58 protein-coding genes (1 of these 58 running past the window's edge) are annotated in these 57,671 nt (G+C 28.3%); 4 read left to right on the forward strand and 54 right to left on the reverse strand.

Annotation, left to right across the window (positions count from 1 at the left end; all coding sequences use genetic code 11):
* Window positions 1-58 precede the first annotated feature (58 nt).
* From CLTHE_RS00045 to CLTHE_RS00175, 27 genes are all read right to left on the reverse strand, one after another.
* A complete protein-coding gene (locus CLTHE_RS00045) occupies window positions 59-1,318 on the reverse strand; it encodes a M16 family metallopeptidase (protein ID WP_080021468.1) in 1,260 nt (419 codons plus the stop codon).
* Between the two features lie 52 nt (window positions 1,319-1,370).
* Entirely contained in the window at window positions 1,371-3,473 is a 2,103-nt protein-coding gene (locus tag CLTHE_RS00050; protein ID WP_080021469.1) for a polyribonucleotide nucleotidyltransferase, read from the reverse strand.
* 80 nt (window positions 3,474-3,553) lie between these two features.
* Window positions 3,554-3,817 carry a 30S ribosomal protein S15 gene (gene rpsO / locus CLTHE_RS00055; protein WP_040413985.1) on the reverse strand — a complete coding sequence of 88 codons (264 nt, stop codon included), beginning with the start codon at window positions 3,815-3,817 and terminating at the stop codon, window positions 3,554-3,556.
* 118 nt (window positions 3,818-3,935) lie between these two features.
* On the reverse strand, window positions 3,936-4,838 hold the full coding sequence (locus tag CLTHE_RS00060; protein WP_080021470.1) for a bifunctional riboflavin kinase/FAD synthetase: 903 nt from the start codon (window positions 4,836-4,838) through the stop codon (window positions 3,936-3,938).
* A 13-nt stretch (window positions 4,839-4,851) separates the two neighbouring features.
* Window positions 4,852-5,727, reverse strand: a complete 876-nt coding sequence (gene truB, locus CLTHE_RS00065; protein WP_080021471.1) for a tRNA pseudouridine(55) synthase TruB — start codon at window positions 5,725-5,727, stop codon at window positions 4,852-4,854.
* Window positions 5,715-6,701 carry a DHH family phosphoesterase gene (locus CLTHE_RS00070; protein ID WP_080021472.1) on the reverse strand — a complete coding sequence of 329 codons (987 nt, stop codon included), beginning with the start codon at window positions 6,699-6,701 and terminating at the stop codon, window positions 5,715-5,717. The genes truB and CLTHE_RS00070 overlap by 13 nt, the downstream gene beginning before the upstream one ends.
* Complete coding sequence (gene rbfA, locus CLTHE_RS00075; RefSeq protein ID WP_002597531.1) at window positions 6,701-7,048, reverse strand: 30S ribosome-binding factor RbfA; 348 nt, start codon at window positions 7,046-7,048, stop codon at window positions 6,701-6,703. Before rbfA ends, CLTHE_RS00070 begins: the two co-directional genes overlap by 1 nt.
* A gap of 21 nt (window positions 7,049-7,069) precedes the next feature.
* The gene (infB, locus tag CLTHE_RS00080) at window positions 7,070-9,121 is read right to left on the reverse strand and encodes a translation initiation factor IF-2 (RefSeq protein WP_080021473.1); all 2,052 of its coding nucleotides are present in this window, start codon (window positions 9,119-9,121) and stop codon (window positions 7,070-7,072) included.
* A 14-nt stretch (window positions 9,122-9,135) separates the two neighbouring features.
* On the reverse strand, window positions 9,136-9,453 hold the full coding sequence (locus tag CLTHE_RS00085; RefSeq protein WP_040413984.1) for a ribosomal L7Ae/L30e/S12e/Gadd45 family protein: 318 nt from the start codon (window positions 9,451-9,453) through the stop codon (window positions 9,136-9,138).
* The gene (gene rnpM / locus CLTHE_RS00090) at window positions 9,446-9,712 is read right to left on the reverse strand and encodes an RNase P modulator RnpM (protein WP_002597528.1); all 267 of its coding nucleotides are present in this window, start codon (window positions 9,710-9,712) and stop codon (window positions 9,446-9,448) included. Before rnpM ends, CLTHE_RS00085 begins: the two co-directional genes overlap by 8 nt.
* 22 nt (window positions 9,713-9,734) lie before the next feature.
* Complete coding sequence (gene nusA, locus CLTHE_RS00095; RefSeq protein ID WP_080021474.1) at window positions 9,735-10,838, reverse strand: transcription termination factor NusA; 1,104 nt, start codon at window positions 10,836-10,838, stop codon at window positions 9,735-9,737.
* 14 nt (window positions 10,839-10,852) lie between these two features.
* Complete coding sequence (gene rimP, locus CLTHE_RS00100; protein WP_002597526.1) at window positions 10,853-11,311, reverse strand: ribosome maturation factor RimP; 459 nt, start codon at window positions 11,309-11,311, stop codon at window positions 10,853-10,855.
* Window positions 11,312-11,547: 236 nt separating this feature from the next.
* Window positions 11,548-15,903: a PolC-type DNA polymerase III gene (locus CLTHE_RS00105; RefSeq protein ID WP_080021475.1), complete on the reverse strand. Its 4,356-nt coding sequence runs from the start codon at window positions 15,901-15,903 to the stop codon at window positions 11,548-11,550.
* 55 nt (window positions 15,904-15,958) lie between these two features.
* Complete coding sequence (ispG, locus tag CLTHE_RS00110; protein WP_080021476.1) at window positions 15,959-17,008, reverse strand: flavodoxin-dependent (E)-4-hydroxy-3-methylbut-2-enyl-diphosphate synthase; 1,050 nt, start codon at window positions 17,006-17,008, stop codon at window positions 15,959-15,961.
* A 10-nt stretch (window positions 17,009-17,018) separates the two neighbouring features.
* Entirely contained in the window at window positions 17,019-18,029 is a 1,011-nt protein-coding gene (gene rseP / locus CLTHE_RS00115; protein WP_080021477.1) for an RIP metalloprotease RseP, read from the reverse strand.
* A gap of 12 nt (window positions 18,030-18,041) precedes the next feature.
* Window positions 18,042-19,196: a 1-deoxy-D-xylulose-5-phosphate reductoisomerase gene (gene dxr / locus CLTHE_RS00120; RefSeq protein WP_080021478.1), complete on the reverse strand. Its 1,155-nt coding sequence runs from the start codon at window positions 19,194-19,196 to the stop codon at window positions 18,042-18,044.
* Window positions 19,197-19,215: 19 nt separating this feature from the next.
* A complete protein-coding gene (locus CLTHE_RS00125; protein WP_158082628.1) occupies window positions 19,216-20,175 on the reverse strand; it encodes an AI-2E family transporter in 960 nt (319 codons plus the stop codon).
* Between the two features lie 82 nt (window positions 20,176-20,257).
* A complete protein-coding gene (locus tag CLTHE_RS00130) occupies window positions 20,258-21,055 on the reverse strand; it encodes a phosphatidate cytidylyltransferase (RefSeq protein WP_002597520.1) in 798 nt (265 codons plus the stop codon).
* Window positions 21,056-21,070: 15 nt separating this feature from the next.
* On the reverse strand, window positions 21,071-21,838 hold the full coding sequence (locus CLTHE_RS00135; protein WP_080021480.1) for an isoprenyl transferase: 768 nt from the start codon (window positions 21,836-21,838) through the stop codon (window positions 21,071-21,073).
* 56 nt (window positions 21,839-21,894) lie between these two features.
* Entirely contained in the window at window positions 21,895-22,452 is a 558-nt protein-coding gene (frr, locus tag CLTHE_RS00140) for a ribosome recycling factor (protein WP_002597518.1), read from the reverse strand.
* Window positions 22,453-22,463: 11 nt separating this feature from the next.
* Entirely contained in the window at window positions 22,464-23,174 is a 711-nt protein-coding gene (gene pyrH / locus CLTHE_RS00145) for a UMP kinase (protein WP_002597517.1), read from the reverse strand.
* Window positions 23,175-23,267: 93 nt separating this feature from the next.
* Entirely contained in the window at window positions 23,268-24,176 is a 909-nt protein-coding gene (gene tsf / locus CLTHE_RS00150; protein ID WP_080021481.1) for a translation elongation factor Ts, read from the reverse strand.
* 89 nt (window positions 24,177-24,265) lie between these two features.
* Window positions 24,266-24,967: a 30S ribosomal protein S2 gene (gene rpsB / locus CLTHE_RS00155; protein ID WP_002597515.1), complete on the reverse strand. Its 702-nt coding sequence runs from the start codon at window positions 24,965-24,967 to the stop codon at window positions 24,266-24,268.
* 196 nt (window positions 24,968-25,163) lie between these two features.
* Window positions 25,164-25,943, reverse strand: a complete 780-nt coding sequence (gene codY, locus CLTHE_RS00160) for a GTP-sensing pleiotropic transcriptional regulator CodY (protein WP_002597514.1) — start codon at window positions 25,941-25,943, stop codon at window positions 25,164-25,166.
* 164 nt (window positions 25,944-26,107) lie between these two features.
* Window positions 26,108-28,204: a type I DNA topoisomerase gene (gene topA, locus CLTHE_RS00165; protein ID WP_080021482.1), complete on the reverse strand. Its 2,097-nt coding sequence runs from the start codon at window positions 28,202-28,204 to the stop codon at window positions 26,108-26,110.
* A 42-nt stretch (window positions 28,205-28,246) separates the two neighbouring features.
* Window positions 28,247-29,293, reverse strand: coding sequence for a DNA-processing protein DprA (gene dprA, locus CLTHE_RS00170; RefSeq protein ID WP_080021483.1), 1,047 nt, complete (start codon window positions 29,291-29,293; stop codon window positions 28,247-28,249).
* A 12-nt stretch (window positions 29,294-29,305) separates the two neighbouring features.
* Entirely contained in the window at window positions 29,306-30,829 is a 1,524-nt protein-coding gene (locus CLTHE_RS00175) for a YifB family Mg chelatase-like AAA ATPase (RefSeq protein ID WP_080021484.1), read from the reverse strand.
* Window positions 30,830-30,941: 112 nt separating this feature from the next.
* Here CLTHE_RS00175 and CLTHE_RS00180 point away from each other — a divergent pair, with 112 nt between their 5' ends.
* Complete coding sequence (locus CLTHE_RS00180) at window positions 30,942-31,313, forward strand: YraN family protein (RefSeq protein ID WP_080021528.1); 372 nt, start codon at window positions 30,942-30,944, stop codon at window positions 31,311-31,313.
* Between the two features lie 83 nt (window positions 31,314-31,396).
* Here CLTHE_RS00180 and CLTHE_RS00185 read toward each other — a convergent pair whose 3' ends face one another.
* From CLTHE_RS00185 to pta, 19 genes are all read right to left on the reverse strand, one after another.
* Window positions 31,397-32,200 (reverse strand): ribonuclease HII, encoded by an 804-nt coding sequence (locus tag CLTHE_RS00185; protein ID WP_080021529.1) that lies wholly within the window; start codon window positions 32,198-32,200, stop codon window positions 31,397-31,399.
* 22 nt (window positions 32,201-32,222) lie between these two features.
* Window positions 32,223-33,065, reverse strand: a complete 843-nt coding sequence (gene ylqF / locus CLTHE_RS00190) for a ribosome biogenesis GTPase YlqF (protein WP_080021485.1) — start codon at window positions 33,063-33,065, stop codon at window positions 32,223-32,225.
* Window positions 33,066-33,136: 71 nt separating this feature from the next.
* Window positions 33,137-33,487 carry a 50S ribosomal protein L19 gene (rplS, locus tag CLTHE_RS00195; protein WP_002597507.1) on the reverse strand — a complete coding sequence of 117 codons (351 nt, stop codon included), beginning with the start codon at window positions 33,485-33,487 and terminating at the stop codon, window positions 33,137-33,139.
* A 115-nt stretch (window positions 33,488-33,602) separates the two neighbouring features.
* Window positions 33,603-34,310 carry a tRNA (guanosine(37)-N1)-methyltransferase TrmD gene (trmD, locus tag CLTHE_RS00200; protein ID WP_080021486.1) on the reverse strand — a complete coding sequence of 236 codons (708 nt, stop codon included), beginning with the start codon at window positions 34,308-34,310 and terminating at the stop codon, window positions 33,603-33,605.
* Window positions 34,300-34,797 carry a ribosome maturation factor RimM gene (gene rimM, locus CLTHE_RS00205; RefSeq protein ID WP_080021487.1) on the reverse strand — a complete coding sequence of 166 codons (498 nt, stop codon included), beginning with the start codon at window positions 34,795-34,797 and terminating at the stop codon, window positions 34,300-34,302. Before rimM ends, trmD begins: the two co-directional genes overlap by 11 nt.
* Before the next feature lie 66 nt (window positions 34,798-34,863).
* Window positions 34,864-35,091 carry a KH domain-containing protein gene (locus CLTHE_RS00210; protein ID WP_002597504.1) on the reverse strand — a complete coding sequence of 76 codons (228 nt, stop codon included), beginning with the start codon at window positions 35,089-35,091 and terminating at the stop codon, window positions 34,864-34,866.
* Window positions 35,092-35,137: 46 nt separating this feature from the next.
* Window positions 35,138-35,383, reverse strand: coding sequence for a 30S ribosomal protein S16 (gene rpsP, locus CLTHE_RS00215; protein WP_002597503.1), 246 nt, complete (start codon window positions 35,381-35,383; stop codon window positions 35,138-35,140).
* Window positions 35,384-35,420: 37 nt separating this feature from the next.
* A complete protein-coding gene (ffh, locus tag CLTHE_RS00220; protein WP_002597502.1) occupies window positions 35,421-36,776 on the reverse strand; it encodes a signal recognition particle protein in 1,356 nt (451 codons plus the stop codon).
* A 17-nt stretch (window positions 36,777-36,793) separates the two neighbouring features.
* A complete protein-coding gene (locus CLTHE_RS00225) occupies window positions 36,794-37,123 on the reverse strand; it encodes a putative DNA-binding protein (protein WP_002597501.1) in 330 nt (109 codons plus the stop codon).
* 94 nt (window positions 37,124-37,217) lie between these two features.
* A complete protein-coding gene (gene ftsY, locus CLTHE_RS00230) occupies window positions 37,218-38,132 on the reverse strand; it encodes a signal recognition particle-docking protein FtsY (protein ID WP_080021488.1) in 915 nt (304 codons plus the stop codon).
* Between the two features lie 3 nt (window positions 38,133-38,135).
* The gene (smc, locus tag CLTHE_RS00235; protein ID WP_080021489.1) at window positions 38,136-41,696 is read right to left on the reverse strand and encodes a chromosome segregation protein SMC; all 3,561 of its coding nucleotides are present in this window, start codon (window positions 41,694-41,696) and stop codon (window positions 38,136-38,138) included.
* A gap of 180 nt (window positions 41,697-41,876) precedes the next feature.
* Window positions 41,877-42,902, reverse strand: a complete 1,026-nt coding sequence (locus CLTHE_RS00240; RefSeq protein WP_002597497.1) for an elongator complex protein 3 — start codon at window positions 42,900-42,902, stop codon at window positions 41,877-41,879.
* Window positions 42,895-43,593, reverse strand: coding sequence for a ribonuclease III (gene rnc / locus CLTHE_RS00245; RefSeq protein ID WP_002597496.1), 699 nt, complete (start codon window positions 43,591-43,593; stop codon window positions 42,895-42,897). The genes CLTHE_RS00240 and rnc overlap by 8 nt, the downstream gene beginning before the upstream one ends.
* 107 nt (window positions 43,594-43,700) lie before the next feature.
* The gene (gene acpP / locus CLTHE_RS00250) at window positions 43,701-43,931 is read right to left on the reverse strand and encodes an acyl carrier protein (RefSeq protein ID WP_002597495.1); all 231 of its coding nucleotides are present in this window, start codon (window positions 43,929-43,931) and stop codon (window positions 43,701-43,703) included.
* A 78-nt stretch (window positions 43,932-44,009) separates the two neighbouring features.
* On the reverse strand, window positions 44,010-45,011 hold the full coding sequence (plsX, locus tag CLTHE_RS00255) for a phosphate acyltransferase PlsX (protein ID WP_080021490.1): 1,002 nt from the start codon (window positions 45,009-45,011) through the stop codon (window positions 44,010-44,012).
* A 102-nt stretch (window positions 45,012-45,113) separates the two neighbouring features.
* Window positions 45,114-45,296, reverse strand: a complete 183-nt coding sequence (gene rpmF, locus CLTHE_RS00260) for a 50S ribosomal protein L32 (RefSeq protein ID WP_002597493.1) — start codon at window positions 45,294-45,296, stop codon at window positions 45,114-45,116.
* A 2-nt stretch (window positions 45,297-45,298) separates the two neighbouring features.
* Window positions 45,299-45,808: a YceD family protein gene (locus tag CLTHE_RS00265; RefSeq protein ID WP_080021491.1), complete on the reverse strand. Its 510-nt coding sequence runs from the start codon at window positions 45,806-45,808 to the stop codon at window positions 45,299-45,301.
* A 155-nt stretch (window positions 45,809-45,963) separates the two neighbouring features.
* Complete coding sequence (locus tag CLTHE_RS00270; protein WP_080021492.1) at window positions 45,964-47,157, reverse strand: acetate kinase; 1,194 nt, start codon at window positions 47,155-47,157, stop codon at window positions 45,964-45,966.
* Window positions 47,158-47,223: 66 nt separating this feature from the next.
* The gene (gene pta, locus CLTHE_RS00275; protein ID WP_002597490.1) at window positions 47,224-48,222 is read right to left on the reverse strand and encodes a phosphate acetyltransferase; all 999 of its coding nucleotides are present in this window, start codon (window positions 48,220-48,222) and stop codon (window positions 47,224-47,226) included.
* A 216-nt stretch (window positions 48,223-48,438) separates the two neighbouring features.
* Between pta and CLTHE_RS00280 the strand changes: the two genes are divergently transcribed.
* Both CLTHE_RS00280 and CLTHE_RS00285 read left to right on the forward strand, forming a co-directional pair.
* Window positions 48,439-49,644 (forward strand): nucleotidyltransferase, encoded by a 1,206-nt coding sequence (locus CLTHE_RS00280; protein WP_080021493.1) that lies wholly within the window; start codon window positions 48,439-48,441, stop codon window positions 49,642-49,644.
* 192 nt (window positions 49,645-49,836) lie between these two features.
* Complete coding sequence (locus CLTHE_RS00285) at window positions 49,837-50,865, forward strand: sporulation integral membrane protein YlbJ (RefSeq protein ID WP_158082629.1); 1,029 nt, start codon at window positions 49,837-49,839, stop codon at window positions 50,863-50,865.
* Here the strand turns inward: CLTHE_RS00285 and CLTHE_RS00290 are convergent.
* The 6 genes from CLTHE_RS00290 to CLTHE_RS00315 form a co-directional block, all read right to left on the reverse strand.
* Complete coding sequence (locus CLTHE_RS00290) at window positions 50,848-51,384, reverse strand: hypothetical protein (protein WP_002597487.1); 537 nt, start codon at window positions 51,382-51,384, stop codon at window positions 50,848-50,850. The two genes, CLTHE_RS00285 and CLTHE_RS00290, sit on opposite strands and share 18 nt — an antisense overlap.
* A gap of 11 nt (window positions 51,385-51,395) precedes the next feature.
* Window positions 51,396-51,878 (reverse strand): pantetheine-phosphate adenylyltransferase, encoded by a 483-nt coding sequence (gene coaD / locus CLTHE_RS00295; protein WP_080021495.1) that lies wholly within the window; start codon window positions 51,876-51,878, stop codon window positions 51,396-51,398.
* Window positions 51,879-51,880: 2 nt separating this feature from the next.
* Complete coding sequence (gene rsmD / locus CLTHE_RS00300; RefSeq protein WP_002597485.1) at window positions 51,881-52,441, reverse strand: 16S rRNA (guanine(966)-N(2))-methyltransferase RsmD; 561 nt, start codon at window positions 52,439-52,441, stop codon at window positions 51,881-51,883.
* 68 nt (window positions 52,442-52,509) lie between these two features.
* On the reverse strand, window positions 52,510-54,540 hold the full coding sequence (gene recG, locus CLTHE_RS00305; RefSeq protein WP_080021496.1) for an ATP-dependent DNA helicase RecG: 2,031 nt from the start codon (window positions 54,538-54,540) through the stop codon (window positions 52,510-52,512).
* Window positions 54,541-54,600: 60 nt separating this feature from the next.
* Window positions 54,601-56,235, reverse strand: coding sequence for a DAK2 domain-containing protein (locus tag CLTHE_RS00310; RefSeq protein ID WP_002597483.1), 1,635 nt, complete (start codon window positions 56,233-56,235; stop codon window positions 54,601-54,603).
* 11 nt (window positions 56,236-56,246) lie between these two features.
* The gene (locus tag CLTHE_RS00315) at window positions 56,247-56,597 is read right to left on the reverse strand and encodes an Asp23/Gls24 family envelope stress response protein (RefSeq protein WP_002597482.1); all 351 of its coding nucleotides are present in this window, start codon (window positions 56,595-56,597) and stop codon (window positions 56,247-56,249) included.
* Between the two features lie 195 nt (window positions 56,598-56,792).
* On the opposite strand from CLTHE_RS00315, the gene rpmB reads away from it, so the two are divergent.
* The gene (gene rpmB, locus CLTHE_RS00320) at window positions 56,793-56,984 is read left to right on the forward strand and encodes a 50S ribosomal protein L28 (RefSeq protein WP_002597481.1); all 192 of its coding nucleotides are present in this window, start codon (window positions 56,793-56,795) and stop codon (window positions 56,982-56,984) included.
* Window positions 56,985-57,052: 68 nt separating this feature from the next.
* On the opposite strand, the gene spoVM is transcribed toward rpmB, so the two are convergent.
* Window positions 57,053-57,124: a stage V sporulation protein SpoVM gene (gene spoVM / locus CLTHE_RS17205; protein WP_143324001.1), complete on the reverse strand. Its 72-nt coding sequence runs from the start codon at window positions 57,122-57,124 to the stop codon at window positions 57,053-57,055.
* A 91-nt stretch (window positions 57,125-57,215) separates the two neighbouring features.
* Window positions 57,216-57,671, reverse strand: partial view of a thiamine diphosphokinase gene (locus tag CLTHE_RS00325; protein ID WP_080021497.1) — the 3' portion only. It continues 186 nt past the right edge of the window; the window shows 456 of its 642 coding nt (coding positions 187-642); its start codon lies off the right edge, out of view; it ends in the stop codon at window positions 57,216-57,218.

The raw sequence follows: 57,671 nt of genomic DNA on the forward strand, positions 1-57,671 counted from the left end.
ATATTACATTATTATATATCAAGATTTATTTTTTTTCTATAATCTCAAATCTTATATTTTAATTAAATATAATAGAATTTAATTCATCTTTATTTATCTTTGGACCTACAAAAGCTGTATTCAATGCTCCATTTTTAAAGCATTTATCAAGTACATATTTTATATCTTCCATAGTTATATTATCTATTTTTTCTATAACTTCTTCTTCTGTTCTAATGTCTCCTCTAAATAATAATGATTTAGCATTAGCAAACATTTTTGAACTTGTGCTTTCCTGCCCTAATATATATGTTCCTTTTATCTTTTCTTTATTTATTTTTAACCCTTCTTCTGTTATTCCATTTATAACAAAATCATTTACTGTATCTTTTATAACTTCTAAAGCTTTTTTTGCTGAATTTTTATTTAATCCTAAGTATATGTTTGTTCCCCCACAATTCTTATATGCATCCATATAAGAATAAATTGAATAACAAAGACCTAATTCCTCTCTAACTTTTTGGAATAAAAGAGATGATGCCCCTCCACCTAATATGTTATTTATAATAACCAAAGCATATGATTTTGGATGATTATATTCCATTCCTGGATATGCTATATTTATGTGAAGTTGTTCTATATCTTTTTCTATACTTCCTGTTCCTTCTAAAACTTCTATTTTATCATATTTAGGTTCATATTCTCCTTTATCTTTCCAATCACCAAAATACTTTTCAACTAAATTTTCTATTTCTAAAAAGTCCACTTTACCACAAATTGATATAACTGAATTTGAAGGAACATACTTTTCTTCTATGTAATTTATTATATCCTCTCTAGTAAAACTTTTTACTTTCTCTTCTGTCCCTAATATAGGATAAGAAAGTTCTGTTCCTCTAAAAGATATTTCTGCATGTAAATCTTCTAAAACTTCCTCTGGAGAGTCAGTACTCATATTTATTTCTTCTATTACTACACCTTTTTCTTTTTCAATTTCTTTAGGATCAAATTTAGAATGTAATATTATATCTGACAATACATCTAATGCTATATCTATGTGACTTCCTAATGTTTTTACAAAATAACATGTAGATTCTTTTCCAGTAAAAGCATTTATTTGCCCACCTATATTTTCTATAGCACCTGTAATTTGATTAAAGGTTCTTCTTTCAGTTCCTTTAAAAAACATATGCTCTATAAAATGTGATATCCCATTCAAATTTTTTGGTTCATTTCTTGAACCATTTTTAACCATTACTCCTACACTTACAGAGTTTACACCATCTATTTTTTCTATTACGATTTTAAGTCCATTTTTTAATGTAAGAACTTTATGCATATATACCTCCATTTTTTATAAAAAAAAAGGCAAATACTTTTGCCCTTTTCATCTATTCATTATTTTCTTCTTTTTCTGCTAATGCATCTTTTCTTGAAAGGTTTATTCTTCCTTGTGAATCTATCTCAGTTACTTTAACTAAAATTTCATCACCAACAGAAACAACATCTTCTACTTTGTTTACTCTTTCTTTAGCAAGCTTTGATATATGAACTAACCCTTCTTTTCCAGGTAACACTTCAACAAAAGCTCCAAAAGTTGTTATTTTAGTAACTTTTCCTAAGTAAACTTCTCCAACTTCTGCTTCTTTAGTTATACCTTCAATTATTTTGATTGCTTCATTAACACCATCATGATCAACAGATGATACGAATACTGTTCCATCTTCTTCTATATCAATCTTAACTCCAGTATCTTCAATAATCTTGTTTATAACTTTTCCACCAGCCCCAATAACTTCTCTTATTTTATCTGGATTTATTTTAATTATTGATGTTTTAGGAGCATAAGCTGAAACATCTTCTCTTGGCGCATCTATACATTCATTAATTTTATCTAAAATTACCATTCTAGCTTTTCTAGCATTTCTTATAGCAGTTTTAACTACATAATTGCTTAGACCTTTAAGTTTTGTATCAACTTGAATTGAAGTAATACCTTTTTCAGTACCTGCAACTTTAAAGTCCATATCCCCAAAGAAATCTTCTATTCCTTGAATATCTGTTAATACTTCTTCTTCAGTTAAATCTTCTGATGTTATAAGTCCCATAGCTATTCCAGCAGCTGGTCTTTTTATTGGAACACCTGCATCTAATAATGCTAATGTTGATCCACAAACTGAAGCCTGTGAAGTTGAACCATTTGAACTTAATACTTCTGATACAAGTCTTATTGAATATGGGAATTCATCCATTGAAGGAATTAATGGTTCTAAAGCTCTTTCTGCTAAAGCTCCATGACCAATTTCTCTTCTTCCTGGTCCTCTAAGTGGTCTAACTTCTCCTACGCTATAAGCTGGGAAATTATAATGATGCATATATCTCTTTGACTCTGCTTCATCTATACCATCTAAAGTTTGGACCTCACTAACAGAACCTAATGTAGCAACAGTCATAACTTGAGTTAATCCTCTTGTAAATAATCCAGTTCCGTGAGTTCTTGGTAAAATACCTACTTCACATGAAAGAGGTCTAATTTCATCAAAAGCTCTTCCATCTGGTCTTCTTTTATCTTTTAATAGCATATGTCTTACTACTGCTTTTTGCATAGTATAAAGAACTTCTTTTATGTCTCCTTCTTTACCTTCATGCTTTTCTGCAAATTCAGCAAATACTTTTTCATTTACAGCTGACATTGCTTCATTTCTTTCATCTTTATCCATTATATACATAGCTTCTTTAACCATATCAGTTGCAAAAGCTTTAACATCTTTTTCAACTTCTTCATCTACTTTGTATAATTCTGGAGTATCTTTTACTTTTCCAAATTTAGCTTGTGCTTCTTTTTGGAATGCTATAATATCTTGACAAGCATTAAATCCGAATTCTATTGCATTTATCATAGTTTCTTCATCTATTTCATTTCCGCCTGCTTCAATCATCATAACCTTTTCTTCTGTAGCACAAACAGTTAAATCTAATTCAGTTAATTTTCTTTCTTCTGAATTTGGATTTAATATAAATTTACCATCTATAAGTCCTATTTGAACTCCTGCAACAGGAATTGTATAAGGAATACTTGATAATAATAATGCCATTGATGCTGCATTTATAGCTAGTATTTCTGGTATATTATCTTTTTCAACTGAAACTACTGTACAAACAACTTGAACATCATTTCTATATCCTTTAGGGAATAATGGTCTTATTGTTCTATCAACAGCTCTTCCATGAAGTATAGCTTTGTCAGTAGGTCTTCCTTCTCTTTTTACAAATCCTCCTGGAATTTTCCCAACAGAATATAATCTTTCCTCGTATTCAACACTTAAAGGGAAAAAATCTATTCCCTCTCTTGGCTCTTCTGAGGCATTAACGTTAGTTAGTATAACAGTATCTCCATAGCTAAAGAATGTAGCTGCATTTGATAACATACCAAAACCACCAAATTGAACCTTCATTTCTCTTCCAGCTATAACTGTTTTTAATTCATTCCTCATAAAGGACCTCCCTTCGCCTTTAATTACAAATTTTGCTAATATTTTTAAAATAATAGAGCGGTTTTACCCGCTCTAAGATATTATCTTCTTAAACCTAATTTTTTGATTACAGCTCTGTATCTTTCGATATCTTGCTTAGCAACATAGTTTAAAAGTCCTCTTCTTTGTCCAACCATCATTAATAGACCTCTTCTTGAGTGGTGGTCTTTTTTGTGAACTTTTAAGTGCTCTGTTAATTCATTAATTCTTTCAGTTAATAAAGCGATTTGAACTTCAGCTGATCCTGTGTCCTTTTCGTTTTTACCAAATTCTTTAATTATTTCTAATTTTCTTGCCTTATCCATGTAATCTACACCTCCGTATAATATCCCCTTAGCTCCAAGTATAAAGATGGCACCTTTAAACATAGACCTAGGTTTACTGTCTAAGTATAACAAAAATATTTCCATTTGTAAACATAATTTATTTTTTATAATAAATTTCTGCTTTTTCTGCAAATTCTTTATCTTTTTTTAATCTAGCTTTTAAATCATCTAAAGAATTAAACTTCTTCTCATCTCTAATTCTTCCCAAAAATAATAATTCTAAACCTTCATTATAAATAGTTTTATCAAAATCTAAAATAAAAGTTTCTATTGTAAGACTTTCTCCATCTACAGTTGGATTATTTCCAATATTGGTTATACCTTTGTAGAGTTTATTATTATATAAAACATTTGTATAATAAACTCCTCTTTTAGGTATTATAAAATTTCCTTTTAATTCTAAATTTGCTGTTGGAAAACCTATTGTACGCCCAATTTGTTTTCCACTTACAACTATACCACTTAATGAATATGGCCTATTTAACATATTATTTGCTTCTTGTATATTTCCTTCTAATAAAGTATTTCTAATTCTAGTGCTACTTACAACTTCTTCTTTATACATAAATGGCTCTATTACTTTAAGTTTAAAATTATATTCTTTTGATAACTCTTCTAAAAGATGTATATCTCCCTTATTTTTAAATCCAAATCTATAATTAAACCCAACTACTAAACCCTTGACTTTATATTCTTTACAAAGATTACCTATAAAATCTTCAGGTGAAATCTTCATAAAGCTACAATCAAATTCTTTTAGGACTATTTCATCTACCCCTAAATCTAATAGTATTTTTTTCTTTTCAATATTTTCCATTAAGTAATGAAATTTATAGTTTTTATTAATTATCTCCCTTGGATGATTTAAAAAAGTAAATACCATACTTTTAGAATTATCTCTTTTAGCTAAATTTATAGCTTCATTAATTAATTCTAAATGCCCTTTATGAAGCCCATCAAAACTTCCAAGAGCTATATAATATCCATCTCTTTTTCCCATTTAATCTCCTAATTTAAACTAACAATTTTTCTAGTTTAAATCCTTTCTCATCTTTTTTTCCAAGACCAATAAAGTTATCATCTTCATCATAAACTCTATAAAGAACTCCAAGCTGAGCTTTAGTTACATAAAGTCTTTTATCATAAACTTTAGCTCCATTTTTAATTAATTTTGAAAATTTATTTTTTATAATAAGCTTATCATAAGCTTCTAAAGCTTTATCTATAGGGATTATATATTCTTCAATATTTTCTTCAGTTAAATTTTCTATATTTATACTATCTTCCTCTAAAAAATTTGAAGTTGCATTTCTCTTTAGTTTAGTCATTACAGCTCCAACTTTAAGATCTTCTCCAATATCATAACAGAGACTTCTTATGTAAGTACCTTTAGAACATTTAACCTTCATTTTAACAAAAGGTTTTTCAATACATATATCTTCTATGAAATAGATAGTTATCAATCTTCCTTCTCTTTCAACTTCTATTCCCTTTCTTGCTAGTTCATATAAACGAACTCCATTTTGTTTTAAAGCAGAATACATAGGAGGAACTTGATTATATTCACCTTTAAATTTATTTATACTAGTTAATATATCTTCTTCTGTTAAAAAGCTATAATCATTCTCTTCTAAAACTTCTCCTTCTAAATCATAAGTAGTAGTTTTAGTTCCAAGTTTAAATTCAACAGTATAAATTTTAGGTGCTCTCATAATATAATCTATTATTTTAGTACCTTTTCCTATACATACAGGAAGAACCCCACAAGCCTCTGGATCTAGAGTACCTGTGTGGCCCACTTTTCCTGTTTTTGAAAGCTTTTTTATTTTTCTTACTACATCAAAAGAAGTCATCCCCGTATTTTTAAAAATATTAATTACGCCTTCCATTCTTTTAGCTCGCTTTCAATTTTATTCAAAATATTATTTTTCGCATCTTCTAAAAAGACACCTTTTTGCATTACTCCTGATGCTTTTATGTGCCCTCCACCACCAAAGGCTTCTGCAACTTCTCTTACATCAAAATCATTTTTTGATCTTAAACTTGCTTTAGTTCCTTCTGAAGTTTCTTTTAATAATACTGCTACTTCTACATTCTTCACACTTAATAAATTTCCTATTATATCTGAAGTATCTTCTTGTTCACAATCATATTTTTTTAAAATCTCTTCTGAAAGTCCTACAACTATAACTTTTCCATTTAAGAATAATTTAGCATTTTCAAATGCATATCCCATAAGATTTAATTTTTTCATAGCTCTATTATCAAAAAGATTTTTATAAATATTTGTATTATTAACTCCTACTGCTATTAATTCACTAGCTATTCTATGAGTTCTTTCTGTAACATTTGAATGTCTAAAAGAACCTGTATCTGTGACAAGTGTAGTATATATACATGTCCCTATCTTTTTCGAAATTTCTGTTTTATCATTAAATTTAATTCCTAGAACTTTTATAAGTTCAAATACAATTTCACCAGTTGAAGCTGCATTTGTATCTACATAATTTAAATTTCCGTATTGTTCATTTGAAATATGATGATCTACATTTATTAAGGCTCCTTTATAAGAAGAAAGATCTGCGGAAACTCTTTCAAAATTTCCGCAATCTAATGAAACTACTAAATCAGTATCTTCTTCAGGACATCTAATAGTTCCATCTACTTCTTTACCTAAAGGTAGAAATTCAAGATTTTCTCCTATAATATCCTTAGATATTATGTAAGCATCTTTATTTAAATATCTTAATGCATTTAAAAGCGCTAATGCACTTCCCATGGCATCACCATCTGGTGATACATGAAATGTTATTCCGATTTTATTTGATTCTAAAATCTTCTTTCCAATTTCTTTTAAAGACATTATTTTTTTGACCTTTCTATTAATTCATCAATTTTCATTCCATAATCAATAGATTCATCTAATTCAAATATTATCTGTGGCACTGCTCTTAATTTAACTCTTCTACCAACTTCTCTTCTTATAAACCCACTAGCTCCTTTTAAAGCTTTTAAGTTTTCTTCTTTTTCTTCTTTACTATTTGAGAATATGCTTACGTACACTTTTGCATAACTTAAATCTCTAGTAACTTCAACATCTGTTACTGAAATCATAGCAGTAAGTCTAGGATCTTTAACTTCATTTTGAATTAGATTGCTAACTTCTTTTTTAACTTCTTCGTTTATTCTGCCACCTCTATAGTTAGCCATTTTTCTTCACCTCTTTACTAATTAAAGCTCTTTTCTTTCTATAGCTTCTACAGTGTAAGCTTCTATAAGATCTCCTGCTTTCATATCATTGAACTTATCTAAACTTAATCCACATTCGTATCCACTCTTAACTTCTTTAACATCATCTTTAAATCTCTTTAGTGATGATAAAGTTGTCTCAAATATTACTATTCCATCTCTTATAACTCTTACATCAGAATTTCTTACTATTTTCCCTTCTGTTACATAACATCCAGCAATAGTTCCAACACTTGATATTTTATAAGTTTCTCTTACTTCTGCTGTTCCTAATACAACTTCTTTATATTCAGGTTCAAGCATTCCTATCATAGCAGATTTAACATCTTCTATAGCATCATATATTATTCTATAAGTTTTAATTTCAACTCCATCTCTCTCTGAAGCAGCTACTGCATTTCCATCAGGTCTTACATTAAATCCAATTACAATTGCATTTGAAGCTGAAGCAAGTGTTATATCAGTTTCAGTTATAGCTCCAACTGCTCCATGAATAACTCTAACTTTAACATCATCTGTTGAAAGTTTTTCAAGTGATTGTTTTATTGCTTCAACTGAACCTTGAACATCAGCTTTAACTATTATACTAAGTTCTTTAACAGTTCCTTCTTTGATTTGATTATAAAGTCCCTCAAGAGAAACTCTATGACTTGAAGAGAAACTTTCATTTTTTAATTTTTCTTTTCTTTTTTCAGCCATATTTCTTGCAGTTTTTTCATCTTCAACCTGATTAAATCTGTCTCCTGCAGCAGGAACTTCTGAAAGTCCTAAAACTTCAACTGGAATAGAAGGTCCAGCAGTTTTTATTTTCTTTCCAGTATCATCAAACATAGCTCTTATTCTTCCATAAGTTGTTCCTACTAAAATTGAATCTCCAACACTTAAAGTTCCTGTTTGAACAAGTAAACTTGCAACTGGTCCTCTTCCTTTATCAAGCTTAGCTTCTATAACAGTACCATTTGCATTTCTATTAGGATTAGCTTTAAGTTCTAACATTTCTGCAGTTAATATAACCATTTCTAGAACATTTTCTATTCCTATACCTTTCTTAGCTGATACAGGAACACAAATTGTGTCTCCGCCCCAGTCTTCTGCAACTAAACCATATTCAGTTAACTCTTGTTTAACTCTATCTATGTTAGCTCCTTCTTTATCAATTTTATTTATGGCAACTATCATTGGAACATCTGCTGCTTTACAATGGCTTATAGCTTCTTTAGTTTGAGGCATTATTCCGTCATCTGCTGCAACAACTAGTATAACTATATCAGTTATTTGAGCTCCTCTAGCTCTCATTGATGTAAAAGCTTCATGTCCTGGTGTATCTAAGAATGTTATATCTTCACCATTTAATGTAACAGTATAAGCACCTATGTGTTGAGTAATTCCACCAGCTTCAGATTCAGTAACTTTTTCTTTTCTTATTGCATCAAGAAGAGATGTTTTACCATGGTCAACGTGCCCCATAACTGTTACAATTGGTGGTCTCTTTTCTAATGATTCTTCGCTGTCTTCAATTATAAGATCATCTAACTCATCATTTTGTTCTATTTTTTCAGCTATTATTTCAAATTTTTCACATACTTTTTTAGCTGTTTCGAAATCTATTTCTTGGTTCATTCCAGCCATAACTCCACAGAACATAAGCTCTTTTATAAGTTCTGCTGAAGATTTATTTATTTTTTCTGCTAAATCTTTTACCATTATAGTTTCATTTATTTCAACAACTTCTAAGCTATTAGCAGCAGCTGCAGCAGCTGCTTCTGCTTCTAACTGTTTTCTTGTTTTCTTTTTCTTTTTATTTCCTTTGTTAACTTCCTCAGCTAACATATCTTCATATTCATCTACAATAGTTTTTTCACTTGAAATAGTTCCTTCACTTATAAGTTCTTTTATAAGTTCTGCGTCTTCATCTTCTATTACGCTCATATGGTTTTTAGCCACTACATTAAATTCTTTTTTTAATAATTCTATTAAATCTGCTGAGCTTAAATTAAGCTCTTTTGCTAATTCATATACTTTAACTTTTGACATAAAGTCACCCCCGATTAATTTCTACATATAGTATCCTCCTTGTAAAGACTTAATAATTTATCTGCCATATTTTTATCTTTTACAGCTAATATTTTTATTTCTTCTTTACCTATAGAAGTTCCTAATTCTTCTTTTTTGAAATCTTCAATATAAGGTATATTTTTTTCTTCACAGTGTTTTAAAAATTTCTTTTTTGAAGATTCTGATGCATCAGTTGATATTATAAAAAGCTTTAGCTTTGTTCTATTTCTCTGTTCATCACATTTACTATAGCCCTCTATTAAATTTCCTGATCTCTTTACAAGGCCTAAAAAATTAAAAAATTTATTCATCATTCATTTCTTCCTTTAGTCTATTATAAATATCTTCACTAATTTGGACTTCTAAATTTCTACTTAATCTTTTTGTTTTATAAGCCTTATTTAAGCATTCTTGAGATTTACATACATATGCTCCTCTTCCTGCTTTTTTTCCTGTAAGATCCACTGACACTTCGCCTTCTTTTGATCTTACAACTCTTATAAGTTCTTTTTTAGGTTTCATCTCTGAGCACCCAGTGCACATTCTTAAAGGTATCTTTTTAGTTTTCATAAAAATCACACCTCACCCTTAACTATTCTTCAATTTCTATAGTTTCTTCTTCTATAGTTTCTTCTACTAAGTTTTCTTCTTGCTCACTTTGACTTTTGCTTTTTATATCTATTTTCCAGTTAGTTAATTTTGCAGCTAATCTAACATTTTGACCTTCTTTACCAATTGCTAATGAAAGTTGATTATCGTCTACTACAACTTTAGCTGATTTTGATTCTTCATCTGCAACTACACTTACAACTTTTGCAGGACTTAATGAATTTGCTATAAATTCAGCTGGATCTTTACTCCATTTAATTATATCTATCTTTTCATTTTTAAGTTCATTTACAACTGCTTGAACTCTTATTCCTTTTGGTCCTACACATGCTCCCATTGGATCTATTTCTGCATCATTTGAAAATACAGCTATTTTACTTCTTGATCCAGCTTCTCTTGAAATACTTTTTATTTCAACTGTTCCTTCTTGTATTTCAGGAACTTCCATTTCAAATAATCTCTTAACTAATCCTGGATGTGTTCTTGAAACATGAACTTGTGGTCCTTTTGGTGTAGATTTAACTTCAACTACATATAGTTTTAACTTTTCATTAAACTTATATTCTTCACCTTTCATTTGTTCATTTGGTCCTATAACACCTTCAATTTTTCCAAGATTAACAAAAACTAATCCTTTATCTTTTCTAAGAATAGTTCCTGTTATTATATCAAATTCTAATTCTTTGTACTCTTGGAATACTATATTTCTTTCTGATTCTTTTATTCTTTGAGTTACCATTTGTTTAGCATGTTGTGCTGCTACTCTACCAAAATTCTTTGGTGTAACTTCTAAATCAACAATATCATCTACTTCATATTTTGGATTTATTTCTTTTGCTTCTTCTAAACTTATTTCTGTTATATCGTCAAATATTTCATCTACAACTACTTTTTGTGCGTAAACTTTTATTTCACCATTTTCTTTGTTTATTGAAACTTTAACATTTTGAGCATTTGTATATTGATTTGCATAATTTTTCTTGTATGCTGAAACCATTGCGTCTTCAATTGTTGCAAATATTAAATCTTTACTTATTCCTTTTTGTTCAACTATCTCTTCAAGAGCGTCTATAAACTCTAAATTCATTTTTTCTCCTCCTCTTAAAGTTCCCCCTGTATATTGGCACTTTTTATTTTATCTTTTGGAATATTTAATTCAATATCCCCCTCTATAATTATAAATTCATCATTTACTTCTTTTAAAATTCCTGTAATGTGTTTCTTACCTTCTATAGCTCCAGTAAATTTAACAAATACTTTTTGATTTATAGCCTTTTTAAAATGTTCTTCTTTATAAAGCCCCTTATCAATTCCTGGTGATGATACTTCTAAGTAATATGATTTATCAATTGGATCTTCAACATCAAGCATATCACTTACTTCTCTAGAAACAGCCTCACAATCAGTTAACTTTATACCCTCTTCACTATCTATATATATTCTTAGATAGTTTTCTCCATCTTCATGGACAAATTCTATATGATATAATTCATATCCAAGATTATCAGTTATAGGTTTAACTAACATCTCCATCTTTTCCATTAAAGCATCTTTTTTCATATGTTAACCTCCTTTTTCATATTCAATTTTTATATATTGTTCCCAAAAAGATTAATTAATATTTCTAACTAAAAACGCAACTAAATAAGTTGCGTTCTAAATAGAAAGAGCGGGATTTTTTCTCCCACTCCTTTCCTTAAGCGATTTGCAATAATCTTTTCTTTATTAGAATATCACAAATTACCTTTTAATTCAAGTTTTTTTATTTTTCTTTAAATTGCTATCTTATTCTCTATTTAAAATAACGATAATTGATTTGTTTCTGGTACTCCTTCTAAGCATCCATGATTTGTTAAAGTTTCTATATTTGTTTTTGTTATTTTTGCTCTTAATCTCAAATCTTCTTTTGATATAAATTCTCCATCTTTTCTCGCTTCAACAATTGCTTCAGCTGCATTTTCACCAACACCTTGAAGAGCACATATTGGAGGTCTTAATACTCCTTTTTCTTCAATTACAAATTTTACTGCTTCTGATTTATAAAGATCTACTTTTAAAAATTTTAAGCCTCTTTTACTCATTTCATAACAAAGTTCAAGAGAAGTTATCATTCCTTTATCTTTTACTGAAGCAGAATTTCCTAGAGCATATAATTCTTCAAGTTTAGCTTTTATTGCTCCTTCACCTTTAGAAATTAAATCTGCATCAAATTCATCTGCTCTAACAGTAAAGAAAGTTGAATAATAAGCCTCTGGATAATAAACTTTATAATAAGCTATTCTTACTGCCATCATTACATAAGCTACAGCATGCCCTTTAGGGAACATGTATTTTATTCTTTTACAGGATTCAATATACCAATCTGGTACATTGTTTTCTTTCATCAATGCTTCATCTTCTTCACTTAGCCCTTTACCTTTTCTTACCTTCTCCATTATTGTGAACGAAGTTTTTGGTGGTAATCCTCTATACATAAGATATACCATAATATCATCTCTTGTAGATATGCAATCTTTAAGTGTTGTATATCCTTCTTTTATAAAATATTGAGCATTGTTTAACCAAACATCCGTACCATGTGAAAGTCCTGATATTCTTACTAAATCTGCAAAAGCTTTTGGCTGTGTATCTATAAGCATTTGTCTAACAAATTTAGTTCCAAATTCAGGAAGTCCATAACTTCCTACTTCTCCAAATATTTCATTTCCTATCTTTTCTTTTTCTATTCCTAATGCAGTTGCACTTGTAAATAAACTTAATACTTTTTCATCATTTAGAGGTATAGTTTTAGGATCAAGTCCTGTTAAATCTTGAAGCATTCTTAATACAGTAGGATCATCATGCCCAAGTATATCAAGCTTAAGAAGTCTACCACTTATTGAATGATAATCAAAATGTGTTGTAATAAAATCAGCTGAGTTATCATCTGCTGGATATTGTATTGGTGTAAAATTAAATATTTCATTATCACTCGGTACAACCATAATTCCTCCTGGATGTTGTCCTGTAGTTCTTTTTATTCCTGTACAACCTATAGTTAATCTTTCTATTTCTGCACTTGTTGCTCTTATTCCTCTTTCATCAAGATATTTTCTTACATATCCATAAGCAGTTTTTTCTGCAACAGTACCAATAGTACCAGCTTTAAAAACAAATCCTTTACCAAATAAAACTTCCGTATATTTATGAATATCAGCTTGGTTATCTCCCGAGAAGTTAAGATCTATATCTGGTTCTTTATCTCCTTCAAATCCTAAGAAAGTTTCAAAAGGTATATCATGACCATCTCTTTTATAATCTGCCCCGCATTTTGGACATTTTTTCTCTGGCAAATCTGCTCCTGAGCTTATAGAACCATCTAAAAAGAATTGTGAATGCTTACAATTTGGACAAACATAGTGAGGTGGTAATCCATTAACTTCTGTAATATCAGACATAGTAGCAACAAAAGATGATCCAACAGATCCTCTAGAACCTACTAAATAACCATCTTTTAATGATTTAGCCACAAGCTTTTGTGCTATAAGATAAAGAACAGCATATCCATTATTTATGATAGAATTTAATTCTTTATCTAATCTTTTTTGAATTACTTCTGGAAGATTATCCCCATATATATTGTGAACTTTAGTTAAAACCATATTTCTTATTTCTTCTTCAGCTCCTTCTATTTTAGGAGGATAAGTTTCATCTGGAATTGGCTTAACCATTTCTACTTCATCAGCAATTTTATTTGGATTTATAACAACTACTTCTTTTGCCTCTTCAACTCCTAAATAACTAAATTCCTTTAGCATTTCTTCTGTTGTTTTATAATAAAGAGGTGGTTGAGAATCTGCATCTTTAAATCCCTTACCTGCCATTATTATTTTTCTAAAATCATCATCATGAGGCTCTAAAAAATGAACATCACCTGTAGCAACTACTGGTTTTCCAAGCTTTTTACCTAAGTTATATATTTTTCTATTTATATCTCTTAACTCTTCTTCATCTTTTACATTTCCATTCTCTATTAAAAATTGGTTATTTCCTAAAGGTTGAATTTCTAAATAATCATAAAAGTCTGCTATTTTTTCTAACTCTTCATCACTTTTTCCTGATAATACAGCCTTATAAACTTCCCCTGCTTCACAAGCTGAACCTATAATAAGTCCTTCTCTCATTTCATTTAATCTACTTTTCTTTGTTCTAGCACTTCTAAAGAAATTTTCTATATGTGCTTCAGATACTAATTTATAAAGATTTTTTATTCCTGGTTGGTCTTTAGCTAATATTATTATATGTGAAGTTGGTTGTCTTTTTATATCTACTTTACTTAAGAATTGATTATTTAATTCTTCTAAAGTATTTATTTCTAATTCTTCTTTTATCTTTTTAAAACAAACAAGTAATATATCTGCTGTAGCTTTTGCATCATCAACAGCTCTATGATGATTTTCTAGAGATATACCTAAATGTTTTGCTACAATATTTAATTTTACTTTTTTAAGCTCTGGATAAAGGAATCTTGCAAGAGGAACTGTATCTAAAACTGAATAATCATAAGGTAAATTTAGTAATGTACAATTATGTTTTATAAAAGATGTATCAAATCCAGCATTATGAGCAACTAACACTGTTCCATTACAAAATTCCATAAACTTTGGAAGAATTGTTTCTATTGTTTCACTATTTTCTACCATAGAATCTGTTATTCCTGTAAGCTCTGTTATTTTGTAAGGAATATTTCTTTCTGGATTTACAAATTCACTAAATCTATCTATTATTTTTCCTTCTTTTATTTTTACAGCTCCAATTTCAATTATTTTATCATTTTTAGGAGAGAATCCTGTAGTTTCTAAATCAAATACAACAAATGTATCATCTAAAGAATCTCCTTTTTCATTTAAAACAACCGGAACTCCGTCATCTACTAAATATCCTTCTACTCCATAAATAACTTTTATTCCATTTTTCTTTCCTGCTATTTGAGCATCTGGGAAAGCTTGAACTCCACCATGATCTGTTATTGCTATTGCTTTATGCCCCCATTTAGCAGCTCTTTCTATCATTTTAGCTGGAGGAGTCATTCCATCCATAGTACTCATAGTAGTATGTAAATGAAGCTCAACTCTTTTTTCTTCTGCTCCATCCATTCTTTCTATTTTCTTCATTCTAACTATATCTCTACCCATTATTACAACTTCTCTTGCATAAGTATCATATATAGCTTCTCCTCTAACTTTACAATATAGTCCTTTTTTAACATTGTCTAGTACTTCTTCTTTATCCTTTTCCTTTAAGAAGCATTTAACTGTAATAGAACTTGTGTAATCTGTTATAAAGAAAGTAAGGATTGTTTTTCCTGTTCTTGTTTCAATTGTTTCAGTTTTAAATACTTCTCCTAAAATAGCAACATATCCTGATGTTTCATCTATCTCATCAATAGTTATAGGTTCATCTTTTATTCCTCTTCCTAAAATAGTATTTTCATCTTTTGGTTCACGTCTATAGCTTTCTTTTCTATATTTTTCAGAACTATTACTTTCTTTTTTCTTTTCTGTGGTTTTAGCTTCTTTTTGTTCTCCATTAGAGTGGCTTAAATCTCTATTTTTAACCGCTTCTCTCATTATTTTTGTATATTCTTCTTTTTTCTTTTCTTCATAATCCTTATCTTCTAAAGATTCATCATATAAAAGTTCAACAAGAGGATTTTTTCCAAATATATCATTTATTTTTCTTGTTATTTCTTTTCCTACTCCTTTTTTTCTAGCATGTTCTACTATAGCTTCACAACCATATTTTAAAACTATTTTATCTTCTTTAATCTCTCTGTTTTCTGAATAAAGCATGCCAGTTACTAAAGGAACTTTCTTTCCTATTTCCATAACAATATCCATCCAGTGTTCCTTTATTATAGATTCTAATGAAAGTCCTGTTACATCTTTATATACTTGAAGTTCTATTTTTATATCTTTTCCTAATCTATTTTGGATAAGTTTTAATATGTAATTTTCTTCTTCTTCCGTTAATGATATTTTAGCTTTTAATATTACTTTTAAAATTCCGCTTTTCTTATAAAATTGAAATCTTTTTAAAATTATCTCTTTATCTTCTAAATTTTCATTTTTATTTATTTCTTTATTTAAAATTTTTATAAAGTCCTCTCCCACTATTTTCCCTCCTTTACAAAAATATTAGTCCCCAAAAAATTTTGGGGACTCCTTTTTATAATGATTCTATTTCTTTTAAAAGTTCTTCTACAAGATCTTCTTCTTTTACTTTTTTAATTATCTCACCTTTTTTAAAGATTATTCCAACACCTTTTCCACCAGCAATTCCAATATCAGCTTCTCTTGCTTCACCAGGGCCATTTACAACACATCCCATAACAGCAACTTTTATCTTCTTTTTAGAATTTTTAAGTCTTTTTTCAACTTCTTCTGCAATTCCGATAAGATCTATTTCTGTTCTTCCACAAGTAGGACATGAAACAAATTCTATTCCTTCTTCATAAAGTCCTAAAGCTTTTAAAAGTTCTTTTGCAACTTCTATTTCTTCTAATGGATTGGATGTAAGGGATACTCTTATAGTATCTCCTATACCTTCAGCTAAAAGTGTTCCTATTCCAACACTTGATTTTATAGTCCCTTTAAATTTAGTTCCTGATTCAGTAACGCCTAAGTGAAGAGGATAATCTACCTTTTCACTCATTAATCTATAACTTTCTATCATCATTTTAACATCAGATGATTTTATAGATATTATTATATCATGAAAATCTAAATCTTCTAATATTTTAACATGTCTTAAAGCACTTTCTACTAAACCTTTTGCTGTAGGTTTTCCATCTCTTTCTAAAATATCTTTTTCTAAAGATCCAGAGTTTACTCCGATTCTTATAGGAATTTTATATTCTTTTGCTTTATTTACAACTTCTTTTATCCTTTCTATACTACCAATATTTCCAGGATTTATTCTTAATTTTGATATTCCATTTTCTATTGCTTTTAATGCTAATCTATAATCAAAATGTATATCCGCAACTATTGGAACTGGTGAATTTTTAACTATTTCTTTTAAAGCTTCTGCAGCTTCCATATCTGGAACTGCACATCTAACCATTTGACACCCTTCTTTTACTAGTGCATTTATTTGTTCTAATGTTTTTTTTGCATCTCTAGTATCTGTATTTGTCATTGATTGAATAACTATAGGATTTTCTCCACCAATTTTTAAGTTATCTATACTTACGACTCTCGTCTTTCTTCTTTCCATATTTTTCTCCTTATAAGTTAATTGGGAACAAGATATCTTTTATTGTAACTAAAACCATAACTATCATTAATAAAATAAATCCAATTGCATTTAGAACATTTTCAAATTTTGTTGGAACTTTTATTCTAGTTATCATTTCAAAAAGATAAATAAGACATCTTCCTCCATCTAATGCTGGAAGTGGAAGAGCATTTATAACTGCTAAGTTTATACTTAAAAATGCAGTTAAATTAAGAAGTGTCCATATTCCCATTCTTGCTGCTTCTCCAGTCATTCTTATTATAGTTACAGGACCTCCTACATCTTTTTTAACTGATCCTCTTCCTGTAACTAGCATTTTCAGACTTTTATATGTTTGTTTTATTACACTTAAACTTTCATTTGCTCCTTGTTTTATACTCTCCCCTATTGTAGGATTAGTAACTCTAGTAAACTCAACTCCTATTGCATATGAATTTGTTTGATTATCTAAAGTTGGTTTAACATTTAAATCTATATCTTTACCATTTCTATTTACCAATAAGTTAACTGACTTTCCATCTGACATTAATATTTCAGATGTTACATCAATAGTTGCTACAACTTTTTGACCATTTACCTTTTTTATAATATCTCCTGGCTTTAAGCCACTTTCCATTGCAGGACTATTTGGAATTACTGCATTTATTCTAGATGAAGTATAACCAAAATGGTTTGTTATAGCTGCAAATATAGCTATTGCCATTACCACATTCATAAATACTCCAGCTAACATTACAAGTATTTTTTGAATTGGTTTTTTTCTTTGAAGACTTCCTTCTTCGTCTTCATCATCTTCTCCACTCATTTGAACATATCCACCTATTGGAAGTATTCCTAATGAATATTTAGTATCATTTTTGTTTATTGAAAACAATTTAGGTCCCATACCTATAGAAAACTCAATAACCTTTACCCCATTTAGCTTTGCTAATATAAAATGGCCAAGTTCATGTACTATAATTAAGGAACTAAATGCTAGTATAGCATAAATTACATACAATATAGTCTCCTCCTAAAAATTATTTCTTACATACTCTTTTACATCTTTATCTAAATTTATAATATTTTCTATTGTTAAAGCATCATCTATTCTATCTCTAAAATTCTCTATCGCCTTTTCTATTATATCTCCAATTTGAAGAAATTTTATTTTTTCATCTAAAAATAATGAGACAGCTTCTTCATTAGCTCCATTTAAAATAGTTGGCATAAGCCCTCCTCTTTTTCCTGCTTCAAAAGCTAATCTTAAACATTTAAATGTATCCATATCTGGTTTTTCAAAAGTTAAATTGCACATATCATAAAAATCTAATGGTGTTGCAATTTCTTTTTTTCTTTCTGGATAATTTAATGCATATTGTATTGGCAATCTCATATCTGGAGAACCTATTTGAGCTATTATACTATTATCTTTATATTCCACCATTGAGTGTATCATACTTTGAGGATGTACTACTACTTGAATATTTTCATATGGACAATTAAATAAAAAATGTGCCTCTATAACTTCAAGTCCTTTATTCATAAGGGTAGCTGAATCTACAGTTATCTTTTTTCCCATACTCCAGTTTGGATGATTTAGCGCATCTTTTAAAGTTACACATTCTAATTCTTTTAATTTTTTTCCTCTAAAAGGCCCTCCTGAAGCTGTTAATAATATTTTTTTTAATTCGCTTTCTTTATTTCCTCTTAGTGATTGGAAAATAGCACTATGCTCTGAATCTACAGGTAGAATTTTTACTCCATTTTCTTTTGCTTCTCTCATAACAATTTCACCTGCAACTACAAGAGTTTCTTTATTTGCAAGCGCAATATCCTTTTTCTTTCTTATAGCTTCTATAGTTGGTCTTAATCCTATCATTCCAACTACAGATGTTACAACTGTATCTATCTCATCTAGTGTAGAAATTTTTATAAGTCCTTCTAAGCCCTCATAAACTTCTATATCTAGGTTATTTTCTTTTACAAAATTTTTTACCTCTTTTGCACTATTTAAATCCATCATGCAAACATATTTAGGTTTAAATTCTTTTATTATCTCTTGTATTTTTAAAACAGATGTATTAGCTGTTATTCCTACAACTTCTATATCCTCACTTTTTCTAGCTACATCAAGGGTCTGAAGACCTATTGAACCTGTAACTCCTAGTATTGATATTTTTTTCATCTATATTCCTCCAATATTATCAATTTTCGCTGATTATATCTACTAATGTCATACAAAATATTGGGCCAATGAATATCCCTATAAATCCAAATACTTTTACTCCTATATATAAAGATAATAATGATAGTAAGGGATGCATATTAAACTTATCACTTACTAATTTCGCTTCTAAAATTTCTCTTATTATTTGAATTAATAAATATAGACAAACTAACCCAAAGGCGATTAAATAATTTTTTACAATAATATTGTATATTATTATAGGAATAAATACAATTATTGTTCCAACATAGGGCAAAATATCCAAAATACCACATACTATTCCTAATGTAACGCAATTTTCTACTTTAAGTATTTTAAATCCTATTATTATTATTATAGTTGAAATTAAAACTAATAATATTTGTATTTTTATTATATTTCTAGAATTATAGATTATTCTGTTTACTCTTTTTTCTACTTTATCAGGCATAAATTTTTTTACAACTTCTTTTATTTCATCTTTATCTGCAAGTATAAAAAAAGTACATATATTGCCTATAAAATAAGACAATAACCCTTCACCTGTATTAATTGCACCTACTTTTAAATAATTAAAATTTAAAATTTTCTTTGCTGAATCTATTATATTAATATTTCCAATAATTTTTTCAATTCCATTTTCTAATTCTATAAATATTTCTTTTATTTGATTTATATTACTTCCTATAACTGTACTAATAAAACTATAAAAATTACTCCATATATAAATAATGCCTATAACTACAACTATGTTGATTAAGAGAATAGTTATACCAGCACACACTTCTTTATATTTAATTTTTTCTCTTAAAAATTTATTTATAGGATTTCCTAAAAAAAATAATATAACTATCAATATAAATGGTCTAAAATAATTTTTAATTATAAATACAAATAAAATAATTCCTATACACCAATAGATTATTTCCAGAATTTTTTCTTTTTTTAAAATATCCAAATTAATCACCTCATTTAGATATTTATATGCAAAAAAAAAAAGTCTTAGAAGAAATTCTTCAAAGACTTTGTCTTTATATTTACTATCTAACTATAAATGTTAAATAATAAAATACTATTAATCCTGAAAATAATATACTATCGAATCTATCTAAGATTCCACCATGCCCTGGAATTAAATTACTATAATCTTTAATTCCAACATATCTTTTTACAGATGATGCAACAAGATCTCCAAATTGACTAAATATACCACATAATGCTCCAATTATGAAGAAATTATATATTGGCATTATATATATATTAAATCCTAAATTTAATACTAATCCATATAACCCACATACAATAGTTGCCCCTACTGCTCCTCCAATAGATCCTTCAAGAGTTTTTTTAGGACTTACTTCTGGACAAAGCTTGTGTTTACCAAACAACTTTCCTGAATAATATGCTGCTGTATCTGTGATCCAAGAACCAACAAATATTAACCAAACTAAATATTGTCCATGTTCTTTTATGTTAACTAAATGAATAAAAGAAAATAACATTCCTACATAAAGAAATCCTAATATTGTTACTCCTACATCTAAAAATGTATATTTTCTATTTACAACAGGAACCATTAACATAATGAAAGTTAAAAATACAACTGCATACATTATTGTAGAAAAATTATTTTCACTTAAATAATAAAATATTATTAAAAAATATCCTATTATAGAAATTGGTTTAAATTCTTTAGCTTTTAAAGCATTATAGAACTCATATAAACCAAGTAGTGATAAAATGATAATTAATCCTTCTAAATACACTCCACCTAATAGTAAAAATATTATAATAGGGGCAAGTATAACTGCGCCTAAATATCTCTTATTTAATTTCACTCAATAATCACCTCTTTACTTTTTTATCCCACCAAATCTTCTGTCTCTATGCTGGAAATCATATATAGCTTTATGAAGATCTTTTTCTTTAAAATCTGGCCAACATATATCTGAATACCAAAACTCTGAATATGCACATTGCCATAATAAGAAATTACTTAATCTTTGTTCACCTGAAGGTCTTATTATAATATCTGGATCTGGAATTCCCTTTGTATATAAATAATTTTCAAACATATGTTCATTTATATCTGATAAATTTATTTTTTCATTTTTTGCATCTTCAACTAAAAGCTTAATACCTCTTATTATTTCATCTCTTCCACCATAATTTAAAGCTATATTCATAGTTATACCAGTATTTAAATTTGTTTTTTCTTTAGCTTTTTCAATTTCTATTATACATTCTTCAGGCAACATACTTATATCACCTAAAACATTTATTTTAACTCCATTTTTATGTAGTTCATTTATTTCTTGTCTTAAATATTGAACTAATAACTTCATTAATGCCCCAACTTCTTCTTTTGGTCTTTTCCAATTTTCAGTTGAGAATGCATAAAGAGTCATATATTTAATACCTAATTTATCTGCTTCTTTTAATATTCTTCTAATAGTTTCTACTCCAGCTTTATGTCCCATTGTTCTAGGTAATTTTCTTTTTTTAGCCCATCTGCCATTACCATCCATAATAATAGCAATATGCTTTGGTATATTTTCCATATCTAAACTTAAATCATTTTCAGTTTCATCTATTTTTTCACCTTTAAAAAATGTAATCATACCAAAACCTCCCCTTATAGTTATATAAAAAACCTGCTAAAAGCAGGTTTTTTAAGTTAAATTGACATTATCTCTTTTTCTTTTGCTTCTATTAAACTATCTATTTCTTTTACAAATTTATCAGTAGTTTTTTGAATATCATTTTCAGCTTTTTTAACTTCATCATCAGTTAATTCGCCATCTTTTTTAAGAGCTTTTATTTTATCATTTGAATCTCTTCTTATTGATCTTAGTGCAACTTTTGAATCTTCTCCTGTTTTCTTAACAGTTTTAACAAGATTTTTTCTTGTTTCTTCAGTTAACTCTGGAATTATAAGTCTTATAACACTTCCATCATTTGAAGGATTTAATCCTAAATCAGATACTAATATAGCTTTTTCTATATCTTTTAATAAAGATGCTTCCCAAGGTGATATTTGTAAAACTCTTGGTTCTGGTGCAGAAATGTTTGCAACTTGTGATAAAGGACACATGCTTCCATAATATTCAACTTGAACTCTATCAAGCATAGTTGGATTAGCTCTTCCTGCTTTCATAGTTGATAAATCATTTCCTAAAACACTAATAGTTTTTTTCATTTTTTCTTCAGCATTTTTTAAAATATCTTTAACCATATATATCCTCCTTATTTAGAAACTAAAGTTCCTATTTCTTGACCTGTAATAGCTTTTTGTATATTTCCTGGTTCATCTAATCCAAATACTAATATTGGGATTTCATTATCCATACATAAAGATGTAGCAGTTGAATCCATAACTTGAAGTCCTTGTTCTAAAACCTCTATATAAGATAGTTTATCATATTTTACAGCATCGTCAAATTTATGTGGATCTTTATCATAAACACCATCAACTTTTTTAGCTAAAAGAATTACATCTGCTTCTATCTCAGCTGCTCTTAAAGCTGCTGTTGTATCAGTTGAGAAATAAGGATTTCCTGTTCCTGCTGCAAATATAACAACTCTTCCTTTTTCTAAATGTCTCATAGCTCTTCTTCTTATAAAAGGTTCAGCTATTTCTTTCATTTCAATTGCTGTTAATACTCTTGTATCAACTCCAACTTGTTCTAAAGAATCTTGTAACGCTAAAGCATTAATACAAGTTGCCATCATTCCCATATAGTCAGCAGTAGTTCTATCCATACCTTCTCCACTTCTACCTCTCCATATGTTTCCGCCTCCAACAACTGCTCCAACTTCAACACCTTTGTTTACTAATTCTTTTATTTCTAGTGCAATTCTTGTAGCAACACTAAAATCTAATCCAAATCCATTTTCTCCTGCTAAAGCTTCTCCAGAAAGTTTTAGTATAACTCTTTTATATTTACAATCAGCCATTATGAATTCCTCCAAATTTTTCAAAGTTTCTTTTTTCTCTTAATTATATTTTTAAAAAAAGAGAACACAAAGTGTTCTCTTTTTACAGTAGAACTATTTACCCATTTGCTTAGCAACTTCTGCTGCAAAATCTTCTTCTACCTTTTCGATTCCTTCTCCTCTTTCGAATCTAGCAAATTTGCTTATTGTCATTGGAGAACCTACTTCTTTTGATTTTTCTTCTAATAATTTAGTTATAGTTTTATCTCCATCTTTAACCCAAACTTGGTCTAAAAGACAAACTTCTTTGTAGTACTTTTGAATTCTTCCCATAACCATTTTTTCAACGATTTTTTCTGGTTTTCCTTCGTTTAATGCTTGAACTCTGTAGATTTCTTTTTCTTTTTCTAAAGCTTCAGAATCAACTGCATCTCTGTTTAAGTATAATGGGTTAGCAGCAGCAACTTGCATACAAACTTCTCTAGCTACTTCAGCAACTACTGGGCTATTAGCTTCACAAGCAACTTCTACAAGAACTCCGATTCTTCCACCACCGTGGATGTAGCTTTGAACAGCTCCGTTTTCGATAACCATTCTTTCGAATCTTCTAACTGTCATATTTTCACCTAATTTAGCAACTAAAGCTGTAAGTGTTTCTGAAACAGTCATATCTCCCATTTTTTCATTTAATAATTCTTCTACTGTGTTTACGTTTGAATTAACTACTAATTTAGCTAATTCATCAGCAAATCCTACGAATTCTTCATTAGCAGCAACGAAGTCTGTTTCACAGTTTACTTCTACCATAGAAGCTTTTTTGTTGTCTTCTGATACGAAAGTTTTAACTATACCTTCAGCTGCAACTCTTCCAGCTTTTTTAGCAGCAGCAGCTAATCCTTTTTCTCTTAAAACTTCAACAGCTTTTTCTAAATCTCCATTAGTTTCTGTTAAAGCTTTTTTACAGTCCATCATTCCTGCACCAGTTTTTTCTCTTAATTCTTTAACTAACTTTGCTGTAATCATATTCAATTTCCTCCTTAATATATAAAGCAATTATGCCTTTTTAGGGTAAAAGGTAAATGAATAAATTCACCTACCTTTTATATCCAAAACTATTCTTCTATTTGTTCACCTTGTCTTCCTTCGATGATAGCATCAGCCATTTTAGCAGCTATTAATTTAACAGCTCTTATAGCGTCATCATTTCCTGGAATTACGTAATCAACTTCTTCTGGATCACAGTTTGTATCTACGATAGCTACAACTGGAATTCCTAAGATTTTAGCTTCTGAAATAGCATTTTTTTCTTTTCTTGGATCTACTACGAACATAGCTCCAATGTTAGAAGCGTCTAAGTTTTTAATACCACCTAGGTTCTTAACTAACTTTTCCATTTCTCCTTTAAGTTTTATAACTTCTTTTTTAGGAAGAACATCAAAAGTTCCGTCTTCTTGCATTCTTTCTAAATCTTCTAATCTTTTAATTCTAGTTTTGATAGTTTTGAAGTTTGTTAACATACCACCTAACCATCTGTTATTTACAAAGTGCATGTTTGATCTGATAGCTTCTTCTTGGATAGCTTCTTGAGCTTGTTTTTTAGTTCCAACGAAAAGTATATCTTTTCCGTTTTCTGAAACTTCTCTTAAGAAGTTGTATGCTTCCTCTGCTTTTTTAACAGTTTTTTGTAGGTCTATGATATAGATTCCATTTCTTTCTGTGAAGATATAAGGAGCCATTTTAGGGTTCCATCTTCTAGTTTGGTGTCCAAAGTGTACACCTGCTTCTAATAATTGTTTCATTGATATAACTGACATTTTGTTACCTCCTGGTTTTTCCCTCCATCATCTTCAGCTTGTGAGAAACCTTTTAAAGGACCACCTCACAAATTAGACAATGTGTGTATTTTATTACCTTAGATAGTATACCATAAGCTTTTATTCCTATCAACAAAAAATTTGCTTTTTTCCATATATTTTTCTTTACATAAAAAAAACAGCTATAAAAGCTGTTTTATTTTATCTTTTTTAATTCATCTAATAATTTGTCATTTAAGATTCTTATATGTGTACCCTTCATTCCTAATGATCTTGATTCTATAACTCCAGCACTTTCAAACTTTCTTAAAGCATTAACTATAACACTTCTAGTTATTCCCACTTTATCAGCAATTTTAGAAGCAACTAAAAGCCCTTCATTTCCATCAAGTTCATTAAAAATATGTTCCACAGCTTCTAGCTCTGAATATGAAAGAGTTCCTATAGCTAATTGAACAACTGCTTTTTTTCTAGTTTCTTCTGCAAACTCATCTTGCTTTGCTCTTAAAATTTCCATTCCAACTATAGTTGCACTATATTCACATAAAACTAAATCTTCATCTGTAAATTTCTTTCCACCAAATCTAGCTAAAAGAAGTGTTCCTAATCTTTCTCTGTTTCCTATTATGGGAACTATTGTTGAAAGCTTGTCTGATATTGTGCATTCTTTTTCACCTTCAAAAACACATTCTCCTTTATTTAAAAGATTTGATAATGTTTCAGTTACATTTAATAACTTTTCATTGTAATCCAAAGGAAATTTACTTTCTTCAACAACCTTTTTTTTCATTATGTCACATTCAAATTTTTCTGAAAAGCTATATCCTATAACTTTTCCTTTTCTACTTGCAATATATACATTACATTCTAATACATTACTAAGTAATTTACATATATCTTCAAAGGCAACTGGCTCTGTACCCGTCTTTTGTAAAATCTTATTTAACTTTCTAGTCTTTTCAAGCAATGATGCCATCAATACTCCTCCTCGATAATATCTAATCTTTACCAAATTGTTCGAAAATTCAAAATAATCTTAAATTTCTCTTAATATGGTTTAAAGTATATCACAGTAATTATCTATTTTCAACAGATTCAGGTCTATTTTCGACAAAGAAGTATTGTTAATCATCACACTCTTTATTTTTCTTCTTTTTTCTCTTTATTATCTATTTTCTCTTCTTTATATTTACATTCAGAGTTTGAACATTGTAAATATTCTCCACTTTTTTTAGAATATTTCTTAACCATGAATTCTCCACATTCAGGACATTTCTTTTCAACTGGTTCATTCCAACTTACAAAATCACATTCAGGATAATTAGCACATCCAAAGAACTTATTTCCACGCTTACTTCTTTTAGCATAAATTTTTCCACCACACTTTGGACAAGGTGCTTCTATCTCTTCAACAATTGGTTTTGCATTTTTACATTCTGGATATCCAGGACATGCAAGGAATTTTCCATATCTTCCTCTTTTTATAACCATCATTCTTCCACATTTATCACATGGAACATCACTTACTTCATCTTCAATAACAACTTTTGATATTTCTTTTTCAGCTTTATCAATAGCTTCTTTTAATGGATCAAAGAAATCTCTAACTACATTTTCCCATTCCATGCTACCTTCTTCTATAAAGTCTAGCTTTCTTTCCATCTCTGCTGTAAATTCTACATCAGCTATTTGTTTAAAGTAATCACAGATTATATTATTTACTATAAATCCAAGTTCTGTTGGAATTAAATTTTTCTTTTCTCTAACTACATATTCTCTACTTAAAAGTGTTGAAATAGTAGGTACATAAGTACTTGGTCTTCCAATTCCTTTTTCTTCTAAAAGTTTTACAAATGAAGCCTCATTATATCTAGCTGGTGGCATTGTAAAGTGTTGATTAACTTCCATGCTATCACTTTTTAAAACTTCACCTTCTTCAAGTTCAGGTAATCTAGTATTTTCTTCTTCACTATTTGCATATTCATAAACTTTCATAAATCCATCAAATTCAATTGTTGATCCACTAGCTTTAAATTTATAATCTCCATTAGCTATACTAATTGAATTTGTGTTTAATATACAAGATTCCATTTGAGATGCTACATATCTATTCCATATAAGAGTATATAACTTATATTGTTCTGGTGTTAAGCTTTTCTTTGCAATTTCTGGAGTTATTTCAACGTGAGTCGGTCTTATTGCTTCGTGCGCATCTTGTATATTTTTCTTTCCTTTATAAACTCTGTCTTCTTTAGGAATATAATTTTCTCCATAAGTTTCTTTTATAAACTCTTTAGCTGCTAATTTAGCCTCATCTGATATTCTTACAGAATCTGTTCTCATATAAGTTATTAGTCCTAAAGTTCCATGTCCTTTTACTTCTACTCCCTCATAAAGAACTTGAGCTACTGACATTGTCTTTTTAGTCATATAATTAAGTTTTTTATTTGCATCTTGTTGAAGTGTACTTGTTGTAAACGGCGCAAGAGGTTTTCTTTCCTTTTTACCTTTTTTAATCTTTTCTATTTTAAATTCTCCATTTTCTAAATCTTTTAAAATAGATTTTGCTCTTTCTTCGTCAATCATTTCTAACTTTTCAGTTTTATATTTTGAAAGATTTATTTTAAATTTCTTTCTTTCTTTTTTAAGAGAACAATCAACAGTCCAATATTCAACTGGTTCAAAAGCTTTTATTTCTTCTTCTCTTTTACATATTAAGTTAAGAGCTGCTGATTGTACTCTACCAGCACTTAATCCCCATCTTACATTTCTCCAAAGTATTGGACTAATTTCATATCCAACAAGTCTATCTAATATTCTTCTTGCTTGTTGTGCATCTACTAATCCTTTATTTATAGTTCTTGCATTTTTAAGCGAATTTTTTACTGCTGCTTTTGTTATTTCGTTAAATACTATTCTACATTTGTCTTTATCTTCTATTTTCAAAAGGTTAGCTAAATGCCAAGATATTGCTTCTCCCTCTCTATCAGGGTCTGTTGCAAGATATACTTTATCAGCTTTTTTAGCTAATTTTCTAAGGGATTTTAAAAGTTCCCCTTTACCTCTTATTGTTATATATTGTGGTTCATAATTATTTTCTATATCTACACCTAATTTACTTTTAGGTAAATCTCTAACATGCCCCATTGAAGCTTCGACAACATAATTTTTTCCTAAATATTTTTCTATTGTCTTTGCTTTTGCTGGTGACTCTACTATTACTAATTTTTGGCCCATAAATAAACTCCTTTTTACTTGGAGTTATTCACCCCCTCAAATTTATATTATCCTCGCATAATAGTTGCCAGGTAAGCTTACTACTTCATTTTTAATTTGCATTTCAAATAATAACCTATATAAAGTATTTCTGTCAACCTGTGATTTTTCAAATATTTGGTCAATATGGATTGGCTCATCTCTTATTATATTCAAAATATCATTTTGTATTATATGATTATTATTCTTAATATTTAGCTCATTAATTTCTAGAAAATTTAAAAGACTTTCTCTTGAAATTATTACATCTGCCCCATCTTTTATAAGCATATTACATCCATATCCAAGTTCAGAAAAAATTGATGATGGAACAACACCAATATCTTTTCCTTGATCTAGTGCATGTGAAACTGTTATAAGTGATCCACTTTTATTATTAGCTTCTGTTACAATAAGTTTATTACATAATCCGCTTATTATTCTATTTCTTCTTGGAAAATTATAAGCAAGTGGCGAATCAAAAGGTAAAAACTCTGATATTATAAGGCCTTTTTCTTCTATTCTTTGAAATAAATTTTTATTTATTTTAGGATAAATAACATTTATTCCACATCCAAGTACTGCTATAGTTTTTCCATTATTATTCAAAGCTTCTATATGAGCAATTGAATCTATCCCTTTAGCACCTCCACTAACTATACAAATATCACTTTTAGCAGCTTCTTTTGCTATAAATCGTGTAACTCTTTCTCCATATACAGTATGTTTTCTGCCTCCAACTATAGCTAAACTATCTTTTTTTAAAAGAGAAATATCTCCTTTAAAAAATAAAAAATATGGTGGCTCATGAATCATTTTTAAATTTTCTGGGTATTCTTCACTATTTATTGTGATTACACCAAATTTATTTTCTTTTATATTTTTCTTTAAAATATTTATTCTTTCATCAATATTTTTTAAATTTAATTTTTTTCTTAAAGTTAAATCATTATCTATTATTGTTTGAAAATTTTCATAAATATTTTTTTCATTTTTATATTTTTTCAATAATTTTAATTTTTGTAAATTTGTAATCTCTAACGATATTAACCATAATACATAATAATCCATCTGTCTACCCCTTTACATAAATTCTCCATTTATATCTTTCCTAAAACTAAGTGCTTCCATTAAAAATTCACTTTCTATAAATTCTTCTTCTTCCATGTCAGCTATTGTACGTCCTAGCTTTATCACCTTTCCATAACTTCTTATTGATGAATTTGTTTTTTCAAAAAAAGTTTTCAAAAATTTCTCACTCTCTTTTGTCATTTTTGAATATAAAAAGATATCTTTTCCCTTCAAATCTGAATTATAATTATATTTTGTTTCTTTATATCTTTTCATTTGCATTTTTCGTGCCTTTTCGATTTTTCGTCTTAATTTTTCCTTTTCAGGCTCAACTCTATTATTTAATTCTGAAAATTTAATTCTATTAACATAATTAAAAATATCAATTCTATCTCTAAGAGGTTTTGAAAGTCTATTTTGATATCTTCTTATTTCTGAATCAGAACATAGACATTCATTTTTCTCAAAATCATCTAATGTATATTTCCCACAAGGACAAAGATTTAATGCTCCAAGTAAAATAAAATTTGATGGCATTAAAGTTTTATATCCTATTCTATCTATTTGCACTTTTCCATCTTCTAAAGGAGCTCTTAAACTTTCTAAAATTTCTTTTTTAAATTCTAATATTTCATCTAAAAAAAGCACACCATTATGAGCTAAAGTTATTTCTCCAGCTCTAGCTTCTCTTCCTCCACCTACAAGTCCAATTTTAGTTATTGTATGATGTGGAGATCTAAAAGGAATATTAACTTTTTTTATATCATCTATAAGACCATTTATAGAATATATTTTAAACACTTGCAATTTTTCTTCTTCTGTTAGATTCGGAAGTAAACTTTTAAAAGCTCTAGCAAGCATAGTTTTCCCAGACCCCGGTGTCCCAAAAAGAATAATATTATGCTTTCCTGCTGCTCCTATGCTTAAAGCTCTTTTAGATAAACTATGCCCAATAACACTATCTATATCTTCACAATTGTTTTTCTCTTCAAATTCTTCTTCATAAAATTCAAAAGGTGCTAAATCTTCATTATTTATAAAATCAATAACCTCACTTAAATTTTCAAATAAATATACTTCTCCATTTTTAACTATATTTATTTCAAATTTATTTTTATATGGACATATAAACTTATTTATATTCTTTTCTATTCCTTCAAGCAAAATAGGAATAGCTCCATTTACTTCTTTTATATCTCCACTTAAAGATAACTCACCAAAAGCTAAAAATTTTTCCATATCCATTTTTCTTATTTGATTAGATTCCATTAATATTCCTATTGCAATAGGAAGGTCCAATAAACTTCCTATTTTTCTTATATCTGCTGGAGATAAATTTACTATAATTCTTCCTAGTGGAAATTCTAATCCTGAGTTTAAAATTGCTGCTCTAACTCTTTCTTTTGCTTCTCTTACAGATGTATCTGGTAATCCTACTATATTAAACATTGGTAACCCTGGAGTTATTTGAACTTCAACATTTACGATTAAACTTTCTACGCCTAAATTTGTTGCACTTTTTATATTTACTGCCATAAAACTCCCTCCTTTTTATTAGAGAGTATTAACTCATAAATAAATTTTAAACAACTTTTGTAATTTTCTTCTGATCTAAGTCAATACTTTAACTTAGAAAGGTGTGATCGCTATAAAAAAATTAAATAAAACAATAGGAGATTATGGAGAAGATATAGCTTGTAAGTTTTTAATATCTAAAGGATATAGAATAATAGAAAAAAACTTTAGAAATAGATTTGGTGAGATAGATTTAATTTGTTTAAAAAACAATATTTTGACTTTTACTGAAGTAAAAACAAGATATTATTCAAATTATGGTTTACCTAAAGAAGCAGTAAATTTTAACAAAAGAAAAAACATTATATTTTTATCTAAATTTTTTATTTCTAAAAACAATTTTAATGACTTTTTTATAAGATTTGATGTTATAGAAATTTTCTTAAATATTAATTCTGATTCCTATAAAATCAACTTTATTAAAGATGCTTTCAGAGTAAACTAGTCTTTACACATTTCATAATTAATATAATATAAAAAGAACCTTAATATAAGCCAAACTTATATCAAGGTTCTTTTTTAATAATTTTATAGTATATTTTTCAAAAAACTCATTCTATGAATTTTTGTAGGTCCAAACTCTTTTAATGCATCAATATGCTTTTGTGCTCCATATCCTACATTACTTTCAAAACCATACTCAGGATATTGCTCACCGTACTTTTCCATAAGATTATCTCTGTAAACTTTAGCAATAATAGATGCTGCTGCTATAGTTGCACTTTTAGTATCACCTTTAATTACAGATTTATTTTCTATTTGAACATCTTTTATTAAATATCCATCAGAAAGCACTATACTTGGCTTTACACTTAATCCTTCTAATCCTTCTAAAAATACTTTATTATTACAGTATGATATTCCTAAAGAATCTATTTCTTCATTACTTTTTTCAGCAATAGCATATGATATTGCTTTTTCTTTTATTATTTCAGCTAATTCTTCTCTTTTCTTTTTATTAAGTTTCTTAGAATCATTTAAATAATAAATCATATCTTCATCTAAAACATCTAAATCTAAAACTACACATGCTGAAACAATTGGTCCTGCAAGTGGTCCACGCCCAACTTCATCAACTCCTGCTAGAAGATTTCCTTTTGCAAATCCTCTATCAAAATCATACATTCCTTTAACTCGTATTTTTTCTTTTTCTAAAGCATCTAATTCTTTTTTTATCTTATTTCCAAGAGCTATTACATTTTTTCTTTTATCCTTTAATAGTTCCTCCATAAGATATTCTTTATCCTCTTTAGAAGTTAAATTTAAATTATCAAATTCTTCTTTTATAATTTTATAACTTTTTTTATCTAAATTTTCTAATAAATTCTTCATATAATAAGCCCCACTTTTTAAATTATGGTCTTTCAAGAGATATATTCCCCATTTTTCCGCCTCTAAACTCATCTAAAAGCATAACAGCAAGCCTTGTATAATTTATTTCTCCGCCTTTAACAATGCATCCTCTTTTTCTTCCAATTGCGTTTAAAGTTTCTAATGGATCATCAAATACCTCTTCTATTTTATATCTTTCTTTTAAAAGCTCTGAGTAATGACTACTCATTCTTTCTATAAGCCTATATGAAAGATCTTCAATATCCATTATTTCATCTTTTATAGCACCAGTGAAAGCTAAATTTAATGCTGTTTCATCATCTTCAAATTTAGGCCATAAAACTCCTGGAGTATCTAAAAGCTCTATTCCTATAGAAGTTTTTATCCATTGTTTATTTTTTGTTACACCTGGTCTATCTCCAGTTTTAGCAATATTATTTCTTGCAAGCTTATTTATAAAAGTTGATTTACCTACATTTGGTATACCTACTACCATAACTCTTATAGTTAAGTTTTTAAGTCCTTTACTTTTCATTCTTTCAATTTTTTCTTTTAAAAGTTCTTCTAAAGCAGGTTTAATTTTATTTATACCTATTCCTTTTAAACAGTTAACTTCTATTGGCATTACATTGTCTGTCTTAAGTTCTTTCATCCAAGACTTTGTAACTGATTTTTCTGCTAAATCACTTTTATTTAAAAGTATAAGTCTTGGTTTAGTTCCTACTAATTTATCTATATCAGGATTTGCAGAGCTTTTAGCTATTCTAGAATCTCTTATTTCAATAACTGCATCTACAACTCTTAAATTCTCTTTTATTTCTCTTTGAGTTTTTTTCATATGACCTGGAAACCAGTTAATTGCCATTTTAAATCACTCCTTTTCAAATATTATTAAAAAAAAAGGACTTAAATCCTAAGTCCTTTCTCTATGGTTAATTATCTTGTTAATAATTCTTTAACCTTAGCAGCTTTACCAACTCTATCTCTTAAGTAGTAAAGTTTAGCTCTTCTTACTCTACCTCTTCTAGTGATCTCAATTTTTTCGATCATTGGAGCGTTCATTGGGAAAGTCTTTTCAACACCAGTTCCAAAAGCAACTCTTCTTACTGTGAAAGTTTCTCTTAAACCACCGTTTTGTTTTTTAATAACAGTTCCTTCGAATACTTGGATTCTTTCTCTGTTACCTTCTTTAATTTTTTGGTGAACTTTTACGTTATCTCCTACGTTGAAGCTTGGTAAATCAGTTCTGATTTGTTCTTGCTCTATAGCTCTTAATATTTCGTTCATTGTGCATTCCTCCTAATAATAATTTGACGTTCATTCCGGAGCTAAAATCCAGAAGAGGACCGCCGGTACTAACACGAAGTTCATTTTAACATATTTTTATTATCTTTGCAAACAATTATTTTTTTAGAAGTTTTTTATCTTCTTTTGACAGTTCTAATTTTTCAAAAAGATCAGGTCTTCTTTCTCTAGTAATCTCTAAAGATTGAAGTCTTCTCCATTTTCTTATATTTTCATGGTGACCTGATAAAAGAACTTCTGGAACTTTATCCCCTTCAAATTCTTCCGGTCTAGTATATTGAGGATATTCTAAAGCTCCATCAGAAAAAGATTCATCCATAAAACTTTCTTGCTTTCCTAATACTCCCTCTCTCAAACGAAGTATAGAGTCAATAACAGGTATAGCTGCCATCTCACCACCTGTTAATATAAAATCTCCTATAGAAATCTCCATATCTATATATTTATATACTCTTTCATCTATTCCTTCATAATGACCACATATAAATATAAGTTCTTCTTCTTTTGCAAGCTCTTTTCCTATAGAATGATTAAATGTTTTTCCCCTAGGTCCTAGAAAAATAACTTTTCCTTTATTATGTTCTTTTACTGCTTTTAATGAGTCTACTATTGGTTGAGGAGCCATAACCATTCCTGCTCCTCCTCCATAAGGATAATCATCAACTTTTTTATGCTTATTTTTTGTATAATCTCTTATGTTTATAGCTTCAATAGATAATAGACCCTTGTCTTTTGCTTTTCCTATTATACTGTGATTAAATATATCAAACATTTCTGGAAAAAGTGTTAAAATATTAATCTTCATATTGCCACTCTCTGACTGGTTTAATAGTTATTTTTTCTTCATCTAAATCTATATCTAATACTATATCAAGTAAAGCTGGAATTAATAATTCTTTTGGCTCTCTTATCCAATATACATCATTATTTTTTGTTTCTATAATATCATATATAGCTCCTAAATCCTTACCTTCAGTATCAAATACATGCATACCTATTAAATCTCTAACATAAAATTCATCTTCATCAAGATCAGGCTCATTTTCTCTTAAAACGAACATTTCTGTTCCTTTATACATTTCAGCATCTTCTATAGAATTTATTCCTTCCAATTTAAGAATAACTCTATCTTTTTGAAATTTTACGCCTTCAATTTTTCTTTCTTCTTCATTTATTAAAACATATCCGTATCTTTTAAAATTGTTTACATCTCTAGTATTAGCAATTACTTTTACTTCGCCTTTTAATCCATGTGTATTAACAATCTTACCTACATTAAATACTTCTCCCATTCAAAGCACCTCTTTCTTTTTTAATATATATTCTATAAAAAAAGAGCCAGGTCTAGGCCTAACTCTTTAAATAATTTCAACTACTACTCGTTTTTCTTCTTTTATTGCTACAGCCTTTACTACAGTTCTAATAGCTTTCGCTATTCTGCCTTGTTTTCCGATAACTTTACCCATATCTTCAGGAGCTACCTTCAGTTCAAGTATAATTGACTGTTCGCCAGCAATTTCATTAACTCTAACTTCTTCGGGTTTATCCACTAATGATTTAGCTATCATTTCAACTAATTCTTTCATATAGTGTCTGCAAATATGTATTACTTGCAGTATTCACCTCCAAATATTATTTGTTAATTCCTGCTTTAACGAAAAGCTTTTTAACTACGTCTGTTGGTTGAGCACCATTTTGTAGCCATTTATTAGCTTTTTCTTCATTGATTTTGATTTCTTTTGGTTGAGCAACTGGGTTGTAGAATCCAATTTCTTCGATGAATCTTCCATCTCTTGGGCTTCTTGAATCAGCAACAACAACTCTGTAGAAAGGAGCTTTGTGAGCACCCATTCTTCTTAATCTTATTTTAACTGCCATGTCTAATTTCACCTCCTTTAAAGGATAATAATTTATATTAACTCATGAAAGGCATTTTTCCAAATAGTCCTTTTTTAGACTGTTTTCCTAATGACTTCATTTGCTTCATATTTTTTTTCATCATTTCATAGCCCTTAATTAGCTTATTTACTTCTTGTATAGTTGCACCAGCACCTAGAGCTATTCTTTTCTTTCTTGAAGATGATCCAATTATAAGATTTGGATTTCTTCTTTCTTTTAATGTCATAGAATATATTATAGCCTTAACTTTTTCCATTTGCTTTTGACTATCTTCTAAGTTTAATCCTTGAAGCTCTTTTGCATTAACTCCTGGAACCATTTCTAAAAGTTTATTTAATGGCCCTAGTTTTTGCATTTGCTCCATAGCATTAATATAATCTTCAAAGTTTAATCCTTGACCCATCATTTTTTTAGTTAAGTCTGCAGCTTCCTTTTCATCAATTGCTGATTGAGCTTTTTCTATAAGTGATAAGACATCTCCCATTCCTAAAATTCTTGATGCCATTCTATCAGGATGGAAAACTTCAAAATCATTCATCTTTTCACCTACACCAATAAATTTAATTGGTTTATTAGTTATAGATCTAATTGAAAGTGCAGCTCCACCTCTAGTATCACCATCTAATTTAGTTAAAATTACTCCTGTTAAATCTAATTGATTGTTAAAGCTTTCTGCAACATTTACTGCATCTTGACCTGTCATTGAATCAACTACTAGTAATATTTCTGAAGGATTAACTGCTTCTTTTACATCTGATAATTCTCCCATTAGTGTTTCATCAATGTGTAATCTACCAGCTGTATCAATAATAACAACATTGTTACCATTTTCTCTTGCATGTTTTATCCCTGCTTTTGCTATGTCAACAGCTTTAAGCTTATCTCCCATTTGGAATACTGGAATATCTATTCCTTTACCAACAACCTCTAATTGTTTAATCGCTGCTGGTCTATATATATCACAAGCTACTAAAAGTGGTTTTTTATTATTCTTTCTAAGGTTTAATGCAAGTTTTCCACACATAGTCGTTTTACCTGCCCCTTGAAGACCAACTAACATTATAACTGTTGGACCAACTCCTGTAAAGTCTAATTTACTTTCTGTACCACCCATTAATTCAGTAAGCTCATCATTAACTATTTTAATTACTTGCTGTCCTGGTGTTAAGCTTTCTAAAACTTCACTACCAACACATTTACTACTAACATTTTTAACAAAAGTTTTTACTACTTTAAAGTTAACATCTGCTTCTAGTAATGCAAGCTTTACTTCTCTCATTGCTTCTTTTATATCTTTTTCATTAAGCTTTCCTTTTCCTCTAAGTTTTTTAAAGGTATTTTGAAGCTTTTCTGATAATCCTTCAAAAGCCATATTAAACCTCCTAATTTTTATAAATCTTCTAGTTCTTCTTTTAGCATATCATATTCTTCTGTATTTATAGAATATTTTTTTTTCAAATCATCTAGAATACTTATAATTTTTTCTTCGCGATTTAAACTCTTTTGAAGTAAGTTTAATTTATTTTCATAGGCTAAAAGTTGTTTTGAACATCTTTTTATAACATCATGAATTGCTTGCCTACTTGTTTTATTTATTTCTGCAATTTCTGCTAAAGATAAATCTTCATTGTAGTACATTTCCATAATGTTTCTTTGTTTCTCTGTTAATAATGGTGAATAACAATCCATTAAAAGTGAAACCTCAACCCTATCTTCCATAATAATCACCTTACCCACAAAAGAGATAATATCAAATATTCTAAAAGGTGTCAAGTATTTTTACTTAACACCCCAAAAAAAAATTTTTTATCTTTTAAAATAGTGCTTCTGCAAAACTTTCTGCATCAAATTCTTGAAGGTCATCAATTCCTTCTCCAACTCCTATATATCTAACTGGGATATCTAAAATTTGTTTTATAGAGATTACAACTCCACCTTTAGCTGTCCCATCTAATTTTGTTAATATTATTCCATCTATAGGACATGCCTCCATAAATTGTTTAGCTTGAATAACTGCATTTTGTCCTGTAGTTCCATCTAAAACAAGAAGAGTTTCTTTTCTTGCTTCACCATATTCTCTATCAATTATTCTATTTATTTTTTCTAACTCATTCATTAGATTCTTCTTATTGTGTAATCTTCCTGCGGTATCACAAATTAAAAGATCAACATTTCTAGCTTTAGCTGCTGTTACTGCATCATAAACTACTGCTGCCGGATCAGAACCTTCACCTTGTTTTACAATATCTACATTTGCTCTTTTACTCCAAACTTCTAATTGATCAATAGCCGCTGCCCTAAAAGTATCTGCTGCCGCAAGTAAAACTTTCTTTCCTTCAGCTTTATTTTTAGCTGCAAGTTTACCTATTGAAGTTGTTTTTCCTACTCCATTTACTCCAATTACAAGTAATACTTCTTTTCCTTCTGGTTTTTTCTCTATTTCTTCTGTTCCCTCAAGCATAATTTCTTTTATAACTTCTTTTAAAGCAGGTTTAACCATTTGAGGATCATTTATTTTTTCAGTTCTTATTTTTTTTCTTAATCTTTCTATTATTTCAACAGTTGTATCCATTCCAATATCTGATGTTATTAAAACTTCTTCTAGCTCTTCATATAAATCTTCATCAATAGATACAGCTAAATTTAAAGCTTCATTTATTTTATCTGTAAGCCCATCTCTTGTTTTAGTAAGTCCTGTTTTTAATTTATCAAATAATTTTCCAAACACTAATTATTCCTCCTTATTTTTCATATCTACAGAAACAACTTTAGAAACACCCTTTTCTTCCATTGTAACTCCGTACATAACATCACTAACTTCCATTGTACCTTTTCTATGTGTTATTACAATAAATTGTATCTTCTCAGAAAATTTACTTAAAAATTCTGCATATCTATTAACATTTGCATCATCTAAAGCAGCTTCAATTTCATCTAAAATACAAAATGGTGTTGGCTTCATTTTTAATATACCAAAAAGTAATGCAATTGCTGATAAAACTTTTTCTCCACCTGACATTAAGTTTATATTTTGAAGTTTTTTCCCTGGTGGCTCTACATTTATATCCACTGTAGATGTAAGTTCATCACCCTCACCTAAAATAAGCTCTGCACTTCCACCTTTAAATAATTCTCTAAAAGTTTCATTGAAATTTTTATTTAGAATTTTAAAGTTTTCTCTAAATAATATTCTCATTTCTTCTGTCATTTCTTCGATTACTTTTAAAAGTTCAATTTTTGACTTTTCTAAATCCTCTTCTTGACTAGACATAAATTCATATTTTTCTTTTACTTCTTCATACTCTTCTATAGCAGCTAAATTTACCATTCCTAAAGATGAAATTTTTCTCTTTAAGCTCTGCACAGATTCTTTAAATCCATCAATATTTTCAATAGGCTCTGATATTTCTATAGCCTCTGCAAAAGTAAGCTCTATTTCCTCATTTAATTTTTTATAAAGAGTCTCTTTTTCCATTTCTTTTTTTGCTTTTTGAATTTGAACTTTATTTAATTCACCTTCATCTTTTGTTATAACATCTCTTAATTCTGATATAACAGTATCAACTTTTCTAAACTCTTCTTTTAAAATAGCTTTCTTTACTTCATCATCTTTAAACTCAAGCTCTAACTTAGCTACTGTTTCTTCATTAGAAAATATTTGATTTTCAGATACTTTTATTTCTTCTTTAAAATTTTCAATATCTTCAAAGCATTTCTTTCTATTTATTTTTATATTTGCTACTTTTTCAGTATTTTCATTATACTCTCTTTCATTTCTTGATATCTCTCTTATTTTATTATTATGATTTTCATCTAAAGTAGCTTTATTTATTTTTAATTCTACTAAACTAAATTTTATTTTTTCTAGTTTTTCTTTATTTTCATTTAATATAATTTCTATTTGAACTTCTCTATTTTTATTATCACTTGTTTTTTGTGATACTTTAGATAATAATTCTTCTTTTTCTTTTCTTTTTTCTTCTATTTCTTTTATTTCTTTATCTATATTACTTAACTTATAAGTATTTATTTCTTTTGATTTTTCTATTTTTTCTTTTTCTTGAATAATATTAGAATACTCATTTTTAGAAGTAGCCATTTCAACTTTTATACTATGGATTTTATCTGTTATATTTAAAATTTCCTCATCTAATGACTTTCTATTTGATTCATCTATTTCTAACTGTTTATTTAAGTCTAAAAGGGTACTTTTTAATTTAGAAATTTCTTTTTCTAAATCTTCAATTTCTCTTTTTCTACCTAGAATATTTCTAGTCTTACCTTTTATACTTCCCCCAGTTAATGCTCCTCCAGAATTTAAAACTTCTCCTTCTAAAGTAACTATTTTATTTTTATAGCTTGTTTCTCTAGCTATTTTAAAAGCACTATCCATATCCTTAGCTATTATAGTTCTACCAAGAGCATATTCAATAGCTTTTCTATATTTTTCATTAAATTCTATAATATCAGAAGCAATTCCAATGAAACCATCAATTGATTCAATTGATTTATTTAAATTAAGCTTATTGCTCTTTATAATATCTAAAGGTAATAATGTAACTCTTCCTAATTTATTCCTTTTTAAGTAATTAATTATATTTTTTGCATTACTTTCTTTTTGTACAATAAGATTTGAAATTGCTCCTCCAAGAGTAGTTTCAATTGCTAATTCATATTCTGAATCTATTTTTAAAACTTCTCCCAAAACTTTAATTTCGCCTTCTTTTATATCTCCTCTATCTACTCTTTCCATTAAAGATTTTACAGATCTATTATAACCTTCGTATTGATTTTCTAAATCTTTAAGAAGCGTAACATTTGCATTTAATTTACTTATGTTTATGTTTTTACCTCTTATTTCAGCTTCTTTATTTCTTATTTCAGAATTTAATTTAGTTAGTTCTGATTTTTTAGAAACTATCTCTTTATTTAGGACTTTAAAATCTTCCTCTAAAGATTTTATTTTTATACTTAAACTATTTACTGTTGCTTTATTTATTTTATATAAATTTTCCCCTTCTTCAGCTTCTTTTATAAGTCTAAGTTTCTCTTCTGATTTTCCTTTTAATCTTTCCTTAAATCTTTCAATACTATTGCTTATACTAGAGTTATTTTCTAATATTTTTATTTCTTCACTTTTTATCTCTCTAAGTTCTAGTTCTAACTCTTTTATTTTCTTTGCAAAACCTTTACTTTTTGATTCAAGTTCATCTATTTCTTCTTCTTTTTCTTTTCTTAAAGAATCACTTTTTAATATTTCTTCTTCTAATCTTTCTTTTTCACCTTTAAAGTTTTTTATTTTATCTAAAAGTGTATATTCTTCTAATTTATTTTTTTCTATTTCATTTTTTAAATTTTCAATTCTTTCCTTTAAAATTTGAATATTACTTTTAAATTTAGTTATATCTTCTTTTTTCTTAAAATATCTAAATTTTTTATCAGTAGTTAATTTTTCAAGAGATTCTAATTTTTCTTCAACTTCTCTTAATCCTTCTCTTTTTAAATTTAAATTTTCTCTTTTTTGATTTAATTTTTCTTCTTTTAATCTTAAATCATCATTTATGTTTTTTAATTCTAAGTCTATATCTTTTATGCTGTGGACAACTAATGATACTTCTTTTCCTTTAAGTTCTTTTGAAAGATCTCTAAATTTAAGAGCTTTTTCTCTTTCTAATCTTAATGGCTCAATTCTTTCTTCAAAAGTACTTAAAATATCTCTTATACGAACAAGATTATCTTCTGTATTAGAAAGCTTTTTTTCTGATTCATTCTTTCTAAATTTATATTTAACTATACCAGCAGCCTCTTCTAAAAGAGCTCTTCTTTCTTCTGGTCTACCACTTAATATAGCTTCTATCTTTCCTTGCCCTATTAATGAATACCCTTCTTTTCCTATACCTGTACCCATAAATAAATTAGTTATATCTTTTAATCTAGCTTTATTATTATTTATAAGATATTCCGTTTCCCCTGACCTGAATATTCTTCTAGATATAGTTACTTCATTATAATCAGTATCTAATTGTCCATCATCATTGCTAAGAGTAAGGGAAACTTTTGCAAGTCCTACAGGTTTCCTATATTGAGTTCCAGCAAAAATTATATCTTCCATTTTGCCTCCTCTTAGAGTTTTAGCACTTTGCTCACCTAGTACCCATCTTACTGCATCTGATATATTACTTTTTCCACTTCCATTAGGACCAACTACTGAAGTAACTCCTTTTTTGAATTTAAGTTCTGTTTTATCAGCAAAAGACTTAAACCCTCTTATTTCTAAAGACTTTAAAAACAATAATTTCCACTCCTAACTATGCAAATAAAGGTATTAACGTCATAAGGAATATTAATACTAAAAATACAGCTAATACAATTTGTAGCTTTTCTCTTGATTTCTTTTTCATAAATTCCACCTCAAATTAATTTTCTTTATTTAACAAAACGAGAGTTTCCTCTCGTTTTGAATTAATTTTATTTAAATATCTAAAATTATATTTTTTTCTAAAGTAAGAGATATTTTCCCTTTCTCCATATTATCATCTATTTCAACTTTTACCTTGTATCCATTTTCAGAAAGTTTTTTAAAATAAAACTTTTTATTTGCATATAGTTTACTTACATCTCTTGAATTTATATTAATTTTTCCACATTTAGTTTCCTTTAGATTCTCCATTATTTTTTCATTTATAATTGAGCTTTCAACAAGTTCTCTAAATGCTGGATGAAATGGTCCAGAAACTATATCTCCTCCAACATTAATACTATCAGTAGGCTGTAATCCAACTCTAATAATATTAATTCCAGCTTTTTTATAAAGTTTATATATTTCTTTTGAAACTTCTACTCCTTCTTCTAAGGAATATGGTTTATATTCACCTCTTAGATACATAATCTCCATTGGTGTATCTTTTATTACAAGAGATGGATAAATTCTTATTAAGTCCGGTTTCATATTTATTGATTTTTCCGCACTTAAAATATCTTTTTCCATTGTTGATCTTGGAAGTCCTGGCATAAGTTGATGACCTAATGTTATACCATACTTTTTTATTAATTTTGAAGCAGTATAAACATCAAAAGCAGTATGTCCTCTTCCAGCAGCTTTTAAAACATCATCATCTAATGATTGTACTCCAAGTTCTATTATGTCTACACTATAATCTAAAAGATAGCTTAAAATATAATCTGTTATTGCATCTGGCCTAGTAGACATTCTAATCTTTTTAACTATTCCTAAATCTTTAAACTCTTTTGCTACAGATAATAATTCTCTTTGTTTTTTTTCATTAATTGCAGTAAAAGTACCTCCAAAAAATGAAACTTCAATCATTGCATCTTTATTATCTATTGTTTCATAATAATCTTTTATTATATTTCTTACTTTTTCACCATCTACTCTATCTTTTATTCCTGTTATTCTATCTTGATTGCAGAATACACATTGATGAGGACATCCCTCAAATGGAACAAATATAGGTATAATATAATGGTTTTTACTCATTTATTACCTCCAAATTAATTAGAGCTTGTTTAGCAGATTTTTGTTCTGCCTCTTTTTTTGAGTATCCTTCACCTTCACCCATAACTTCTTTATTTATTAAAACTCTTGTATAAAATTTTCTTCTGTGTGGTGGTCCCTCAAACTTAACAAGTTCATATGTTATGTTTACTTCTCCATTTTGTTGTAAATGTTCTTGTAACTTAGTCTTAAAGTCAAGAATTATTTTATTATTTATAGCTTTATCTATTATATCGTGGAATTTATTTAAAATAAATTCTCTTGCATATTCAAATCCTTTATCTAAATATATAGCTGCTATAACAGCTTCTATAGCATCTGCTTGTATAGAAACACGGTTTCTTCCACCTGTAAGCTCTTCTCCTCTACTCATTCTTATATATGCACCTATATTTACACTTTTAGCTACTTCATAAAGAGAATTTTCACAAACAATAAGACTTCTTATCTTTGTTAATTCTCCTTCACTTTTTTCTTTATAATTTTTATATAAATATTCAGTTACACTTAATTGAAGAACAGAATCTCCTAAGAATTCCAGTCTTTCATTATATTCAGAATCTTTATATTGATTTGCAAATGAGCTATGAGTTAATGCAACACGCAAATAACTTAGATTTGTGAATGTAACTCCGAGCGAAGCTTCCATCTCTTTCAATTTCAATTTATTCATTCTTTACACTCCTCTAAGTTTATTCTTCAATTTCCTCATAAAGGTTTAAATTCAAGAATAAACTATTTTTAAATTCAATATAAAATCCCGCTTACTGCGGGATTTTACTACTCTTCTACATGATCTTTTACATAGTTAACTACGTCACCAACAGTTTTAAAACCTTCAACATCTTCGTCTGGTATTTCCATTTCTAGTTCGTCCTCTAGAGCCATTATAAGCTCAACTATATCTAAAGAATCCGCATTTAAATCATCAATGAAAGATGATTCTAAAGTTACTTCTTCTGCACTAACACTTAACTTTTCTGCTATTATTTCTTGTATCTTTTCAAACATTCCCTGTCACCTCCTAATAACTGTACAATTAGATAATATTATATATTAAAATCCTAGTCAATATTCTATTAGCAAAATTTAATTATTTTCACTAATTTCTTTTTTAATTTTTCCTATAACATCAGAACTGTAAAAAATTCTTGTTTGCTTTATAGCATTTTTAAAAGCCTTTCCATCTGAGCTTCCATGTGCTTTAATACAAATACCGTCTACTCCTAAGAAAGGCGCTCCTCCAACCTCTTTATAATCAAATTTAACCTTTAATTTCTTAAATACAGGTTTTAAAAGCATAGCTCCCATTTTAGGCATAAATGAAGCACTCATTATACTATCTTTTATTATTCCTAAAAGATTTAAAGCTGCTCCCTCATATAATTTAAGAACTGTATTACCAACAAAACCATCACAAACAAGTACATCTGTTTCTCCACTTGGTATTTCTCTTGGTTCTACATTTCCTATAAAGTTTAAATGCTTTTCTTCTTTTAATAATTTATGAGTTTCTTTTGTTAATTCATTTCCTTTTTCTTCTTCTGCACCTATATTTACAAGTCCAACAGTAGGTGATTTTTTATTAAATACACTTTCATAGTATATACTTCCCATATTGGCAAATTGAACTAAATAATTTGGCTTACAATCAACATTTGCTCCAGAATCTATAACCATAAAGCTTCCATTTCTTCCTGGCATAATAGGTGCTAAAGCTGGTCTTTCTACACCTTTAATTCTTCCTACTATTAAAGTACATCCTGCTAAAAATGCTCCTGTACTTCCTGCTGATATAATAGCATCACATTCTCCACTTTTAACTAAATTTAATGCTTTAACTATACTTGAATCTTTTTTTCTTCTTAATGCCATTACTGGATGCTCATTTGTTCCTATAACTTCATTTGCATTAATTATTTTTATTTTATCTCCATTATAATTATTTTTATTCAGCTCTTCCCTTATCTTATCTTCAGGACCTGTAATATATACTTCTATATCATCATATATTTTTACAGCTTCTACTACTCCTTGAACAACTGCGCTTGGTGCGTGATCTCCACCCATACCATCAATTGCTATTTTCATTTTTACACCCCTTTTCATTATAATTATAATATATATATTAATTTTAACTTTTTTTAAAATATTTCTCTATATATAAAGAAAAGAAAGTCAAAAGACTTTCTTTTATTCTGCTGAAGCTACTACTTCTTTACCTTTATAGAATCCACAGTTCTTGCAAACTCTGTGAGCAAGTTTCATTTCATGACATTGTGGACATTCAACTATTCCTGGTAAGCTCGCCTTAAAAGTTTGAGCTCTTCTTGAATCTCTTTTCGCTCTATATGTTTTTCTTGCTGGATTTCCCATGCTTACACCTCCTTATTTTCTAGTAGCGCCTTAAGTCCTGCAAATCTAACATCAATATTTCCTTCATCATTACAATTACATGAAGACTTGTTTAAGTTTTCTCCGCATGTTTGACATAAGCCTTTACAATTGCTACTACAAATTCTCTTAATAGGTAAGGTTGAAATTATTACACTTTCAACTATTTCAGTGATATCTAATGTATCACCCTTTACAAATGTAACATCATCGTCTTCGATTGCATCATCATTTGTAAACCTTTCTTCTATATCAATATCTATTGGATAGATAAAGGTTTCTAAACATCTTGAACATACTAATTTTAGTACGGTTTTTATGTTTAAGTCAAGTAAAAGTTCTGTATTATTTGAAATAATCTTTCCATTTACTAGAACTTTTTCAGTTGGAACTATCTCTTCACCTGAAAAAGTGAATTTATCCATATCAAAGCTATACTCTAAATCTTTACTTCTTTCTCTTTTAGAAATTAAATCTGAAAATAATACCTTCATATATCTCAGCTCCTACTTCTCTTATTAAAGCCTGTTAAAAAATAAACTATGTAAAAAGAATAAGTAGCCCCTTAACATAAGTTATTTTATAAACAAACACAACTTATTATATAAAGGGGCGTAATAAAAGTCAAGATTTTTCGTGTTTTTTCTATCTATTTTATTAATCCTAAAGTGTCTCTTGCTATAACTAATTCTTCATTAGTTGGAACAACATATACATCTACTTTTGAACTATCTTTAGATATTTTCTTTGTTACTCCATAAGTATCATTTCTTTCTTCATCTAGTTCAATACCTAAATATTCTAATCCATTTAATATAGCTTTTCTATTTGGTACTGAGTTTTCTCCTAAACCAGCTGTAAATACTATTACATCAACACCATTCATAGCTGCTATATAAGCTCCTATTTGCTTTTTAACTGAATATCTAAATACTTCTAAAGCTAAAGTCGCTCTTTCATTTCCTTTTTCTAATTGCTCTTGAAGATCTCTAAAATCTGAGCTTATTCCTGATAATCCTAAAACTCCTGATTTTTTATTTAAAATAGAATTTATCTCATCTACAGAATAACCAAGATCTGTTGCCATATAAAGAACAACTGCAGGATCTATGCTACCTGATCTTGTCCCCATAACTATTCCATCAAGAGGAGTGAATCCCATACTAGTGTCTATGCATTCTCCATTTTTAATAGCTGCAAGAGATGCTCCATTTCCTAAATGACAAGTTATTATTTTTAAATCTTTTATATCTTTTCCCATAGCTTTTGCAACTTCACCTGAAACATATCTATGTGAAGTTCCATGGAATCCATATTTTCTTATTCCATGCTTTTCATACATTTCATATGGAATTGCATACATGTAAGCTTTTTCTGGCATTGTTTGATGGAAAGCAGTATCAAATACAGCTACCATAGGAATATTTGGCATTAATGCTTTACATGCATTTATTCCAACTATATTTGGTGGATTGTGTAATGGAGCTAATTTAACACAATCTTCTAATTCTTTCATTACATTTTCATCTATTATTACAGATTGTGAGTATTTTTCTCCTCCATGAACAACTCTATGCCCAACAGCATTAATTTCATCCATTGATTTGATTACTCCATGCTTTTCATCTACAAGAGCATCTAAAACTAATTTTATGGCAAATTTATGATTTTCCATTGGAGTTTCTATAATATATTTATCTCTACCTTCAACTTTTTGAGTTAATATAGAACCTTGTATTCCTATTCTTTCCACTAATCCATGTGCTAACACTTTTTCATTGCTCATATCAATTAATTGATATTTTAATGATGAGCTACCACAGTTAATTACTAAAATTTTCATACTCAGCCTTCCCTTCTGTATTTTTCAATATGCTAAAACATATTTATATTTTTTGCATTATATGTTTTATTTTGATTGTGCTTGAACAGCAGTTAATGCAACAACATTAACTATGTCATCTGAACTACATCCTCTTGATAAGTCATTTATTGGCTTAGCAAATCCTTGACATACTGGTCCAATAGCTTCTGCATTTGCAAATCTTTGAACTAATTTATATCCTATATTTCCTGCTTGTAAGTCTGGGAATACTAAAACATTAGCTTTTCCAGCTACTTTACTATTTGGCGCTTTTTGATCTGCTACTTTTTGCACAATTGCAGCATCTAATTGTAATTCTCCATCTATTTGTAAATCTGGTCTTAATTCTTTTGCTTTTTCAGTTGCAGTTCTAACTTTATCTACTAATTCATGATCAGCACTTCCCATTGTTGAGAATGAAAGCATTGCTACTCTTGGATCCATCTTACAAAGATTTTTAGCTGTTTCAGCTGTAGCTATTGCTATTGCTGCAAGTTGATCTGCATTAGGATTTGGGTTAACAGCACAGTCTGAGAATAATAGCATTCCCTCTTCTCCATATTTTGATCCAGGTACAAGCATTATAAAGAAACTTGATACTACTGAAACTCCTGGTGCTGTTTTAATTATTTGAAGTCCTGGTCTTAAAAGATCACCTGTTGTATGAACGGCACCTGAAACCATACCATCTGCATCATCTTGTTTAACCATCATAGTTGCAAAATAAAGAGGATCTCTAACTATTTTTTCAGCTTTTTCTAAAGTCATCCCTTTATTTTTTCTTAATTCATAAAATTGATTAATATAAGCTTCTAGCTTTGGTGATGTTTCTGGATCTATTATCTCTACTCCCTTTAAATCAACACCTTGCTCTTTTGAAGCTTTTAATATACTGTCTTTATTTCCTACTAATATTGGAAGAGCTAAACCTTCTTCCACTATTTTTTGAGCTGCTACAATAGTTCTTTCTTCGTCTCCTTCTGGAAGAACTATTTTCTTTTTATCAGCTTTGGCAGCTTCCCAAATTTTATTCATAAGTTCCATGTTCATTTCTCCTTTCAAGATACGATAGTATCCTTATTTAATACTATACTCCTATTTAAGAGTATTTTTCAACATAAATTCTTCAATTTTACTATGTTTTAATTGAAGTCATTAGATTTAAAATACTAAGAATTTTCTGAATATTTGTCTTCACTTATTATATTATCTATTTTATGTTATACTAAATTTAATAATTTTTAAGAAAGGATATTTTTTATGATGAATGTTACAGGAATAATTACAGAATATAATCCATTTCACAAAGGACATGCTTTTCATTTAGAAAATGCTAAAAAAGATACTAATTCAACACATATAATTTGTATTATGAGCGGAAATTTTATGCAACGCGGAACTCCATCTATGATTGATAAATGGAATAGAGCTAAAATGGCAGTTTTAAATGGTGTAGATTTAGTAATTGAATTACCAACTTTCTTTTCTTTATCTTCTGCTGAAAATTTTGCATTTGGTGCAGTTAATATACTTAATAAAACTAATATAGTAAACTCTTTGTATTTTGGAAGTGAACACGGAAATATAACTGATTTAAAAAAAATATCTGAAATTTTAGTAGATGAGCCTTTAACTTACAAAGAAAATTTAAAGAAAAATTTAGAGCTTGGACTTCCTTTTCATAAAGCACGTGAAAAATCCATAATCAATGAATTTAATGATCCTTATTTAGAAAAAATACTATCTAATTCTAACAATATATTAGGTATTGAATATATAAAAGCTTTAAAAAGATTAAATAGCAGAATAACTCCTGTAACTTTAACTAGAGTTGGCTCTAATTATAATGATAAAAATTTATCTTCTTCATTTTCATCTGCTACATCTATTAGAGAGGAATTTTTTAAAAGTAATTCTATATATTCAATAGAAAATTCTCTTCCTATAGAATCTTTTAATGTAATAAAAGAATTAAAAAATTCTAATTATTCTTTTGCTAATGAAGAATCAATTTTTGAATTTCTAAAATACAAACTGCTTATTTGTAACGAAGATTTTTCTAATCTACCTGATATTGGTGAGGGACTAGAAAATAAAATCTTAAAAGAAATTTGTAATTCAAATTCTTTTAAAGATTTAATTGAAAAGGTAAAAAGTAAAAGATATGCTTATACAAGAATTTCAAGAATTCTTTGTCAAATATTTATTTCACTTAATAATTATGATTTAGATAAATTAAAAGATGATGCTACTTACATAAGACCCTTAGCATTTAATTTAAAAGGAGCTGAACTTTTAAAAAAAATAAAAAAAGAATCTGATATAGACATTTATACTAAACTTCCAAAAAAAATAAGCAATACTTCTTTAAACTTAGATATTACAGCTACCAAAGCATATTCACTTATAAATAAATCTATAGACCCTTTATCAGATTACAAAACTTCTCCATTTATAATTAAATAATAAATAGTAATATAAAGCATGTCTATAGTCATATAAATACTAATGATTGGAGTGATTTTAATGATTAGTATTTTTATTTTAGCCATGCTTATTTTTATATTTATTTTTATAATTTTGAAAAAACTTAACATAGAGAAAGATATTTATATTTGTTTTTTCATCACACTATTTACTGTTTTATTTTTTATTAATATGGATTTATCTTTAAATTCAATAAAACTTGGATTAGAATTATGCTTTAACTCTATAATTCCTAGTATTTTTTCTTTTTCTTTAATATGTAATTTACTTATTATTTTTAACGGAATAGAAATTTATTCTAAGATACTTGGCCCAATTATTTGTAAGCCTTTTAGATTAAGCTTAAATTGTTCATTTGTATTAGTTTCTAGTTTTTTATGTGGGTATCCTTTAGGAGCTAAATATGCAAGTGATGCTTATGAAAATAATCTTATATCTTTAGAGGAATACAAAAGAATTTTAAATATAGCTTCTAATTCAGGCCCTGTATTTATTCTTGGAGTTTTAGGCTTATCACTTTTAGGAGATATAAAATATGGATATGTTATTATTTTATCTACATTAATTTCTATATTTTTTATTTCTCTTATAATTAAACCTGCTAAAAATACAATAAAATCTGATTTTAATAAAAATAAAGCAATCCCTAAAATAGGAATTGCTTTACAATATGCAATTGAAAATGCAATAAAAACTACTTTAAACGTTTGTGGTTATGTAATAGCATTTTCTTTAATAATAACTATATTAAAAAATTTACAATTCATCCAATTATTTTTCAATAATATAGAAAACTTTTTTTCACTACCTAAACAATCTCTTTATGGATTATTTTTAGGAAGTATTGAACTTACAAATGGATGTAACTTAATAGCAAATACTGAGCTTTCATTACATTTAAAAATTTCTATTATAAGCTTTTTTTGTGCATTTGGAGGAATGTCTGTCATATTCCAAACAAGTTCCTTTTTTAAATCAAATAAAATTTCTATATTAAAATATGCCTTTTTTAAGCTTGTCCAAGGAATAATAGCTTTTATAGCAGCTTATATCCTATCAATAGTATTTTTTAATGATATATCAGCTTCTTCAATAAAACATACTTATTTTAACAGTAATTATTTATTTATTATTTTATTATTAATATTACTTTTACCATTTGTACTAAATAAACTTTTTAAATTATTTAAAACTTCTTAATTCTTTTATATTTTCTTTAATAGTGGAGCATGCACCAGATAAGTTATCATCAATTTCCATAGCGGCTCTTTCAAAGCTAGCTTGAAGTGACTTTATAAGCTCCACTTTTTTCTTTTCTAATTCTTTATCTAAATCAGTTAATACTTCATCTGAATAATCTCTTGAGCCTATTCTTATAGTTTTAGCCTCTCTCTTAGCTGCTCCAAGTATTTCCTGCGCTCTTAGTTTAGCATCTTGAACAATATCATGATTTTCTATATTTTGTCTCTTTATCATTTCTGTTTGTTCTTTCATACTTTCTAAATCTCTTTTAGCTTCGCTTAAAATTCTATCTTTTTCATCATTTATCCATCTAGCTTTTTTAAATTCTTCTGGAAAATAATTGATAATTTCATCTATTGTATCATGAATTTCTCTTCTATCTACCATAACTTTTCCACTCATAGGAACCTTTGGAGCTCTATCTATAGTGTCTTGAAGGAATTCTAAAAGTTCTAATACACTAACATCTTTAGCCATTTAATCCACCTCTATTTACATCTCATTTTTTTCTCTATATCATCTTTAATAGAATCAGGAACCATACCATCTATTTCTCCACCAAATCTACATATTTGTTTTACAGCTGAAGAACTTATATAAGATTTTTCACTTTCACTTATCATGAATATAGTTTCAACATCCTTATTTAGCTTTTTATTTATTTTATCCATAGTATTTTCATATTCAAAATCTGTACTATTCCTTAACCCCTTTAGAATAACATTAATTTCTTTTTCTTTTAGTAAATCAACAAGAAGTCCATCAAAGTCTATAACCTCTATTCCTTCTATATCTTTTGTAGCTTTAAGAATTAACTCTTTTCTTTCTTCTATAGAAAAAAGTCCTTTCTTATCTACATTCACTAAAATAGCTACAATAACTTTATCAAATATCTTTGTTCCTCTTTTTATTATATCTAAATGTCCATTTGTAATTGGATCAAAGCTACCTGGATAAACAGCAATCTTCATATCTATTCCACCTCATCGAATTTATAAAAACAAACTGTTGTATTACCATACTTTTTACTTCTAACTAGATTTATTTTTCCATATCCTTTATATATCTCTTCCATAGAATCTATTTTAGTTACTATAATTCCATCTTCATCTAACATATCATTTTCAAATATTATTTTTATTGCCTCTGGAATCATTTCTCTACAATATGGCGGATCTATAAATATAAGATCAAATTTTTTTTCTTTTTTAGCTAACATTTTTAAAACTGCATAAGAATCCATATTGTAAGTTTTACATATATCTTCAAACTTAAGATTCTCTACATTTTTCTTTAATATAGGATAAGTTTGAGGACTTTTATCTATTAAATGAACTTCCTTAGCACCTCTACTTGCTGCTTCTAAACCTAAACTTCCTGTTCCTGAAAATACATCTAAAACTAAAGCATTTGGAATATATCCCTGAACTATACTAAACATAGCCTCTTTTACTCTATCTAATGTTGGTCTTGTTTCATATGTTTCTGGGGACAATATTTTACGCCCTCTTGCCTTACCTGCTATTATTCTCACTTTATTTCCTCCTTAGAGTTTTATTACATAATATTCTACCACATTCACTGTTTTTATACAATTTCATATTAATTAAAACAAATATATTTACCTGTATTTTCTATATTTTTTTCAATCTCATTAACTAATTTTTTATTTTTTTCTTCTTCACTTTGAATTATGGTCTCAGCTTCTTTTCTAGCCTTTATTAATATTTTCATATCTTCATATATATCAGCTAATACAAACCCTTCATCACCGCTTTGCCTCATTCCAAACATTTCACCAGAACCTCTAAGTTTTAAATCTTGTTCAGAAATATAAAATCCATCAGTTGATTCAACTAAAATTTCCATTCTTTTTCTTGTTTTTTCACTTTTAGCCTTAGCAAGTAATATACAATAAGATGCATGACTTCCACGCCCTACTCTTCCTCTTAATTGATGAAGCTGAGCTAATCCAAATCTTTCTGCGTTTTCAACAATCATAACTGTTGCATTAGGAACATTTACTCCAACTTCTATTACTGTAGTGGATATAATAACCTTTGTTTTTCCTTCTTTAAATCTTCCTATGATTTCATCTTTTTCTTTAGGTTTCATTTTTCCATGAAGATATTCTATTTCTATTCCTCTAAATATACCATTTTGTAATTCTTCATATATTTTTTCAACAGAATTAAGCTCTAATTTTTCATTTTCTTCAATAAGAGGACACACTATATAAACTTGTCTTCCATTATCTATTTCAGCTCTTGCAAGTCTATACCCCTCATCTCTTCTATTCTCTTCATAAAACCTAGTATCAACTTTTTTTCTTCCTGGAGGTAACTCATCTATTATAGATATATCTAAATCTGAATATACATAAAGCGCTAATGTTCTTGGTATAGGTGTTGCAGTCATTACAAGAACATCTGCTTTTTTTCCTTTATTCATAAGTCTAGCTCTTTGCTCAACACCAAATCTATGTTGTTCATCCGTAACTATAAGTCCTAAATTATTAAACTCCACATTATCCTGGATAAGAGCATGAGTACCAATTAAAATAACTGGCTCTTCTTTTTTTATTAGCTCTTTTATTCTTTTCTTTTCTTTTTCCTTTGTACTTCCAGTTAAAAGCTCTATATTAACATCAAACCCATCATATATTTTTTTTGCTTCCTCATAATGTTGATTTGCTAGTATCTCTGTTGGTGCCATAAGAGCTCCTTTGTACCCATTTGTATAAGCATTAAATAATCCAATTAAGGCAACTATAGTTTTACCACTTCCAACATCTCCTTGAACAAGCCTATTCATAGGATATAAAGAATTTTGATCTCGTAAAATATTTCTTACTACATTAGTCTGTGCACCTGTTAATGGAAAAGGTAATTTTTCTTTAAGTTTTCCTAATTCAGCTGTCCATTTATAGCAAATTCCAACTTCTTTTTTTATACTTTTCTTAAGAAGCAACAGCTTCATAGAATATGTAAACAGCTCTTGGAATTTTAATCTAATTATAGCCATTTCTAATCCATTTTTGCTTTTAGGATAATGAATTTCTCTTATTGCTTTATCTAAAGAAATAAAATTATATTTTTTAACTATATCATCAGGTAAATTTTCATTTATTTTTATATTATCTAAAACATCTCCTATGATTTTCACTAAAAAATTATTGCTAAGTTCTCCTTTTAACGAATATTTAGGTATTATTTCACTTTCTAAAGAATGATTAGAGCTAACAATAGGATTTACAACTTCAAGTTTATTACCTATAACTTTAAATTTTCCTAGAAGATTATACTTTTCACCTATTTTAAACTTTCCTTTTATGTAAGGTTGATTAAACCATTTTCCTTCTACTATATGTCTATTATATTCAAACTCTAATGTAGTTATAGTTTTTCTATTTTTAGTTATCATACTTCCTTTAAATCTTTTAAAGGTACACGTTAAAATCTTTTTTTCACTTTCATCTATTTCTTTGAAATCTTCATTGCCGTTTACAAATTCATAGTCTCTTGGAAAATACAAAAGAAGGTCTAATATAGTGAATATACCTGCTTTATTTAAACGCTCCTTACTTTTAGGCCCTATACCTTTTATAGCTTCTACATCCATATATATATTCAAAATTCATAAACCTCCTCTAACTAAGTAAAAAGCACCAATTACGGTGCTTTTTATAATATATTATTCTACTGACATCAATAAATAATATAAAGGCTGTTCTCCTTTATATAATTGAACATCACAATCTTCAAATTTTTCTTCTATTTTTTCTACAAAGCTATTTGCTTCTTCTTCAGTTACATCTTCTCCATAGAAGATAGTAATTAATTCACTGTCTTCATCAACAAGATTTTCTAGAACTTTTTCTCCAACTTCTAGTTTATCTTCACCAACTTCTTTTATTTTCCCTTCAACAAGACCTAGCATATTACCTTCTTTTATCTCTATGCCATCCATTTCAGTGTCTCTAACAGCATATGTTACAGAACCAGTTTTAACTGTTTCTAATAATTCTTTTAGCTCTTCAATATTTTCTTCAACTTCTCCATCTTTGTTAAACATTGAAAGACAAGTTATACCTTGAGGGATACTTGTAGTTTTTATTACTATAACATTTTTTTCAGCTATTTCAGCTGCTTGTTCTGCTGCCATTATTATATTTTTATTATTTGGGAATACAAATATATTTTCAGCATTTATTTTTTCTATGCAATCTAATATATCTTGAGTTGATGGATTCATAGTTTGACCACCTTCAATAACGTGGTTTACTCCTAAATCTTTAAATATATTGCTTATTCCATTTCCCATAGCTACAGTTATGAAGCCATATTTTTCTGGTTTTTGAGCTTTTTTAGCATCTTCTCTCATTTTTTCATTAGCTATAAGTTCTCTATGCTCTTCTCTCATATTATCAATTTTTATTTTTGATAATTCTCCAACTTTAACTGCTTTTGCAAGAACAGCTCCTGGATCATTAGTGTGAATATGAACTTTTATTACATCATCATATCCAACAACTATCATAGAATCTCCTAATGGTTCAATTGAATCTTGGAATTCTTTTGCATGGCTTGCATCACCTAAAATTATAAATTCAGTACAATATCCAAATTTAATATTTTCAGCATCTACTGAAGCACCTGCACCAGTAACGTCTCCGCCACCTTCTCCAATTTTTATATCTTTAACTTCTGCTTTTATTCCTTCTTTTAAAGCTTGAGTCATACCTGATAAAATTATATATAATCCCATTCCACCTGAATCTACAACTTTAGCTTTCTTTAAAGCTGGTAACATTTCTGGTGTTTTATCAAGCATTATTTTTGCAGCTTTAGTTATTTCATCCATAAAATGTGCTACTTCATTTGATTTTAATGAAGTAGCACATTCAGCAGTAGCTCTTATAACAGAAAGAATTGTTCCCTCTGTTGGTCTCATAACAGCTTTATAAGCTGATTTTGAACCTTCTTCAAAAGCTTCAGCTAATTCTGAACAATTAACTTCATCTTTACCTTCAAGTCCTCTTGAAAGTCCTCTAAGTATTTGTGAAAGTATAACTCCTGAGTTTCCTCTTGCACCCATAAGTGCACCTTTAGCAAGTTTCTTTGACACTTCTCCAATAGATTCTGAATTTATATTTTCTATTTCTTTAACTGCTGCTTTAAAAGTCATTGACATATTTGTTCCTGTGTCTCCGTCTGGCACAGGGAATACATTTAAAGCATTAACAAAATCACTTTCTTCTGCTAATCTATTACTCGCGTTTACGACCATATTATAGAAATCACGGCCATTTATCTTTTTATATTCCATTAGTTTTCCTCCTAGACTCTTACCGCTTGAACATTTACTGATATAGATGAAACTTTTAGCCCAGTATAGTTTTCTACATTATAACGTACTTTTTGTATTATGTTATTTGCAATAACAGAAATTTTAGTTCCGTATTCTACCATAATAAAAAGTTCTATATTTAATTTATCATCTTCAGTTACTGTAATTTTTACACCTTTACTGAAATTTTCTATTCTTATTAATTCCCAAAGGCCTTCTGCGGCACTTTTTGATACCATCCCTACTACTCCATAGCATTCCATTGTTGATAATCCAACAATTTTAGCTAACACATCTTCTGAGTAATGTACTTTTCCGTTTTCTCTTGAAAATCCAACCATTACTATTCCTCCTATACTATATCATAACTATATTTTATATTAGAAATCTTTTTTATTCAAGATTTATCTGGAATATATCTGTAATTAACCATTATTTTTATAAATTTTACTTGCAAATTAGCTTTATCTTGTGTTAAAATGAATTCTGTCCTATTGAAGAGAATTTTATCTTCACTAATAAGTAGGTGTTTTCAAGTGGCAAGAAGATGCGAAATTTGTAATAAAGGCGTTGTTTCAGGAGTACAATACAGTCACTCACATCGTCAATCAAAGAGAACTTGGGCTCCTAACATAAAGAAAGTTAAGGCTTTAGTTAACGGAACACCAAAAAGAGTTCACGTTTGTACTAGATGTTTAAGATCTGGTAAAGTTGAAAGAGCAATATAGTTCAAATAAAAAAAATGCTTTGCACTCAGCAATAGCATTTTTTTTATTTCACATAAATAATTATGTATCTATTTTCCTTTTCTAAAAAATCTAACTATTTTAGATAAAAATTTTGGTAATTTTATTGCTACTATTTTCATAAATGCCTCCTATAAAAACTAAAAATAATATCTTTTCTTTCTATATATATGCAATAAAATTAAATTCTTTCCTATTTTTAGCTTTTAGTTTTTAATCATTGGTTAGCATTACTAAAATTTTTCCACTATCAAAATCTATTTGAACATCTTCTCCATCTAAAAATTCATTACAAATAGCTCTTGGTTCTAATAATTTAAGGTTATATCTTTCTAATTCATATTTAGCATTTTTTATTGTAAAATTTCTAACTTCATCTGAAAGGCCATGAAATGAAAGAACTTTATTTTTTCTATTTTTTATAGTTGTCTTTCTATCAACTATAAACATAATATTATTATCATCAACTATTTCTAAATATATATCATCTTCTAAACTATTTAAAAATAATCCTAAATTCCCAAGAGAATGATCAAATCTTGTTCCTGTTGCCCCTAAAAGATATATTTTTTTAACATCTCCAAGCTCTTTAGCTATATTATATGCTAAGTGAGTATCTGTATAATCTTTATGAGTGCTATATTTTCTCACTTCTATTCCAGTATTTTT

Origin of the sequence: Clostridium thermobutyricum DSM 4928 (assembly GCF_002050515.1) — a bacterium.
GTDB classification, from domain to species: Bacteria; Bacillota; Clostridia; order Clostridiales; family Clostridiaceae; genus Clostridium; species Clostridium thermobutyricum.

Bases quoted from the DNA above. Each gene is read 5' to 3' on its own strand.
- truB (WP_080021471.1), bottom strand. From the start codon at position 5,727: ATGGAAGGCGTAATTAATATTTTTAAAAATACGGGGATGACTTCTTTT.
- CLTHE_RS00315 (WP_002597482.1), bottom strand. From the start codon at position 56,597: ATGGTTGGATTTTCAAGAGAAAACGGAAAAGTACATTACTCAGAAGAT.
- trmD (WP_080021486.1), bottom strand. From the start codon at position 34,310: ATGAAGATTAATATTTTAACACTTTTTCCAGAAATGTTTGATATATTT.
- CLTHE_RS00210 (WP_002597504.1), bottom strand. From the start codon at position 35,091: ATGAAAGAATTAGTTGAAATGATAGCTAAATCATTAGTGGATAAACCC.
- plsX (WP_080021490.1), bottom strand. From the start codon at position 45,011: ATGAAAATAGCAATTGATGGTATGGGTGGAGATCACGCACCAAGCGCA.
- CLTHE_RS00070 (WP_080021472.1), bottom strand. From the start codon at position 6,701: ATGTCTTTAAAAGAAATTGGAAAGAAGATTTTAGAATCAAATAAAATC.
- rbfA (WP_002597531.1), bottom strand. From the start codon at position 7,048: ATGGCTAACTATAGAGGTGGCAGAATAAACGAAGAAGTTAAAAAAGAA.
- CLTHE_RS00175 (WP_080021484.1), bottom strand. From the start codon at position 30,829: ATGGCAGTAAATATAAAAAGTGCAACAAATTTAGGCGTAGAAAGTTTA.
- rnpM (WP_002597528.1), bottom strand. From the start codon at position 9,712: ATGAAAACTAAAAAGATACCTTTAAGAATGTGCACTGGGTGCTCAGAG.
- ylqF (WP_080021485.1), bottom strand. From the start codon at position 33,065: ATGGCAATTAACTGGTTTCCAGGTCATATGAAAAAAACTCAAAGAGAA.
- CLTHE_RS00270 (WP_080021492.1), bottom strand. From the start codon at position 47,157: ATGAAAATTTTAGTAATTAACTGTGGTAGCTCATCATTAAAATATCAA.
- CLTHE_RS00265 (WP_080021491.1), bottom strand. From the start codon at position 45,808: ATGAAGGTATTATTTTCAGATTTAATTTCTAAAAGAGAAAGAAGTAAA.
- coaD (WP_080021495.1), bottom strand. From the start codon at position 51,878: ATGAAGATTGCTGTTTATCCAGGTAGCTTTGATCCAATTACAAATGGA.
- nusA (WP_080021474.1), bottom strand. From the start codon at position 10,838: ATGAATTTAGAGTTTATAGACGCTCTTGAAGAGATAGTTGAACAAAAA.
- frr (WP_002597518.1), bottom strand. From the start codon at position 22,452: ATGGTTAAAGATATTTTAAAAAATGCTGAAGAAAAAATGAAAAAAACT.
- CLTHE_RS00085 (WP_040413984.1), bottom strand. From the start codon at position 9,453: ATGAATAAATTTTTTAATTTTTTAGGCCTTGTAAAGAGATCAGGAAAT.
- codY (WP_002597514.1), bottom strand. From the start codon at position 25,943: ATGGCATCATTGCTTGAAAAGACTAGAAAGTTAAATAAGATTTTACAA.
- rpsB (WP_002597515.1), bottom strand. From the start codon at position 24,967: ATGTCAGTTATATCAATGAAACAATTATTAGAAGCAGGTGTACACTTT.
- ffh (WP_002597502.1), bottom strand. From the start codon at position 36,776: ATGGCTTTTGAAGGATTATCAGAAAAGCTTCAAAATACCTTTAAAAAA.
- pta (WP_002597490.1), bottom strand. From the start codon at position 48,222: ATGGAACTTATGAATAAAATTTGGGAAGCTGCCAAAGCTGATAAAAAG.
- rpmF (WP_002597493.1), bottom strand. From the start codon at position 45,296: ATGGGAAATCCAGCAAGAAAAACATATAGAGCGAAAAGAGATTCAAGA.
- tsf (WP_080021481.1), bottom strand. From the start codon at position 24,176: ATGATTACAGCAAAGTTAGTTAAAGAATTAAGAGAAAAAACTGGTGCA.
- CLTHE_RS00135 (WP_080021480.1), bottom strand. From the start codon at position 21,838: ATGATTACATTTTTTAAAGGTGAAAAAATAGATGAAACTGAAAATGAT.
- CLTHE_RS00045 (WP_080021468.1), bottom strand. From the start codon at position 1,318: ATGCATAAAGTTCTTACATTAAAAAATGGACTTAAAATCGTAATAGAA.
- pyrH (WP_002597517.1), bottom strand. From the start codon at position 23,174: ATGGCTGATTGTAAATATAAAAGAGTTATACTAAAACTTTCTGGAGAA.
- topA (WP_080021482.1), bottom strand. From the start codon at position 28,204: ATGGGCCAAAAATTAGTAATAGTAGAGTCACCAGCAAAAGCAAAGACA.
- rimM (WP_080021487.1), bottom strand. From the start codon at position 34,797: ATGGGAGAAGTATTTAATGTAGGTAAGATTGTTAATACACATGGATTA.
- CLTHE_RS00285 (WP_158082629.1), top strand. From the start codon at position 49,837: ATGGATTTATCTTTAAATTCAATAAAACTTGGATTAGAATTATGCTTT.
- rimP (WP_002597526.1), bottom strand. From the start codon at position 11,311: ATGAAAAAAGATGCTTTAATGGAAAAGATGGAGATGTTAGTTAAACCT.
- acpP (WP_002597495.1), bottom strand. From the start codon at position 43,931: ATGTTTGAAAAGATACAAGAAATAATAGCAGAAAAGTTAAGTGTTAGT.
- infB (WP_080021473.1), bottom strand. From the start codon at position 9,121: ATGTCAAAAGTTAAAGTATATGAATTAGCAAAAGAGCTTAATTTAAGC.
- ispG (WP_080021476.1), bottom strand. From the start codon at position 17,008: ATGGAAAGAAGAAAGACGAGAGTCGTAAGTATAGATAACTTAAAAATT.
- rpsO (WP_040413985.1), bottom strand. From the start codon at position 3,817: ATGGATAAGGCAAGAAAATTAGAAATAATTAAAGAATTTGGTAAAAAC.
- dprA (WP_080021483.1), bottom strand. From the start codon at position 29,293: ATGGATTATTATGTATTATGGTTAATATCGTTAGAGATTACAAATTTA.
- CLTHE_RS00290 (WP_002597487.1), bottom strand. From the start codon at position 51,384: ATGGCTAAAGATGTTAGTGTATTAGAACTTTTAGAATTCCTTCAAGAC.
- rpsP (WP_002597503.1), bottom strand. From the start codon at position 35,383: ATGGCAGTTAAAATAAGATTAAGAAGAATGGGTGCTCACAAAGCTCCT.
- CLTHE_RS00185 (WP_080021529.1), bottom strand. From the start codon at position 32,200: ATGAAGAATTTATTAGAAAATTTAGATAAAAAAAGTTATAAAATTATA.
- CLTHE_RS00060 (WP_080021470.1), bottom strand. From the start codon at position 4,838: ATGGGAAAAAGAGATGGATATTATATAGCTCTTGGAAGTTTTGATGGG.
- dxr (WP_080021478.1), bottom strand. From the start codon at position 19,196: ATGAAAAAAATATCAATACTAGGAGTTACAGGTTCAATAGGTCTTCAG.
- CLTHE_RS00240 (WP_002597497.1), bottom strand. From the start codon at position 42,902: ATGAGTAAAAACCATTATATTATACCTATATTTGTTCCATTTGAGGGA.
- CLTHE_RS00310 (WP_002597483.1), bottom strand. From the start codon at position 56,235: ATGGAATATAAAAAGATAAATGGCCGTGATTTCTATAATATGGTCGTA.
- rplS (WP_002597507.1), bottom strand. From the start codon at position 33,487: ATGAACGAAATATTAAGAGCTATAGAGCAAGAACAAATCAGAACTGAT.
- CLTHE_RS00225 (WP_002597501.1), bottom strand. From the start codon at position 37,123: ATGGAAGATAGGGTTGAGGTTTCACTTTTAATGGATTGTTATTCACCA.
- CLTHE_RS00050 (WP_080021469.1), bottom strand. From the start codon at position 3,473: ATGAGGAATGAATTAAAAACAGTTATAGCTGGAAGAGAAATGAAGGTT.
- rnc (WP_002597496.1), bottom strand. From the start codon at position 43,593: ATGAATAAATTGAAATTGAAAGAGATGGAAGCTTCGCTCGGAGTTACA.
- CLTHE_RS00280 (WP_080021493.1), top strand. From the start codon at position 48,439: ATGATGAATGTTACAGGAATAATTACAGAATATAATCCATTTCACAAA.